General features: G+C 55.5%; 52 protein-coding genes and 1 other annotated feature (1 of these 53 running past the window's edge). Of the genes, 38 read left to right on the top strand and 14 right to left on the bottom strand.

Annotation, left to right across the window (positions count from 1 at the left end; genetic code table 11):
- The first annotated feature begins 25 nt into the window (after positions 1-25).
- From NYE92_RS02270 to cobA, 6 genes are read left to right on the top strand one after another with little or no spacing between them, the layout of a single operon-like run.
- Positions 26-1,276, top strand: a complete 1,251-nt coding sequence (locus tag NYE92_RS02270) for a CmpA/NrtA family ABC transporter substrate-binding protein (protein WP_015700444.1) — start codon at positions 26-28, stop codon at positions 1,274-1,276.
- Between the two features lie 11 nt (positions 1,277-1,287).
- Positions 1,288-2,160: a nitrate ABC transporter permease gene (gene ntrB, locus NYE92_RS02275; RefSeq protein ID WP_014605988.1), complete on the top strand. Its 873-nt coding sequence runs from the start codon at positions 1,288-1,290 to the stop codon at positions 2,158-2,160.
- A 10-nt stretch (positions 2,161-2,170) separates the two neighbouring features.
- Entirely contained in the window at positions 2,171-2,959 is a 789-nt protein-coding gene (locus NYE92_RS02280) for an ABC transporter ATP-binding protein (protein ID WP_029568709.1), read from the top strand.
- A gap of 10 nt (positions 2,960-2,969) precedes the next feature.
- Complete coding sequence (gene nirB, locus NYE92_RS02285) at positions 2,970-7,043, top strand: nitrite reductase large subunit NirB (RefSeq protein WP_259018461.1); 4,074 nt, start codon at positions 2,970-2,972, stop codon at positions 7,041-7,043.
- The gene (locus NYE92_RS02290) at positions 7,040-9,661 is read left to right on the top strand and encodes a nitrate reductase (protein ID WP_259018462.1); all 2,622 of its coding nucleotides are present in this window, start codon (positions 7,040-7,042) and stop codon (positions 9,659-9,661) included. The genes nirB and NYE92_RS02290 overlap by 4 nt, the downstream gene beginning before the upstream one ends.
- Positions 9,658-10,479 (top strand): uroporphyrinogen-III C-methyltransferase, encoded by an 822-nt coding sequence (gene cobA / locus NYE92_RS02295; RefSeq protein WP_259018463.1) that lies wholly within the window; start codon positions 9,658-9,660, stop codon positions 10,477-10,479. The genes NYE92_RS02290 and cobA overlap by 4 nt, the downstream gene beginning before the upstream one ends.
- Before the next feature lie 30 nt (positions 10,480-10,509).
- Here cobA and NYE92_RS02300 read toward each other — a convergent pair whose 3' ends face one another.
- Complete coding sequence (locus NYE92_RS02300) at positions 10,510-11,322, bottom strand: DeoR/GlpR family DNA-binding transcription regulator (protein WP_013025547.1); 813 nt, start codon at positions 11,320-11,322, stop codon at positions 10,510-10,512.
- Positions 11,323-11,664: 342 nt separating this feature from the next.
- Here NYE92_RS02300 and NYE92_RS02305 point away from each other — a divergent pair, with 342 nt between their 5' ends.
- The 7 genes from NYE92_RS02305 to NYE92_RS02335 all read left to right on the top strand — a co-directional run bounded on the left by NYE92_RS02305 (position 11,665) and on the right by NYE92_RS02335 (position 19,146).
- Entirely contained in the window at positions 11,665-12,459 is a 795-nt protein-coding gene (locus tag NYE92_RS02305) for a GolD/DthD family dehydrogenase (protein ID WP_259018464.1), read from the top strand.
- Between the two features lie 54 nt (positions 12,460-12,513).
- Positions 12,514-13,449 (top strand): D-ribose ABC transporter substrate-binding protein, encoded by a 936-nt coding sequence (locus tag NYE92_RS02310; protein ID WP_014593574.1) that lies wholly within the window; start codon positions 12,514-12,516, stop codon positions 13,447-13,449.
- Positions 13,450-13,494: 45 nt separating this feature from the next.
- A complete protein-coding gene (locus NYE92_RS02315; RefSeq protein ID WP_126843002.1) occupies positions 13,495-14,106 on the top strand; it encodes a DUF2291 family protein in 612 nt (203 codons plus the stop codon).
- 10 nt (positions 14,107-14,116) lie between these two features.
- Positions 14,117-15,643 carry a sugar ABC transporter ATP-binding protein gene (locus NYE92_RS02320; protein WP_014593576.1) on the top strand — a complete coding sequence of 509 codons (1,527 nt, stop codon included), beginning with the start codon at positions 14,117-14,119 and terminating at the stop codon, positions 15,641-15,643.
- Positions 15,644-15,660: 17 nt separating this feature from the next.
- The gene (locus tag NYE92_RS02325; RefSeq protein WP_014593577.1) at positions 15,661-16,728 is read left to right on the top strand and encodes an ABC transporter permease; all 1,068 of its coding nucleotides are present in this window, start codon (positions 15,661-15,663) and stop codon (positions 16,726-16,728) included.
- A 12-nt stretch (positions 16,729-16,740) separates the two neighbouring features.
- The gene (locus NYE92_RS02330) at positions 16,741-17,535 is read left to right on the top strand and encodes a glucose 1-dehydrogenase (protein WP_013025553.1); all 795 of its coding nucleotides are present in this window, start codon (positions 16,741-16,743) and stop codon (positions 17,533-17,535) included.
- A gap of 138 nt (positions 17,536-17,673) precedes the next feature.
- Positions 17,674-19,146: a YchO/YchP family invasin gene (locus NYE92_RS02335; protein ID WP_014605981.1), complete on the top strand. Its 1,473-nt coding sequence runs from the start codon at positions 17,674-17,676 to the stop codon at positions 19,144-19,146.
- Positions 19,147-19,572: 426 nt separating this feature from the next.
- Here the strand turns inward: NYE92_RS02335 and NYE92_RS02340 are convergent, their stop codons facing one another.
- Positions 19,573-20,652 carry a porin gene (locus NYE92_RS02340; protein ID WP_110286820.1) on the bottom strand — a complete coding sequence of 360 codons (1,080 nt, stop codon included), beginning with the start codon at positions 20,650-20,652 and terminating at the stop codon, positions 19,573-19,575.
- An 887-nt stretch (positions 20,653-21,539) separates the two neighbouring features.
- On the opposite strand from NYE92_RS02340, the gene NYE92_RS02345 reads away from it, so the two are divergent.
- The 6 genes from NYE92_RS02345 (at position 21,540) to spy (ending at position 28,395) form a co-directional block, all read left to right on the top strand.
- A complete protein-coding gene (locus tag NYE92_RS02345) occupies positions 21,540-22,760 on the top strand; it encodes an aspartate aminotransferase family protein (RefSeq protein ID WP_259018465.1) in 1,221 nt (406 codons plus the stop codon).
- The gene (astA, locus tag NYE92_RS02350) at positions 22,757-23,788 is read left to right on the top strand and encodes an arginine N-succinyltransferase (RefSeq protein ID WP_259018466.1); all 1,032 of its coding nucleotides are present in this window, start codon (positions 22,757-22,759) and stop codon (positions 23,786-23,788) included. The genes NYE92_RS02345 and astA overlap by 4 nt, the downstream gene beginning before the upstream one ends.
- Positions 23,785-25,251: a succinylglutamate-semialdehyde dehydrogenase gene (gene astD, locus NYE92_RS02355; protein ID WP_015700435.1), complete on the top strand. Its 1,467-nt coding sequence runs from the start codon at positions 23,785-23,787 to the stop codon at positions 25,249-25,251. The genes astA and astD overlap by 4 nt, the downstream gene beginning before the upstream one ends.
- A complete protein-coding gene (gene astB, locus NYE92_RS02360) occupies positions 25,251-26,576 on the top strand; it encodes an N-succinylarginine dihydrolase (RefSeq protein WP_029568717.1) in 1,326 nt (441 codons plus the stop codon). Before astD ends, astB begins: the two co-directional genes overlap by 1 nt.
- Positions 26,577-26,625: 49 nt before the next feature.
- Positions 26,626-27,621 (top strand): succinylglutamate desuccinylase, encoded by a 996-nt coding sequence (astE, locus tag NYE92_RS02365; protein WP_014605977.1) that lies wholly within the window; start codon positions 26,626-26,628, stop codon positions 27,619-27,621.
- 282 nt (positions 27,622-27,903) lie between these two features.
- A complete protein-coding gene (spy, locus tag NYE92_RS02370) occupies positions 27,904-28,395 on the top strand; it encodes an ATP-independent periplasmic protein-refolding chaperone Spy (protein WP_014605976.1) in 492 nt (163 codons plus the stop codon).
- Positions 28,396-28,477: 82 nt separating this feature from the next.
- Here spy and cho read toward each other — a convergent pair whose 3' ends face one another.
- Positions 28,478-29,341 carry an excinuclease Cho gene (gene cho / locus NYE92_RS02375; RefSeq protein WP_013025562.1) on the bottom strand — a complete coding sequence of 288 codons (864 nt, stop codon included), beginning with the start codon at positions 29,339-29,341 and terminating at the stop codon, positions 28,478-28,480.
- A 66-nt stretch (positions 29,342-29,407) separates the two neighbouring features.
- Positions 29,408-30,298, bottom strand: coding sequence for an aromatic amino acid DMT transporter YddG (yddG, locus tag NYE92_RS02380; protein ID WP_259018467.1), 891 nt, complete (start codon positions 30,296-30,298; stop codon positions 29,408-29,410).
- Positions 30,299-30,834: 536 nt separating this feature from the next.
- Here yddG and NYE92_RS02385 point away from each other — a divergent pair.
- Positions 30,835-32,490: a methyl-accepting chemotaxis protein gene (locus NYE92_RS02385; RefSeq protein WP_259018468.1), complete on the top strand. Its 1,656-nt coding sequence runs from the start codon at positions 30,835-30,837 to the stop codon at positions 32,488-32,490.
- Between the two features lie 77 nt (positions 32,491-32,567).
- Here the strand turns inward: NYE92_RS02385 and nadE are convergent, their stop codons facing one another.
- The gene (nadE, locus tag NYE92_RS02390) at positions 32,568-33,392 is read right to left on the bottom strand and encodes an ammonia-dependent NAD(+) synthetase (RefSeq protein ID WP_259018469.1); all 825 of its coding nucleotides are present in this window, start codon (positions 33,390-33,392) and stop codon (positions 32,568-32,570) included.
- 117 nt (positions 33,393-33,509) lie between these two features.
- The gene (locus tag NYE92_RS02395) at positions 33,510-34,712 is read right to left on the bottom strand and encodes a multidrug effflux MFS transporter (RefSeq protein WP_015700430.1); all 1,203 of its coding nucleotides are present in this window, start codon (positions 34,710-34,712) and stop codon (positions 33,510-33,512) included.
- Between the two features lie 227 nt (positions 34,713-34,939).
- On the opposite strand from NYE92_RS02395, the gene osmE reads away from it, so the two are divergent.
- Complete coding sequence (gene osmE, locus NYE92_RS02400; RefSeq protein WP_013025567.1) at positions 34,940-35,275, top strand: osmotically-inducible lipoprotein OsmE; 336 nt, start codon at positions 34,940-34,942, stop codon at positions 35,273-35,275.
- Between the two features lie 55 nt (positions 35,276-35,330).
- Here osmE and NYE92_RS02405 read toward each other — a convergent pair whose 3' ends face one another.
- The 4 genes from NYE92_RS02405 to hxpB form a co-directional block, all read right to left on the bottom strand.
- A complete protein-coding gene (locus NYE92_RS02405; RefSeq protein ID WP_014605970.1) occupies positions 35,331-35,729 on the bottom strand; it encodes a DUF6515 family protein in 399 nt (132 codons plus the stop codon).
- A 195-nt stretch (positions 35,730-35,924) separates the two neighbouring features.
- Entirely contained in the window at positions 35,925-37,316 is a 1,392-nt protein-coding gene (locus NYE92_RS02410) for an L-cystine transporter (protein ID WP_014605969.1), read from the bottom strand.
- Between the two features lie 151 nt (positions 37,317-37,467).
- The gene (locus NYE92_RS02415; RefSeq protein WP_259018471.1) at positions 37,468-38,058 is read right to left on the bottom strand and encodes a metal-dependent hydrolase; all 591 of its coding nucleotides are present in this window, start codon (positions 38,056-38,058) and stop codon (positions 37,468-37,470) included.
- Between the two features lie 129 nt (positions 38,059-38,187).
- Positions 38,188-38,856: a hexitol phosphatase HxpB gene (hxpB, locus tag NYE92_RS02420; RefSeq protein WP_013025571.1), complete on the bottom strand. Its 669-nt coding sequence runs from the start codon at positions 38,854-38,856 to the stop codon at positions 38,188-38,190.
- Between the two features lie 157 nt (positions 38,857-39,013).
- Between hxpB and NYE92_RS02425 the strand changes: the two genes are divergently transcribed.
- Positions 39,014-39,550 carry a YniB family protein gene (locus NYE92_RS02425; RefSeq protein ID WP_014593590.1) on the top strand — a complete coding sequence of 179 codons (537 nt, stop codon included), beginning with the start codon at positions 39,014-39,016 and terminating at the stop codon, positions 39,548-39,550.
- Between the two features lie 4 nt (positions 39,551-39,554).
- On the opposite strand, the gene NYE92_RS02430 is transcribed toward NYE92_RS02425, so the two are convergent.
- Positions 39,555-40,448, bottom strand: coding sequence for a fructosamine kinase family protein (locus NYE92_RS02430; protein WP_015700426.1), 894 nt, complete (start codon positions 40,446-40,448; stop codon positions 39,555-39,557).
- A gap of 78 nt (positions 40,449-40,526) precedes the next feature.
- Positions 40,527-40,829, bottom strand: a complete 303-nt coding sequence (ghoS, locus tag NYE92_RS02435) for a type V toxin-antitoxin system endoribonuclease antitoxin GhoS (RefSeq protein ID WP_014605967.1) — start codon at positions 40,827-40,829, stop codon at positions 40,527-40,529.
- A gap of 351 nt (positions 40,830-41,180) precedes the next feature.
- Here ghoS and NYE92_RS02440 point away from each other — a divergent pair, with 351 nt between their 5' ends.
- From NYE92_RS02440 to NYE92_RS02510, 15 genes are all read left to right on the top strand, one after another.
- Entirely contained in the window at positions 41,181-41,942 is a 762-nt protein-coding gene (locus NYE92_RS02440) for a YdiY family protein (protein WP_014605966.1), read from the top strand.
- Positions 41,943-42,188: 246 nt separating this feature from the next.
- Positions 42,189-44,117, top strand: coding sequence for a threonine--tRNA ligase (thrS, locus tag NYE92_RS02445; RefSeq protein ID WP_014593593.1), 1,929 nt, complete (start codon positions 42,189-42,191; stop codon positions 44,115-44,117).
- 3 nt (positions 44,118-44,120) lie between these two features.
- Positions 44,121-44,672 (top strand): translation initiation factor IF-3, encoded by a 552-nt coding sequence (infC, locus tag NYE92_RS02450; protein ID WP_026020952.1) that lies wholly within the window; start codon positions 44,121-44,123, stop codon positions 44,670-44,672.
- A 100-nt stretch (positions 44,673-44,772) separates the two neighbouring features.
- Positions 44,773-44,970, top strand: a complete 198-nt coding sequence (gene rpmI, locus NYE92_RS02455; protein ID WP_004157374.1) for a 50S ribosomal protein L35 — start codon at positions 44,773-44,775, stop codon at positions 44,968-44,970.
- Between the two features lie 44 nt (positions 44,971-45,014).
- Complete coding sequence (rplT, locus tag NYE92_RS02460; protein ID WP_006118956.1) at positions 45,015-45,371, top strand: 50S ribosomal protein L20; 357 nt, start codon at positions 45,015-45,017, stop codon at positions 45,369-45,371.
- 116 nt (positions 45,372-45,487) lie between these two features.
- Positions 45,488-45,613, top strand: a sequence feature (Phe leader region).
- Positions 45,493-45,537, top strand: a complete 45-nt coding sequence (gene pheM / locus NYE92_RS02465) for a pheST operon leader peptide PheM (protein WP_106120997.1) — start codon at positions 45,493-45,495, stop codon at positions 45,535-45,537. It overlaps the preceding feature by 45 nt.
- Positions 45,614-45,685: 72 nt before the next feature.
- The gene (gene pheS / locus NYE92_RS02470) at positions 45,686-46,669 is read left to right on the top strand and encodes a phenylalanine--tRNA ligase subunit alpha (protein ID WP_013025578.1); all 984 of its coding nucleotides are present in this window, start codon (positions 45,686-45,688) and stop codon (positions 46,667-46,669) included.
- A 14-nt stretch (positions 46,670-46,683) separates the two neighbouring features.
- Positions 46,684-49,071: a phenylalanine--tRNA ligase subunit beta gene (gene pheT, locus NYE92_RS02475; protein WP_029568723.1), complete on the top strand. Its 2,388-nt coding sequence runs from the start codon at positions 46,684-46,686 to the stop codon at positions 49,069-49,071.
- A 4-nt stretch (positions 49,072-49,075) separates the two neighbouring features.
- The gene (gene ihfA / locus NYE92_RS02480) at positions 49,076-49,378 is read left to right on the top strand and encodes an integration host factor subunit alpha (protein ID WP_006118960.1); all 303 of its coding nucleotides are present in this window, start codon (positions 49,076-49,078) and stop codon (positions 49,376-49,378) included.
- Between the two features lie 99 nt (positions 49,379-49,477).
- A complete protein-coding gene (btuC, locus tag NYE92_RS02485; protein WP_259018474.1) occupies positions 49,478-50,467 on the top strand; it encodes a vitamin B12 ABC transporter permease BtuC in 990 nt (329 codons plus the stop codon).
- Between the two features lie 33 nt (positions 50,468-50,500).
- Entirely contained in the window at positions 50,501-51,046 is a 546-nt protein-coding gene (locus tag NYE92_RS02490) for a glutathione peroxidase (protein WP_013025582.1), read from the top strand.
- Complete coding sequence (gene btuD / locus NYE92_RS02495; RefSeq protein ID WP_014605965.1) at positions 51,047-51,796, top strand: vitamin B12 ABC transporter ATP-binding protein BtuD; 750 nt, start codon at positions 51,047-51,049, stop codon at positions 51,794-51,796. It begins immediately after the preceding gene.
- A gap of 66 nt (positions 51,797-51,862) precedes the next feature.
- Positions 51,863-52,321 (top strand): NlpC/P60 family protein, encoded by a 459-nt coding sequence (locus tag NYE92_RS02500; protein ID WP_013025584.1) that lies wholly within the window; start codon positions 51,863-51,865, stop codon positions 52,319-52,321.
- A 292-nt stretch (positions 52,322-52,613) separates the two neighbouring features.
- Positions 52,614-53,348, top strand: a complete 735-nt coding sequence (locus NYE92_RS02505) for an EAL domain-containing protein (protein ID WP_014605963.1) — start codon at positions 52,614-52,616, stop codon at positions 53,346-53,348.
- A gap of 90 nt (positions 53,349-53,438) precedes the next feature.
- Positions 53,439-54,875 carry a protein adenylyltransferase SelO gene (locus NYE92_RS02510; protein ID WP_259018475.1) on the top strand — a complete coding sequence of 479 codons (1,437 nt, stop codon included), beginning with the start codon at positions 53,439-53,441 and terminating at the stop codon, positions 54,873-54,875.
- Between the two features lies 1 nt (position 54,876).
- Here NYE92_RS02510 and NYE92_RS02515 read toward each other — a convergent pair whose 3' ends face one another.
- Together NYE92_RS02515 and NYE92_RS02520 are read right to left on the bottom strand one after the other, a co-directional pair.
- Positions 54,877-55,923: a 3-deoxy-7-phosphoheptulonate synthase gene (locus tag NYE92_RS02515; protein ID WP_013025587.1), complete on the bottom strand. Its 1,047-nt coding sequence runs from the start codon at positions 55,921-55,923 to the stop codon at positions 54,877-54,879.
- A 152-nt stretch (positions 55,924-56,075) separates the two neighbouring features.
- The gene (locus NYE92_RS02520) at positions 56,076-56,903 is read right to left on the bottom strand and encodes a pyruvate, water dikinase regulatory protein (protein ID WP_013025588.1); all 828 of its coding nucleotides are present in this window, start codon (positions 56,901-56,903) and stop codon (positions 56,076-56,078) included.
- A gap of 417 nt (positions 56,904-57,320) precedes the next feature.
- On the opposite strand from NYE92_RS02520, the gene ppsA reads away from it, so the two are divergent.
- Positions 57,321-57,342, top strand: the start of a protein-coding gene (gene ppsA, locus NYE92_RS02525) for a phosphoenolpyruvate synthase (RefSeq protein ID WP_013025589.1). The gene runs 2,363 nt beyond the window's last position; 22 of the gene's 2,385 nt are visible here — the first part of the coding sequence; it begins with the start codon at positions 57,321-57,323; its stop codon lies off the right edge, out of view.

Genomic DNA, 57,342 nt, shown 5'->3' on the forward strand with positions numbered 1-57,342 from the left:
TTTTTATTTCTTCAGGGTGGTAAAGATGAGCAAATCGCCAGTTTCACTCTCTCGTCGTCAACTGCTGTTATCCGGCGCCGCCGTCGGTGGACTCTGGCTGCTGCCGGGATTGCGCAACGCGGTATGGGCGGCAGGTTCCGACGCGCCAGAAAAACCGACCGTGCGCGTCGGCTTTATTCCACTGACCGACTGCGCGCCGGTGGTTATGGCCTCGGTAAAGGGGTTTGACAAGAAATACGGCCTGACGCTGCAGGCCAGCAAAGAAGCAAGTTGGGCGGCGGTACGCGATAAACTCACCTCGGGTGAACTGGATGCAGCACACGTACTTTACAGCCTGATCTATGGCCTGCAGCTGGGCGTCGCCGGTCCTCAGCACGATATGGCGAACCTGATGACGTTAAACAACAACGGTCAGGCCATCTCACTGTCAAACCAGCTCAAGGCGCAGAAGGTGACCGATGGCGCCAGCCTGAAAAAGTCTATCGACAGCCAGGCGAAGGGCAGCATGACCTTCGCGCATACCTTTCCGACCAGCACCCATGCCATGTGGCTCTATTACTGGCTGGCTAACGCTGGTATCAATCCGTTTGAGGACGTGCGCACCGTCGTGGTTCCGCCACCGCAAATGGTGATGAATATGAAGATTGGTAACATGAGCGGCTTCTGCGTGGGAGAGCCGTGGAACCAGCGGGCGATCAGCGACAATATTGGTTTCACCGCCGCCACCAGCCAGCAGATTTGGCCGGATCATCCGGAAAAAATTCTGGGCACCCGCGCAGAGTGGGTCAAAGAGAACCCGAATACGGCCCGCGCGCTCACGTCTGCGGTGCTGGAAGCCGCGCGCTGGATCGATGCGTCAGACGATAACCGACGTGAAACGGCGCAGGTACTGTCCGGACGCGCCTGGATCAACACCAAACCCGAGACGCTGGAAGGGCGCATGCTGGGCCAGTACGAAAACGGACTGGGTCAAAAATGGCAGGATCCCCATGCGATGCGTTTCTTTCACGACGGCAGCGTCAGCTTCCCTTATCTCTCCGATGGCATGTGGTTCCTGACCCAGCTTAAGCGTTGGGGCATGCTCACCAGCGATCCCGATTATCTGGCAGTCGCCAGGCAGATTAACCGTATTGATATCTACAAACAGGCTGCCAGCGCGGTCGGCAACGTCACGCTGCCCGGCAGCGACATGCGCAGCAGCACTTTACTGGACGGCAAAGTATGGGATGGCACCGATCCCGCCGCCTACGCCGCCAGCTTCGCGATCAAACGTTAAGAGAGGCCCTGATGAAAACCCAGACTCGTCCACTGGCGCAGCCGGTCAATACGCCCACTCAGGCAACGGTGGTTTCCCTCCAGGTCACGCCTAAAAAAGTGCGCCCGCCTGCGCGCCTGCGTCCGCTGCTACAGCGCTGTATTCCGGCGCTGTGCGGTGTCCTGCTCCTGCTTCTGGTATGGCAGATCGCGGCGCTGTACAGCCAGGGCTTTCCGGGGCCTTACGCGACCTGGGCGGCGGCGAAAGTCCTGTTTGCCGATCCGTTTTATAACAACGGCCCTAACGATCAGGGCATTGGCTGGAACGTTCTGGCCTCGCTGCAGCGCGTGGCCATCGGGTTCGGTCTGGCGGCGCTGGTGGGTATTCCCGCCGGCTTTCTGTTGGGGCGTTTCACCTTTGTGGCGCGCATGTTCAATCCCATTATCGCCTTGCTGCGTCCGGTCAGTCCGCTGGCCTGGTTACCTATCGGTCTGCTGCTGTTCCAGCGGGCGGAACCGGCCTCAAGCTGGACCATTTTTATCTGTTCGATCTGGCCGATGATCATCAACACCGCAGAAGGCGTGCAGCGCATCCCGCAGGATTACCTCAACGTGGCGCGCGTGCTGCAGCTCTCTGAATGGACCATTATGCGCCGCATCCTGTTTCCCGCCGTGCTGCCTGCCGTCCTCACCGGGGTGCGCCTCTCGATTGGCATCGCCTGGCTGGTGATTGTCGCGGCTGAAATGCTGACGGGCGGTCTGGGCATTGGCTTCTGGATCTGGAACGAATGGAACAACCTGAACGTTGAAAACATCCTGATTGCCATTCTGCTGATTGGTGTGGTCGGCCTGCTGCTTGAGCAGGGACTGATGCTGCTGGCGCGTCGTTTTAGCTGGGATAAATAAGGGGAACATCATGCAACCTATCATTCGCGTACAACAGGTCAGCCAGCGCTTTACCACCTCGGGCGGCGATTTTCTGGCGCTGGACAACGTCAGTTTCGATATTCATCAGGGCGAAACCCTGAGTCTGATCGGTCACTCCGGCTGCGGTAAATCCACGCTGCTTAACCTGATTGCCGGCCTGACCCGACCCACCAGCGGCGTGCTGCTGTGCGATAACCGCGAGGTCACCGGTCCCGGCCCTGAGCGGGCGGTGGTGTTTCAAAACCACTCTCTGCTGCCGTGGCTGACGGCGTTTCAGAATGTCGAACTGGCGGTGCAGCAGGTTTTTAAAGGCAAGATGAACAAGGCGGCGATGCACGACTGGATCGAGCACAACCTCAACCGGGTGCAAATGAGCCATGCCCTGCACAAGCGTCCCGGCGAGATCTCTGGTGGGATGAAGCAGCGCGTCGGCATCGCCCGCGCCCTGGCAATGAAGCCGCGCGTTTTACTGCTCGACGAGCCGTTCGGCGCGCTGGATGCGTTAACCCGCGCGCACCTGCAGGACAGCGTGATGCGTATTCAGCAGGAGTTAAATACCACCATTGTGCTGATCACCCACGACGTGGATGAGGCCGTGCTGCTTTCTGATCGGGTCCTGATGATGACCAACGGCCCGGCCGCCCAGGTGGGGGACATACTTACCGTCGATTTACCCCGACCGCGTTCGCGCGTGGCGCTGGCTGAGGATGCGCGCTATCACCAGCTGCGCCAAAAAGTGCTGCATTTTCTCTACGAAAAACAGACCTCGGCGGCGTAAGGAAAACACCATGAGACAACGGCTGCTGGTGGTCGGTAACGGGATGGCGGGCATGCACACCGTGGAAACGCTGTTGCAGCTGGCGCCGGAGCGTTATGACATTACGGTCATTGGCCGTGAACCACACGGTAACTACAACCGCGTGCTGTTGTCGCCGCTGCTGGCTGGCGAAAAAACCGTGGAGCAAATCCAGATTCACGATCGTGACTGGTACGCGCGCCAGGGCATCACCTTGCTGGCCGGGGAAACGGCTGAGCAGATCGACGTGGCGGCGCGCACGTTGCGCACCTGCCAGCGCCTGCTGCACTGGGATCGTCTGATTCTGGCGACCGGATCGCAACCGCGCATGCCGCAGGTGGCAGGCATCGATCTGCCGCACGTAACGGCTTTCCGCACGCTGGAGGATGTGGATTTACTGCTGGCCGGTAGCGGGCCGGTCGTGGTCGCCGGCGGCGGTTTTCTGGGCATTGAGGCCGCGGCAGCCCTTCAGGCGCAAGGGCGCGATGTCACGCTGGTACATCGTCAGTCGCGCTTACTGGACCGGCAACTGGACGCCATGGCAGGGGAATTACTGCTTGCCCAGCTCAGCGCACGCGGTATCCGCTGTGAACTGAATTGCAGTGTCGCAGAAATCGGCCCGCAGTCACTGACTCTCAACGATGGCCGAAAGCTGGCGGCGGCGCAGGTCGTTATCGCAACGGGCGTGCAGCCAGACATCGCCCTGGCCCAGGCCTCAGGCATTCCCTGTCAGCGCGGCGTTCTGGTGGATCGGCAGTTACGCACCGCCCAAGCCGGGATTTATGCGGTCGGCGAATGCTGTGAAATCAGCGGAGAAACCTTTGGCCTGGTTGCGCCTTGCCTGGCGCAGGCGGCGGTGCTGGCCGCCCAGTTGGCGGGATGTCCTCAGGCTGATTTCTACAGTGAAGCCACCGGCACGCGTCTTAAGGTGAGCGGGATCGCGCTGTTCAGCGCGGGTGATATCCGTGAAGCCCCTTCCGTCACCAGTTTCGATCCGCTTTCCGGTCACTATCGACGTCTTTTTCTCAAACAGGGGCGGCTCAACGGTGTGCTGCTGTATGGCGACTGCCAGCAGGGTGCCGCGTTGCTGAACCAACTGCATAACGCCAGGCAGGTTTCTGTCAATACGCTGTTTGGCCTTGATGAACCTGAAACGCAGCCGCAGGCTGCAGGAAACCCCGTGATGAATCACTCTAAACCTGTATTAGCCGTCGTGGGTCACGGCATGGTCAGCCACCATTTTCTGGAACAGCTGGTAGCGCGTGATCTGCATCAGCAGTATCACGTCGTGGTGTACGGCGAAGAGCGCCATCCGGCCTACGATCGCGTGCACCTGTCTGAGTACTTCACCGGCAAAGAGGCCGCGCAGCTCTCGCTGGTTGGCGAGGACTTTTTTGCCCAACACGGCATTGAACTGCGCAGCGGCTGTCGGGTGGAGGCGATCGATCGTCAGCAGCGTAGCCTGCACGACAGCGACGGCAGAGCACTGTGCTGGGATAAACTGGTGCTGGCGACCGGTTCGCGCGCGTTTGTGCCTCCGGTGCCGGGACATGAGGGCGAACGCTGCTTTGTGTACCGCACGCTGGACGATCTGGATGCGATCGCCGCCTGTGCCGGTAAAAGCCAGCGCGGTGTGGTCATCGGCGGTGGCCTGTTGGGGCTGGAAGCCGCCAATGCGCTGAAGCAGTTGGGGTTGGAAACTCACGTCGTTGAGTTTGCGCCGCGCCTGATGGCCGTGCAACTGGACGAAGGCGGCGCGCTGATGCTGCGGCAGAAAATTGATTCACTGGGCGTGACGGTTCACACCTCCAGGCAGACTGAACAGATTGCGACCCAGCCAGACGGAAGCCTGGTGCTGCACTTTGCCGATGGTGGCGAACTGGCCACCGATCTGGTGCTGTTCTCTGCGGGCATCCGGCCGCGTGACGAGCTGGCCCGCACCGCCGATATCAGCGTTGGCCCACGCGGCGGCATTACGATCAATGACGTCTGCCAGACCAGCGATGACGATATCTACGCTATCGGCGAATGTGCCCTGTGGAACGGACAAATTTTTGGCCTGGTGGCGCCGGGCTATCAGATGGCGCGCGTGCTGGCCGGGCATCTGGCCGCCGAGCCAGCCCGGTTCAGCGGGGCCGATATGAGCACCAAACTGAAGCTGCTGGGCGTGGAAGTGGCCTCTTTTGGTGATGCGCACGCGAAAACGGCAGGCAGCCTGAGCTACTTCTGGGCCGACGGTCCGAAAGGCATTTATAAGAAAATTGTGGTCAGCGCTGACGGTAAGCGGTTGCTGGGCGGCGTGCTGGTCGGTGACAGCAGCGACTATGCCACGCTGCTGCAGATGATGTTAAACGCGATGCCGCTGCCCGAGGCGCCGGAAGGGCTGATTCTGCCTGCGCTGCAGGGTGCGCCAGCCAAAGGTCTGGGCGTTGCCATGCTGCCCGACAGCGCCCAGATCTGCTCCTGCCACAACGTCAGCAAAGGCGATATCTGCCAGGCGGTGCAGAGTGGCTGCGGCGATATGGCCAGCATTAAAAGCTGCACCAAAGCCGCGACGGGCTGTGGCGGCTGCTCGGCACTGGTGAAGCAGGTGATGGAGTTCCAGTTGGAAGACCTGGGCGTTGAGGTGAAAAAAGATATCTGCGAACATTTTGCCTATTCACGTCAGGCGCTTTATCACCTGATCCGCATCAACGAAATCAAAACCTTCGATGACCTGCTGGCGCGCCACGGGCGCGGCTGCGGCTGCGAGATTTGTAAACCGCTGGTCGGTTCTCTGCTGGCCTCGTGCTGGAATGACTATTTGCTGAAACCGGCCCATCTGCCGCTTCAGGATACCAACGATCGCTACTTTGCCAATATCCAGAAAGACGGCACCTATTCCGTCGTGCCGCGCGTGCCGGGCGGGGAGATCACGCCGCAGGGGCTGATCGCCATTGGCGAAGTGGCGGCACGTTACGATCTCTACACCAAGATTACCGGCGGTCAGCGCATCGACCTGTTTGGCGCACGGCTGGATCAACTGCCTGAGATCTGGGAAACCCTGCTGGCAGCAGGCTTTGAAACCGGCCATGCCTACGGGAAGTCGCTGCGTACGGTGAAATCCTGTGTGGGCTCGACCTGGTGTCGCTACGGCGTGCAGGATTCCACCGCCTTCGCCATCGATCTGGAGAATCGCTACAAAGGCCTGCGCGCGCCGCACAAAATCAAAATGGCCGTCTCGGGTTGTACCCGCGAATGTGCGGAAGCGCAGAGCAAAGATATTGGGGTGATCGCCACAGAAAAGGGCTGGAACCTGTACGTGTGCGGCAATGGCGGCATGAAACCGCGCCATGCCGAGCTGTTTGCCAGCGATCTGGATGATGAAACCCTGATCCGCTATGTCGATCGCATTCTGATGTTCTACGTGCGCACGGCGGAGCGCTTACAGCGCACCAGCGTCTGGATGGATAACATGGAAGGCGGCCTGGATTACCTGCGCGACGTCGTGATCAATGACAGCCTCGGTATTGCCGCAGTGCTGGAGCAGGAAATGCAGCAGGTTGTGGAAACGTATCAGTGTGAATGGCAGACCACGCTGGCAGAGCCATCGCGCCGTGCGCTGTTTACCGCCACGGTGAACAGCGATCAGCCGGATGAAACGCTGCACTATGCGCGCGTACGCGGTCAGCGTCAGCCGCACACCGCCAGCAGTATTCCGCTGATGCACCTGCCCGCCGAAACCTGGAGCGAAGTCTGTTCGCTGGATGTCATTCCGGCCGAAGCGGGGATCGGTGCGCGCCTCGGCAGCGTGCGCATTGCGCTGTTCCGTTTCGGCGACGACTGTTATGCACTGGAAGATCGCGAGCCGGGCAGCGACGCCAGCGTGCTGTCGCGAGGCATCCTCGGCGATGTGGCCGGTGAACCCGTCGTTATTTCACCGCTCTACAAACAGCGCGTGCGCCTGCGCGACGGCCAAAGTCTGGATGATCCGCAGTATCAGCTGCGCTGCTGGCCGGTGAAGCTGGAGGATGGCCAGGTCTGGGTCGCTAACCGTCCGATTAACCTGATGGCGCAGGCATCATGAAAACGACCTGTGCCTATTGCGGCGTGGGCTGTGGCGTCGAGGTGACCCTGCAACACAGCGAATCTGCACAGGTGAATGGCGATCCGCTGCATCCGGCCAACGGCGGGCGACTGTGCGTTAAAGGGGCCGCGCTGGGGGAAACACTGACCCGGACGGGACGCCTGCTGCATCCCTGTATTCATCAACAGCAGGTCAGCATGGCGGCGGCGCTGGATGCCGCCGCTGACGGGCTTCGAAAGATTATCGCAGAGCACGGCCCTGAGGCCGTGGCCTTTTATGGCTCAGGCCAGTTGCTCACGGAGGATTACTACGTAGCCAACAAGCTGATGAAAGGCTTTCTTGGCGTCGCCAATATCGATACCAACTCGCGCCTCTGCATGGCTTCAGCGGTGGTGGGCTATAAGCGGGCGCTCGGGGCGGATGCGGTACCCTGCTGCTATGAGGATCTGGAGCAGGCGGATCTGATTGTGATGGTCGGCTCTAACGCGGCCTGGGCCCATCCGGTCATCTTTCAGCGACTCAGACAGGCGAAACAGCAGCGGCCGGAGATGCAGGTGGTGGTGATCGATCCGCGCCGAACCGCCAGCTGTGATATCGCCGATCTCCACCTGGCGGTGCGGCCGGGCAGCGATCCGGCTCTGTTTTCAGGCCTGCTGCGCTGGCTGGCCCAGAATCAGGGCATTGAGGCGACAATGCTGCCGCACCTGGACGGCGTTGAAGCCACCCTGCAGGCAGCCAGCCAGTGGGGAATAGCTGAAGTTGCGGAACACTGCGATCTCAGCGATGCGCAGGTGGTGGCCTTTTATCAGCTGTTTGCCCAGCGTGATCGGGTCCTGACCTTGTGGTGCATGGGCATCAACCAGTCACAGAGCGGCAGTGATAACAATAATGCGATAATTAATGCGCATCTTCTCAGCGGAAAAATAGGCCGTCCCGGCTGTGGGCCGTTTTCACTCACCGGCCAGCCCAATGCCATGGGCGGACGTGAAGTGGGCGGCTTAGCCAACCAGCTGGCGGCACACATGAGCTTTAACGAAGCGGACTGCGATCGTTTACAGCGTTTCTGGCACAGCCCGACCATTGCCCGCCAGCCCGGACTAACCGCCGTGGCGCTGTTTGACGCGATCGATCGGGGAGAGGTTAAAGCCGTCTGGATCATGGGCACCAATCCGGCTGTGTCAATGCCGGAAGGCAATCGCGTGGCCCGGGCACTGGCCAACTGTCCGCTGGTGATCGTCTCCGACGTGCTGGCGCACACGGATACCACAGCCTTTGCCCATATTCTGCTCCCCGCCCAGGGCTGGGGCGAAAAAAACGGCACCGTGACCAATTCTGAACGCCGTATTTCCCGTCAGCGTGCGTTTGTTGCGCCCGCCGGGGAAGCCAAACCCGACTGGTGGCTGCTGGCGCAGGTGGCGCAGCGGCTGGGGTTCGGTCAGGCATTTAACTGGACCCATCCGGCGGCGATCTTCCGCGAGCATGCGGCGCTGTCCGGCTTTGAGAACGCGGGCGAACGCGCTTTTGATATCAGCGGCCTGGCACAGCTCAGCGATGCCGAGTGGGATGCGCTGACGCCTGTTCAGTGGCCCGTCAATGCCCGTCACCCACAAGGCTGTGCCCGGCTGTTCAGCGACCGGCGTTTTTATCATCCCGATGGCAAGGCACGGCTGCTGCCACCGGCCACGCCGCCGCCTTTAGAGCGCAGTGCTCGTTATCCCTTACTGATGAACAGCGGGCGCGTACGCGATCAGTGGCACACCATGACGCGCACCGGCCTGGTGCCTCGCCTGATGCAGCACTGTGACGAACCTTTTGCCGCCTTGCATCCGGAAGAGGCGCGCCGTTATGGCCTGTTTGCCGGCGCGCTGGCGCGCGTGCAGTCTGAATGGGGATGGATGGTGGTGCGCGTGACGCTGGACAGCGGTCTGCGGCGCGGGGAGCTGTTTGTGCCGATGCACTGGAACCGCCAGTTCAGCCTGCAGGGTAACGTCGGGGGTTTAGTGGCCGCGACCCGCTGCCCGGTTTCGGCTCAGCCCGCCTTTAAACAGACAGCGGTGCGAATTCAGTTATTACAACCCCGCTGGCAGGGCTGGCTCTGGCAGAGAAACAGTGCGCTACCGGCCGGGCTGCGTTACTGGGCGCGCACCCCGCATGAGGGCGCGCATCGCTTTGCGCTGGCCGGAGAGGACCAGCCGCAGCGCTGGCTGGCGTCTCAGTTCAGCGTTGAAGGGTTGCAACTGCAGACCGCCAGCGATGGCGGCCACAGCTATCGACTTCTGGCATGGCGCGACGGTGAACTGCAGCTGGCCTTTTATGCTGACCAGCGTTTACCTGAAATCCAGCACGACAGGGTCGCTCAGGCCTTTCGTCAGGCACCGGCGGACGCCGCTGAACGCCACGCGCTGCTGGCAGGCCAGGCGGCGCAGGCCCCGGCGACCGGACGCATTATCTGTAGCTGCTATGGCGTGGGCGAACAAACGATTCTTGATGCTATTCGTCAGGGCTGCCACAGCACCCAGGCACTGGGCAAAGCGCTCAAATGTGGCACCAACTGTGGCTCCTGCCTGCCGGAGCTAAAACACCTTCTGCTTTCCGTCTCTGTCCCGGAGGAATTATGACGCTGGCTATTCACACCTTAGATAAACTGCTGGCGCCCGAAAACGTGTCCCGCCCCGGCCGCGTCTGGTTAGTGGGCGCCGGGCCGGGCGATGTCGACCTGCTGACGGTAAAAGCGCTGCGTTTACTGCACGGCGCTGAAGTGGTGGTTTACGATCGCCTGGTGAGTGAGGCGGTCATGGCGGAAGTGCCGGACAGCGCGCTCTGCATCGACGTGGGTAAACGGCCCGGTCACCACGGCCTGAAACAGGCGCAGATCAATCAACTGCTGGTGGATCTGGCGCTCAGCGGGCGCAACGTCGTGCGCCTGAAAGGCGGCGATCCCTTTATCTTTGGTCGCGGTGGCGAAGAGATGGTGAGCCTGCAGCAGGCTGACATTGTCTGTGAGGTCGTGCCCGGCATTACGGCTGCCGTCGGCTGTGCCGCCGCAAGCGGGATTCCGCTGACGCACCGGGATTGCGCCCAGTCCCTGCGCTTTATTACCGGACACGGGCGCAGCGGTGAGCCTCAGTTGGATGCCGCCGCGCTGGCAGCCAGTAATCAGACGCTGGTGTTTTACATGGGGCTGAGCTGGAGCAGCGTCATTAGCAGCCGTCTGCGTGAGTATGGCCGCAGGGAGGATACGCCGGTCGCCATTATCGAAAACGGCACGCGCCAGGATCAGCGGGTGTTAGTGACCACGCTGGCAGGGCTGCCAGAGACGATCGCGCAGCATAAACCGGTGTCGCCGTCGTTGTTGATCGTCGGAGACGTGGTTCGCTACTATCGAGCCGACCTGCTTGTCAGGCTGGGCGCAGAGGCGGCCATTTGCCAGGCGTGATAATCAGGTCGCCAAGGCTACGCGTTAACATCAGGGGGCGCGGCGAGCGGGTAAGGGCGCAACCAGCACCTTAACGCCCAATGCCTCAAACGCGGAGATGTGCGCCTGGCTGATCCCGCTGTCGGTAATCAGGTAGTGGATGTGGCTCCAGTCGCAGGGCAGCGCAAACATCGAGACCTTATCAATCTTGCTGGAGTCGGCCACGACGTAGACGGTGCTGGCGGATTTGATCATCGCCATTTTTACTTTGATGTCGGTTTCGCTGGGAAAGCTCAGGCCGAGCCGTGGCGAGATACAGGCGGTGGCGAGAAACAGTTTTTCTGACAGCACGTTTTCAAAGAAGCTGGCGGCCTTGTCTCCGGACGTTGAAAGCGTCGGAAATTTAAAGGTCCCGCCCGTCAGCAGCACATTGATCCCGGGCTCGCCGCCCAACTTCAGGGCGATATTCACGGCGGTGGTCACTACCGATAAACGCCGGATGTGGCTGATGGCATCCGCGATAGCCGTGGTGGTGGTGCCAGAATCGAAAATCACCGTATCACCGTTTTCGATATGCTGGGCTGCCAGGCGCCCAATCGCGTCTTTTTCTTCCATGTGGGTCTGACGTTCCAGCTGCAGCAGGCCGGTATTCTGTTTGCCGGTCATCAGGGTCGCGCCGCCGTGGTAGCGCTGCACGAAACCCTGCTTTTGCAACATCCGCAGGTCGGTTCGCAGCGTGGCCTCGGTCAGCCCGAACGTTTTCGTCAGCGCTTTCACCGTCACCGTCCCGTCCTCCCGAATCATCTCCAGGATCTTGTCACGACGCTGCTGCATTTCAGCTAGCTGCTCAGTCTTGCTTTTCAATCGAAACGCTCCCTCTTTTAATCGCATCGGGCTTATAGCGATAACGCGTTGTCGCAGAGTTTAACCCGCAGATTTCGCCTTTGCGAGTCAGCATGAAAAGATGTTTATTTTCGTTCGAAAGTCAATATGCGCCATGCTTTATCCCTTTCACCTTCGCGACAGCAACACAATCCATATTACTCAGTCAGTTTGCAACCGGGATCACGCGCTTTGAAGCGAATCACGCCGCCAGGCACGCAGTGTTGTGAAATTTGATCTTAGCCACATTAACCATCAATTCGATAGCTTATATTTTTGTTCGAAAATGAATGCGGCAAATAAAATACCAGAGAGGACAGTCGGATGAGCGGTGAATATGACGTTAACCTGCGCTATGGCGTAGACACCACAATGAATCTGAGCGGCAAAGTGGCCGTGGTGACGGGCGGGCTGGGCGGCATCGCCATGGCCAGTAATAAGATGCTGCTGGAGAAAGGGGCGAGCCTGGCGCTGCTTTATCCGCCCTTTGAAGCGGATAAGGTCGACAGTGCGCGCGCAGCCCTGGCCGGACAGGTGCAGTTTATTTGCTGCGATGTAACCGATCCTGCCGACGTTGAGCAGGCGTTCGACGCCATTGTTGATCACTACGGTCATATCGACATTCTGGTGAACTGTGCCGGCTACGTGATGCTTCAGCCCGTGCTGGAAACCGATTTTGCCGAGTGGCAAAAGCAGATCGCCGTGAACCTGACCGGGCCTTTTCTGTGCTCACAGGCTGCGGGCAAGCAGATGGTCAAGGCGGGCAACGGCGGCAAGATCATCAATATCGCCTCTCAGGCGGCGTCCATCGCTATCGACAACCACGTTGCTTATACCTCCGCCAAAGCCGGGTTACTGGGCATGACCAAAGTGATGGCGAAAGAGTTTGCTCCGCACCGCATTAACGTGAACACCCTGTCGCCCACTGTGGTGCTGACCCCGATGGGGGAAAAAGCCTGGCGCGGTGAGAAGGGCAACGAAATGAAAAAACTGATCCCGTTAGGCCGCTTTGCCTACACCGACGAGATCGCCGCCGCCGTGCTGTTTTTTGCCAGCAACGGCAGCGACATGATTACCGGGGCCGACCTGATGATCGACGGTGGCTTTACCATCTGGTAAGGCCACCGCCAGGCTTCGTTTTCCTCTGCCAACACCCTAATAGCGAGACACACCATGAAAAAAACGACGTTGCTATGCACCACGCTTGCGGCCTGTTTGTTTTCTCACACCGCGCTGGCGGTTGAGAAAGGCACCATTATGATTTTGGTTAACTCACTGGATAACCCTTATTACGCCTCGGAGGCCAAGGGCGCCAACGTGAAAGCTCAGGCGCTGGGCTACAAAACCTCGGTGCTCTCTCACGGTGAAGACGTTAAGAAGCAGAACGAGCTGATTGATGCGGCTATCGGCAAAAAAGTGCAGGGCATTATCCTGGACAACGCGGATTCCACGGCCAGCGTGGCGGCCATCCAAAAAGCCAAACAGGCCGGTATTCCGGTGGTGCTGATCAACCGTGAAATTCCGGTAGATGACGTGGCGCTGGAACAGATTACCCACAATAACTTCCAGGCGGGCTCTGATGTGGCCAACGTGTTTGTTGAGAAAATGGGAGAAAAAGGGAAATACGCCGAGCTGACCTGCAACCTCGCCGACAATAACTGCGTCACCCGTTCGAAATCCTTCCATCAGGTGCTGGAACAGTATCCGGATATGCAAAGCGTCGCGCGTCAGGATGCCAAAGGCACGTTGATCGACGGCAAGCGCATCATGGACAGTATTCTGCAGGCTCACCCGGATGTAAAAGGCGTTATCTGTGGTAACGGCCCGGTGGCGTTAGGCGCCATTGCCGCCCTGAAAGCAGCCGGACGCAATGATGTCGTGGTCGTCGGCATTGATGGCAGTAACGATGAACGCGATGCGGTGCAGGCCGGAACGTTAAAAGCCACCGTGATGCTCCAGGCGCAGGCCATTGCCGCTCAGGGCGTAACCGATCTTGATAATTACATTCAGAAAGGCGTGAAGCCTGAGAAGCAGCGCGTGATGTTTCGCGGCATTTTGATCACGCCGGACAATGCAAAAAACGTACAGGACTTTAACTACAAGTCGTAATCCATTGTTGTCGCGCCCGTACTGACGGGCGCCAGGGAGAATGTCATGTACAACCGACTCTGGCTGATACCGATCGTGATGGCACTGGGTAGCTGTCGTATTGTGTCGCAGCAGGAACTGGCCGACCTCAAGAATCCCCCGAATCCTCACATGGCCAATATCGGGCAACTCTGGCAGCAGAAGCTGGTGCCACAGATCGTGGCGCAGGCAAAGCCGTTGGGCGAGCTCACTCAGCGCCTGCAGTCAGAGAAGGATCTGGACAGCGCCTGTCGCGCCCTGGGCTACCGGGCGCAGAGTGAGAATCCCTGCATATTCAGCGTCAGCGTGAGTGGGGAAGTCACGGCGCTGGATACCACCTCACGCAACGGCAAAATGAAAGTTAAAGTGGCATCAGGTGACACTGTCACTATTCAGATCGGGCCCATCATTCGTGGGACGGCGCTGCGGGATGCTTACAAAGGGGCCAGCTATCAGGATTTTAACGATCAGGTGATGTTTAGCGACTTTGGTAAAGCCATCAATCAGCAGGCGGTCACCATGATACATAACGCCGCCGTAAAACCGGGCGACCGGGTTGACGTGGTCGGCGTTTTTAGCAGCTGGGACATTCCCCACGCGCTACCCGATATTACGCCCGCCCAGATCACGCGTCAGTGAGGAGGTGATCATGCATGTTACTGAACAGCAAGACGACGTCATTATTGAGACGCGCGGCCTGTCGCGGGTTTATCCCGGCGTGACCGCCCTGGATCAGGTTAACTACCGGGTTTATCGCAACAAGGTCAATGTGCTCATCGGGGAAAACGGTGCCGGCAAATCCACCATGATGAAGATGCTGGCCGGGGTGGAATCCCCATCGTCAGGCGAGATTCTGCTGGATGGCAAACCTGTGATGCTTCACTCCACCCAACAGGCCGAAAAATTGGGCATAAGCATTATCTTTCAGGAGCTGAACCTGTTCCCGAATATGAACGTGATGGACAACATCTTTATCGCCAATGAGTTCTTCCAGCGCGGCGTCATCAACGAAAAGTATCAGTATCAGCTGGCCAAAGCACTGCTGGAACGGCTGGAGCTGGACGTCGATCCCTATGCTGCGCTGGATGCGCTGGGCATTGGTCATCAACAGCTGGTCGAGATCGCCCGCGCGCTGTCGAAGGATACGCGCGTGCTGATTATGGATGAACCGACCAGCGCCCTGAGTCAGTCGGAAGTTAAAGTGCTGTTCAACGTCATTGAACAGCTCAAGCGACGCGGCGTCACCATTATCTATATCTCCCATCGGCTGGAAGAGCTAATGGAGATTGGCGACCACATTACGGTTTTCCGGGACGGGCGTTTCATCGCCGCGCGTGAGGTGCGCGACGTCAGTGTGCCCTGGATCATTGAACAAATGGTTGGCGACAAGAAAAAGCACTTCGACTATCAACCCGCGCCGCAGGGCGAGACGGTGCTGCAGGTGGCGGGGCTCACCGCACTGCATCAGAATGGTGGCTACCGGCTCAATGCGGTGAGTTTCAGCCTGCGCAAAGGCGAAGTGATTGGTATTTATGGCCTGCTGGGTGCCGGGCGAACAGAGCTGTTTAAGGGATTAACCGGGTTACTGCCTTGTCAGCGTGGGGAGATTCAGTTAGGTGGACAGCGGCTGGACAACTGCAGTTTCCAGCAGCGACTGAAGCGCGGCATCACGCTGGTGCCGGAGGATCGTAAAGGTGAAGGCGTGATCGAGCTGATGTCGATTAGCGCCAATATGACCTTGTCGAATCTCAGCCTGCGCGGCTTTCGCCGGGCGCTGGGCATCGTGCACCCTGACAAAGAACGGCAGCGTGTCAATGAAATGATTCAGCACCTGGCGATTAAAGTCAGCGACAGCGAGTTGCCTATCAGCGCGTTAAGCGGCGGAAATCAGCAGAAGGTGGTGCTGGGAAAAGCGCTGATGACCGGACCTGCGGTGGTGTTGCTGGATGAGCCCACCCGCGGCATTGATGTCGGGGCCAAAACCGATGTGTATCACCTGATTGGCAAACTGGCGCAGCAGGGGCTGGCGGTGATGTTTTCGTCGTCCGAACTGGATGAGGTCATGGCGCTCGCCGATCGGATTCTGGTCATGGCCGATGGCCGTATTACTGCCGATTTGCCCCGTGCCGCTGCCACGCGCGAAAAACTGATTAGTGCATCCACCCCGCAAGCCTGAGGTTGCCGGAGAATAAGATGAATCAAAAATATCTGCTGTACATGTACTTACTCAAGGCGCGTACCTTTATTGCGCTGCTGATCGTGGTCGGCTTTTTTAGCGTGATGGTGCCTAATTTCCTGACGCCGTCGAACATGCTGATTATGACCCAGCACGTGGCGATTACCGGGCTGCTGGCTATCGGCATGACCCTGGTGATCCTGACCGGAGGTATCGATCTGTCTGTCGGTGCCGTCGCCGGGATCTGCGGCATGGTGGCGGGCGCGTTACTGACGTCGGGCGTGCCGCTGTGGAATGGCGCGCGACTGTTTCTTAATGTGCCGGAGGTGATCCTCACGGTCGCGCTGTTTGGCACGCTGGTGGGCATCGTCAACGGCACGATAATTACTCGCCTCGGCGTTGCCCCTTTCATCTGTACGCTGGGCATGATGTATGTGGCCCGTGGCGCAGCGCTGCTGTTTAACGATGGCGCCACCTACGCCAATCTGGTTGGCATGCCCGCGCTGGGCAATACCGGTTTCGCACTGCTGGGTTCCGGCACCGTACTGGGGGTTTTTATTCCGATCTGGCTGATGATCGGCTTTTTACTCCTTGGCCTGTACCTGACACGGAAAACGCCGCTTGGGCGCTATATCTATGCCACCGGCGGCAATGAGTCGGCGGCGCGGCTGGCGGGGGTGCCCATCATCAAAGTCAAAGTGTTTGTTTACGCTTTTTCCGGGCTGTGTGCCGGATTAGTTGGGCTGGTGGTGGCTTCTCAGCTGCAGACCGCGCACCCCATGACAGGCAACATGTTTGAGATGGATGCCATCGGTGCCACGGTGCTGGGTGGCACGGCGCTGGCAGGCGGCCGTGGCCGCGTGTCGGGCTCCATTATCGGTGCCTTCGTGATTGTTTTCCTGGCCGATGGCATGGTGATGATGGGCGTCAGTGATTTCTGGCAGATGGTGATCAAGGGCGTGGTGATTGTCACCGCCGTGGTGATTGACCAGTTCCAGCAGCGTTTACAAAGCAAAGTGATACTACTGCGCCGCCATGATAAGCAGCCGCCGGCGGTGCCCCATGCTGACATTCGTCATGGATAACAGGAGAACACAATGAACCGGGATTTTAGTGGGAAAACGGTCGTCATCACCGGCGCCTGTCGCGGTATTGGCGCAGGCATTGCCGCCAGGTTTGCCCAGGACGGCGCAAACCTGGTGATGGTATCCAATTCTGAACGTGTTTTTGCCACGGCGGACAGCCTGCGGCCCATCGCCAACGCGATTCTGGCCCTGCAGGCGGATGTAACCGATGAGAACGATGTGCAGCAGGTGTATCAGCAGGCATTTGAGCGCTTTGGCCGCATTGACGTTTCGGTTCAGAACGCGGGCATTATCACGATTGATACCTTCGGGAATATGCCCAAAAGCGATTTCGAACGCGTGCTGGCGGTGAATACCACGGGCGTCTGGCTGTGCTGTCGTGAAGCCGCTAAATACATGGTGCAGCAAAACGGCGGCAGCCTGATTAACACGTCTTCAGGGCAGGGGCGTAAAGGATTTATCTACACGCCGCACTATGCTGCCAGCAAAATGGGCGTCATTGGCATTACGCAAAGTCTGGCGCTGGAGCTGGCCCGCTGGAATATCACGGTTAATGCGTTTTGCCCTGGCATCATCGAAAGCGAAATGTGGGATTACAACGATCGCGTCTGGGGCGAAATTCTGAGCACGCAACAAAAAACCTATGGTAAAGGCGAGCTGATGGCGGAGTGGGTAGAGAACATTCCTCTTAAACGGGCCGGGCAGCCACAGGACGTTGCCGGGCTGGTCGCCTTTCTGGCATCGGATGATGCGCGCTACATTACCGGACAAACCGTTAATGTTGATGGCGGGCTAATTTTTTCCTGAAACAAGCGGGTTGTCTGGCCGCGACATGCGGCCAGGCGGCTCGCAGATGCACAAATATCGAGTTAAGTCATGAATCTGGGTCACATTATGCTAAAATAATTAGCGCTGGTTTTATCATTCTCATTGAGAAACCACCTGATGATTTTTATGCCCGGACGTAATGATTTGATGTTTAGACCTGTGACTTTCTCTCTCGCTGCTCTGACTGCGCTTCTGGCGCTGCCCGCCGGTGCGCTGCAAACGGATCATCAGGTGTCGGAAACCCCTTTTAGCGATCCCACGCGTTTTCGCCAGTCACTGGACGATCTTCCTTCTCTTGGCAACGTCGAAGATAACCATGACTGGAGCAAAAAGCTGGCGAAGGCGGCTAAAAGTATTGCGGAAGCCAATGAAAGCAGCAGTGATCTGACCCTGGGCGAGCAGGCCGGGCAGTGGGCTTTTGACCGACTGCGCGACGAAGTGGCGACGCGGGTTGAGAGTGAAGGGCAGTCTTTACTGTCGCCTTATGGCAACGCCGAGTTCAACTTAAACGTGGACATGGCCGGCAACTTTGACGGCACCGGCGGCAATCTGTTTAGCCCGCTGGCTGATGAGAATCGCTACCTTACGTTCAGTCAGCTTGGGCTGCACGACTCTGTTGAAGGCGTGGTAGGTAATGCCGGACTGGGTCAGCGCTGGGACGCAGGCAACTGGCTGTTGGGGTACAACAGTTTTATCGATCGTAGCTTTCGCACTGGACTTCAGCGCGCCTCGGTGGGCACTGAGGCCTGGAGCAACAATCTGCGCTTTTCTGCTAACTACTATCATCCCTTGTCCGGATGGCGTAATCGCGGTGACAGCCAGCAGTCCCGCATGGCCGAAGGTTACGACATCACCACCCAAAGCTATTTGCCGTTCTATCGTCAGCTGGGCGTATCATTCAGCTATCAGCAATATCTGGGGGAAAAGGTTGACCTGTTTAACAGCGGCAACCGTTACCATAACCCGGCGGCGCTCTCGCTGGGGCTGTCTTATACGCCCGTGCCGCTGGTGACCATTTCGGCCAGCCACAAAACCAGCAGTGCCGGAGAGAGCCAGGATCAGCTTGGCCTCAAACTCAATTACCGCTTTGGGGTCGCGCTGAGCAAGCAGCTGGATGCCAATAACGTCGCGGAAGCTCGCTCCTTACGGGGCAGCCGCTACGACACGGTGACGCGCAGCCAAAACCCGGTGATGGCCTACAGACAGCGTAAAACGCTGTCTGTATTCCTGGCGACGCCGCCGTGGCAGCTTAATCCCGGTGAGAGCGTACCGCTCAAGCTGCAACTGCGCGCCAGTCATAGCATTAAGGCGCTGAGCTGGCAGGGCGATACTCAGGCACTGAGCCTGACATCACCGCCGAACAATAATGCCATTGATGGCTGGAGCGTGATCGTTCCCCCATGGGACAGCACGCCGGGCGCCAGCAATGAGTACCGTCTGTCGGTCACGGTGGAAGACAGTAAACAGCAGCGCGTCACTTCAAACTGGATCACCCTGAAAGTGCAAGCGCCATTGTCGATGGATGAGCCCGCGGTTGAGGGTGCTGTCCAGATGCCCTCGTCCAGTAATAGCCTGAGTTTTAGCGAATAAGCAAGGTTACAGAGCGAGAGAGAGAGTATGTTGTCGTGCGGGAAAGTGCCTGCGATCTTTTAAAAATGGCGGTCACCGGGTTGCCTTGCTTCTTCTTGCTGCCAGCCTGGATGCGCAGACGTATTCACCTTCTCGAGTCAGACACGAGGCGACATTTTGTGTATTTTACCGATCCCGTCCGGGATTGCGGCGATATCTTCAGACGGAAGTGCACGCGCTGACATCATCGAAAATCTCATCCGCGAACTGACAGCGCGGGTGATTATTGAACCCGCAGGCTGTTGAACGTCGACGTGATTTCTCACTCCCAGCGTTGGCGCTGCTAAAGGGGGTTGAAGTGTGAGTGGGAACATCGGGCTTAGGCTGGCGGATGAAAAAACGGCCCGTCAGACACAGGCCGGGCCGTTTTGCAATGAGGGTGAGTAATTAGAACTGGTAGGTCAAGCCCACGCCAGTAATATCGTCTGTTGCTTTACCCAGCGGATTGTTTTTCTTCAACAGGTTAAACTTGTATTCCGCATAGACGGACATGTTTTTGTTGAAGTAGTAAGTTGCACCCACAGAAGTGTATTTATAGAGGTCGGCGTCACCAATCCCTTCAATGTCTTTAGCCTTGGAGGTGACATAGCCCACAGAAGGGCGGAAGCCGTTCAGGAACTGGTACTGTGCCACAACTTCCAGATTTTGCGTTTTATTTGCAAAACCACCGCTGATTGGAGTCGCGTTGAGGGTTTCACCGTACATGGCTGCCAGATAGATCTGATTAGCGTCATATTTGGCTGCTGTTGCCCACAGTTGTGCTTTCTCACCCCGACCAAAGGCTGCAGTGTTTTGCGCCGCAATACGATTCAGGCTGGCATAGGAGCCCACAAAGCTCAGGCCAAAATCAAAGTCATAGGACGTAGACAGGGCAAAGCCATCGCCGTTAGAGCGACGCACTTCCAGGCCTGTATCAGTGGTGCTGGTGCGATCGTTTTTGCCTTCGTACTGCGCCGCGACGTTCCAGCCTTTAACCAGACCAAAGAAGTCTTTATTGCGCCAGGTCAGCAGGCCGCCCGAACGCAGACTCAGGAATGCATCTGTGTTAGCCGAGTCGCCACCAAACACAGGCAGCATATCGGTATAGCCCAGTGCGTCATAAACCAGGCCATAATTACGGCCGTAGTCCAGTGAACCCAGTTGGCCGAATTTCAGACCGGCGTAGCCCAGACGGGTTTTGCTGCCGCTATTGGCATCACTGCCCTCAGAATTTGACAGGTTGTACTGGTACTGCCAGAAACCGTAACCGGTGAGCTGATCGGTAATCGCCGTTTCACCTTTAAAACCTATGCGGGTATAACTTGAGTCACCGTTGTTGCTATTATCGTCTGAAAAAAGACGCATAACGTTAACCTTGCCAATGAAATCCAGCTTATTCCCGTCTTTATTATAAATCTGTGCGGCCTGAGCAGTAGACAGACCGATCAGTAACGGCATTAATGCCGCCACTAATGTGCGCTTCATCATTTATTATTTACCCTGTGGTTATATTATTATTTCCCCTCTGTTGGGGTGAAAAGAAAATGACACAAATTGTTAATTCAGCCTAGCGCAATAAGTGTAACTAATTGTGTATTTTAAGGAACTAAATCCCAACCAAGCCAGTCTGGCGGCGATGGTGCTACCTGTCAGTGCTTTTTCTTATGACCCTGCCAGCAATGTAAATGCAAGAAAAGCATATAAAACAGATGATTAGTGATTTTTATAGAAAGGGGAAATGCAATATGGCAAAAAAATGATATTGCTAGCCTTTCTGTCTAAATAATCAACACACCTTGTGCAATAAATGAACAAAACAGGTTTGATGGTTAACCATTAGGTTGCTTAGTGATAATTAAATCGGCGATCGGTAATTTATTAACGCTCTGATGATAACCTGCGAAACAATATTACCAGTTTCATATAAATATATTTAAATTGAGAGGGTGAGTATTTTTAAATCACCTTTTTAAATTACGCCGATAAAAATCATGCCTGTCGCATTAACGTTATCTCTGGTACTTATCCTCCTCTGCACGACAGCCGTGCAACTGCCCTGATTTAAGGCGGTTGCTGCACTATTTTGAGCAGATAGTTTATCAGCGATCACAAAAGCGATATTTCATCCCGCGAATGCATAATTCTGCTTTAAAAAGCTCTGCTATCCCGCCTTTATCAGATAACTATTCACTTTTTATGCAAAATAAGTGAATAGTGACCTTTCGTAACCTATTGATATTCCTTAACCCAGCTTGTTTTATGCATTTTAGTCCTTGGCTGGCACGCTATCTGCAAACTAGAGTAAGCCGAGATTTATTACATTTTTAACAATTAACATACAAATACGTTACCCGCTGGGGAACAGGAGAAGGGCTATGTCACTGCAGGTTTCGCGTCAGGATTTTGATCAATGGATGATGCCCGTTTATGCACCCGCCAGCTTTGTACCCGTCCGTGCTGAAGGTTCAACCCTCTGGGATCAGCAGGGAAAAGACTATATCGATTTTGCCGGGGGCATTGCCGTTAATGCGCTCGGGCATGCGCATCCCGCTCTCCAGCAGGCACTTCAGGATCAAGCCTCACGCCTCTGGCACACGGGCAACGGCTACACCAATGAACCCGTTTTACGCCTGGCGAAGCAGTTGATTGATGTCACCTTTGCCGATCGGGTTTTCTTTTGTAACTCCGGTGCCGAGGCTAACGAGGCGGCGCTTAAGCTGGCCCGTAAAGTGGCCCATGACAGAGTCGGGCAGCATAAAAGTGGCATCGTGGCATTTAAGAATGCCTTTCATGGCCGTACGCTGTTTACGGTCTCAGCGGGTGGCCAGCCCGCCTATTCGCGGGATTTTGCGCCGCTCCCTGCGGATATTCAGCACGCCGCCTTTAATGACCTTGCCTCTGCGGCAGACCTGATTAACGACAGCACCTGCGCCGTGATTGTTGAGCCCATTCAGGGGGAAGGCGGCGTCGTGCCCGCCGAACCCGCCTTCCTGCGTGGGCTGCGTGAACTGTGCGACAAACATGATGCGCTGTTAATTTTCGACGAAGTGCAGAGCGGCGTGGGCCGGACCGGCGCGCTTTACGCTTATATGCACTATGGCGTGACGCCGGATGTGCTAACCAGTGCTAAAGCGCTAGGCGGCGGGTTTCCTATTGGGGCGATGCTGACGCGCGAGGATCTGGCTCAGGTCATGGGCGTAGGTACCCACGGAACGACCTATGGCGGCAATCCGCTGGCGGGCGCAGTGGCCGGAAAAGTCATGGAACTGATTAACCAGCCTGAAGTGATGGCCGGTGTCACGCAACGTCATGACTGGATTGTCGCGGCGCTTAACGACCTTAATCAGCGTTTGCACCTGTTTAAAGAGGTGCGCGGGCTGGGGTTACTGATCGGTGCCGTGCTCAGCGACGACTTTGCGGGCAAGGCGAAACAGATCAACCTTATCGCCGCGGAATATGGCGTCATGGTGCTGATTGCCGGAGCTAACGTGGTGCGCTTCGCGCCTGCGCTCAACATCAGCGAGCAGGAATTGAAGACCGGCATGGCGCGTTTTGCCCAGGCGTGTGAACACCTGCTACAAGGAAAGGCATCATGATGGTGATCCGTCCGGTCGAACGGGACGATCTCAGCCAACTGATGGAACTGGCGGCGAAAACGGGCGGCGGGCTGACCTCGTTGCCGGTTGACAGCGCCACCTTACAGGCCCGAATTGAGCGATCGCTGCAAACCTGGCAGGGCAGTTTGCCGCGGGCCGAGCAGGGCTATGTGTTTGTACTGGCCGACAGCCAGGATAATCGTGCGGTGGGGATCTGCGCCATTGAGGTTGCGGTTGGGCTGCAGGAACCCTGGTATAACTTTCGTGTAGGAACACAGGTGCACGCCTCGAAAGAGCTGAACGTTTACGCCGCCTTACCGACCTTATCGCTGAGTAACGATCATACCGGCAGCAGCGAACTCTGCACGCTGTTCCTGGATGCCGATTACCGCGATGGCAAAAACGGTTATCTCCTGTCGAAATCCCGTTTTCTGTTTATGGCGAACTTCCGCGAATACTTTATGGAGCGGGTGGTTGCCGAAATGCGCGGCGTCAGTGATGAGCAGGGGCATTCACCGTTCTGGGACAGCGTGGGCATTCACTTCTTTTCAATGGAATTTCGCAAAGCCGATTTTCTGAGTGGCACCGGGCAAAAAGCCTTTATCGCCGAACTGATGCCCAAGCACCCGCTTTATCTGCACTATCTGACGCCAGAAGCGCAGGCCGTTATTGGTCAGGTACATCCCAAAACGGCCCCCGCGCGTGCGGTGCTGGAAGCCGAAGGCTTTCGCTATCGCCAGTATATCGACATCTTCGATGGTGGCCCCACGCTGGAGTGCGATATCGACGACATTCGTGCGGTGCGCGAAAGCCGGATACTGACGGCTCAACGGGGGGATGCGCCACAGGATGCGCCGCTCTGTTTAGTCGCGAATAGCGATTATCACCAGTTTCGTGTTGCACTTTTACCTGTCGAACCCATGGCGAAAAGTGTTCAGCTCAATGATGAACAGCTGCAGGCGTTACACTGCCAGCCTGGCGACAGCCTGCGCGTCGTGACGCTGTGGAGCGAGGAGAAAAAAGCATGACGCACCTGATTAACGGACACTGGCTCAACGGCGAGTCAGTGCATTTTTCCAAACAGGATCCGGTCAGCGGTGAAATCCTGTGGCAAGGTTCAGCGGCCTCAACGGCGCAGGTGAGCGCGGCCTGCCAGGCGGCGCGGGCGGCATTTCCGGCATGGGCGAGACAGCCGTTTGCCGCGCGTCAGGCCCTGGTCGAACGCTTTGCGGCAGAGCTTGAGGCACATAAAACGGCCCTGGCCGAGTGTATCGCGCAGGAAACGGGCAAGCCGCGCTGGGAAGCCCTGACCGAAGTCACCGCAATGATCAATAAAATTGGTATTTCAGTGAAGGCCTATCATCAGCGCACCGGGGAACAGCAGCAGGGCGACAGCGCCTTGCGTCATCGTCCTCATGGCGTGCTGGCGGTATTTGGCCCCTATAACTTTCCGGGACATTTGCCCAACGGGCACATTGTGCCGGCCTTGCTGGCGGGAAACTGTGTTGTGTTTAAACCCAGCGAACTTACGCCTGCGACCGCAGAAAAAACAGTGCAGCTGTGGCAGGCGGCGGGCGTGCCTGCCGGCGTCATCGGGTTGGTCCAGGGCGGCCGTGAAACCGGTCAGGCGCTGGCGGCGGAACAGGAGATTGACGGGCTGCTGTTTACCGGCAGCGCGCATACCGGTTATCAGTTACATCGCCAGTTTGCCGGGCAGCCGGAAAAAATGCTGGCGTTGGAAATGGGCGGTAACAATGCACTGATCGTTGAAGATCCGGCGGATATTGAGGGCGCGGTGCATGTTGCGATTCAGTCGGCGTTTATTACCGCAGGTCAGCGCTGTACCTGCGCCCGACGTTTGCTGGTCAGGCGCGGTGCCGCAGGCGATGCCTTCCTGCAGCGGCTGATTGAGGTGGCAGGAAGGCTGCAGCCGGGCGCCTGGAACGCCAGTCCCCAACCTTTTATGGGCAGCGTCATCTCCTGCGCCGCTGCCGAAAAAATTTATGCCGAATGGCAGCAGCGCGTCGCGGCGGGCGGCAAGGTGCTGCTGGCGATGCGCTGGCCCGATCGCCAACAGGCATTATTAACCCCGGGGATTATTGATCTGACGGCGGTGGACGGTTTGCCTGATGAGGAAGTGTTCGGGCCGCTGCTGGGCGTGATCCGTTATGACGATTATCCTCAGGCAATTCGTCTGGCCAACCAGACGCGCTATGGTCTGTCATGCGGCTTGATTTCGCCCTCGCGTGCACAGTTTGAACAACTGCTGCTGGAAGCGCGGGCCGGGATCGTGAACTGGAATAAACCCCTGACGGGCGCCGCCAGCACGGCACCTTTTGGCGGTATTGGTGCATCGGGCAACCACCGTGCCAGCGCGTGGTATGCGGCGGATTACTGTGCCTGGCCGATGGCCTCGCTGGAATCACCTGAGCTTAGCCTTCCTGAAGCCTTGTCGCCGGGCCTCGACTTCTCGCCGCAAGGAGCCCGTTAATGAAAGCGATTGAAGCGAATTTCGACGGTCTGGTCGGACTGACTCACCATTATGCGGGCTTGTCATTTGGCAACGAAGCCTCCACGCGTCACCAGCGACAGCCGTCGAACCCGCGCCTGGCGGCAAAGCAGGGCTTGTTGAAAATGAAAGCCCTGGCCGATATGGGATTCGTTCAGGGCGTGATACCGCCCCATGAGCGGCCTAATATCGCCGTGCTGCGTCAGTTGGGCTTTAGCGGCAGCGACGCACAGGTGCTGGAAAAAGCAGGGAAAACCGCACCGGCGCTGCTGTCCGCAGCGAGTTCAGCCTCGGCGATGTGGGTGGCAAATGCCGCCACGGTTTCGCCTTCTGCCGACAGCGCCGATCGTCGTGTGCATTTTACCGTTGCCAACCTCAATAATAAATTTCATCGCGCGATTGAAGCCCCGGAAACGGCGGCGCTGTTGCGGGCCATATTTCGCGATCCGGCCCATTTTTCCGTGCATGATGCGCTGCCTCAGGTCGCGCTGTTTGGCGATGAAGGCGCCGCCAACCATAATCGTCTGGGGGGCGATTATGGTGATGCTGGCGTACAACTGTTTATTTACGGTCGTGATAACCAGTCTGGCTCGGCCCCGCAGCGTTATCCTGCCCGGCAAACCCGCGAGGCCAGCGAAGCCGTCGCCCGTCTTCATCAGCTTGCCTCCGACAAGGTAATCTTTGCTCAGCAAAATCCTGAGGTCATCGATCAGGGCGTTTTCCACAACGATGTTATTGCGGTCAGCAATCAGCAAATGCTGTTCTGCCATCAGCAGGCATTTGTCGATCAGCCCGCTTTGCTGCGTCGTTTGCACGAATGTGTTCCGGGGTTTGTCGCGCTTGAAGTGCCAACCTCCCGGGTTTCCGTGCAGGATGCGGTGAGCACCTACCTGTTTAACAGCCAGCTTCTGACCCGTGCCGACGGCAGCATGATGCTGGTGCTGCCCGAAGAGTCCCGCCAGCATCCTGGCGTATGGCGCTACCTGAGCGAGCAGGTAGAACGCGATGGACCGTTGCAGTCATTACAGGTATTTGATTTGCGGGAAAGCATGCATAATGGCGGTGGACCGGCCTGCCTGCGTCTGCGCGTGGTGTTAACGCCAGATGAGCAACGGGCGGTGAATCCTTCGGTACTGATGAACGATCGCCTGTTCACCATGCTCAACCAGTGGGTCGACCGTCACTACCGCGACAGGCTAACGCAAGACGATTTAACCGATCCGCAATTGCTGCAAGAAGGGCGGGTTGCCCTTGATGAATTGACCAGACTGCTAGACTTAGGAAATGTGTATGCATTTCAGCAGTGAAGCAGGCGCTGCCATGAGGGCTGCCCGCTTCCGGTTTTAAGGAGGAACGATGCAGGACTTTTTACAGCAGACGCTGTCTGGTGAAGCACCGCGTAAGCGTAAAGGTGAGACGGCGCATCTTCGCTGGCAGTGGTTGTATCACGGTATTCTTCTCATGGAGCCCAAAACGCCGGTTAAACAGGCGCTGGTGCTTTCCGCAGGGGTTCACGGCAATGAGACTGCCCCTGTAGAAATGCTTAACCAGCTCATCACGCCCTTACTTCAGGGCGAGAAGCCGCTTCAGCAGCGCATGCTGGTGGTATTGGGTAATCCCTCGGCGCTGCGCGCAGGAAAACGCTATGTGGCCTACGACATTAACCGACTGTTCGGCGGACGCTGGCAACAGATTGATGACGGGGATGAGGCACGGCGAGTGCTGCGGCTGGAACAAACGCTGGAGAATTTCTGGCAACTGGGCGAGTGTGATGAAACCCGCTGGCACCTTGACATGCATACGGCCCTGCGCGGTTCTTATCATACGCGTTTTGGCGTAATGCCCAGGAACGATCGGCCATGGCCGGCGGCGTTTTTGCACTGGCTGGCGGTAGCCGGACTGGAGGCGCTGGTTTTCCACCGTTCGCCAGCGGGCACCTTCACCCATTTCAGCTGTGAGCATTTCGGCGCAGCCAGCTGTACGCTGGAGTTGGGGCAGGCCCGGCCCTTTGGCGAAAACGATTTAACCCAGTTTAGCGCGGCTGCCCAGGCGCTGGCAGCATTGTTGTATGGCGAGACCTTACCGGAAGCGCAATCCGTTCCGCGCCGCTATCGGGTAAGCCAGCAGATCACCCGCCACAGCGAGAACTTTCAGCTTCATATGAGTGATGACACCAAAAACTTCACCGCCTTCCCGCAGGGGGCCTTACTGGCTGAAGACGGGGAAAAACGCTACTTCGTGCAGCAGGCGCGGGAGTATGTGTTGTTTCCTAACCCGCGTGTTGCGCTGGGGCTGCGGGCGGGCCTGATGTTGATTGAAGAAAGCGAACAAACCCAGGCATTGCCTCTCTGACCTTATCCAAATAAAAAGGCGGAAGACACCTTCCGCTTTACTGCTAAAGGCATTACAATTCTCCACGATTTATCCGAAATCTCCTGATTATTCATACTCTTTTTCAATTTCTCACCGCTTTCTTCTTAATCCCTCCATGATTGCCTGAATTGTGGCTTTTGCGCTTTCACGCTTTTACTCTCGCTCGCAGTAATTGACGTTCAGCGTCGTATGCTTGTTTCCGAAGACGCGACAGAGTGCTGTCGTTACGAAACTGAACAAGTGAATAAAAAGGACACTGTGATGCGTAAATTAACTTCTCTGTTACTGGCTTCTACTCTGGCATTTGGCGCGGCATCGGTTGTTCATGCTGAGGCAGATAATCTGACACCGCCACCGGCAGGCACGGAAAAGCCGATGCATAAACCAATGCGGCACGGTATGGATATGATGTTCGGCGGTCTGAATCTGACCGCCGATCAAAAAACCAAAATGCATGAAATTATGAAAGAGCGCCGTGGTGAAATGCAGCGTCCGTCACTGGATGAGCGTCGTGCAACCCATGCCATCATCGCCTCTGACAGCTTTGATAAAGCCCAGGCTGAAGCCCAGGCAGACAAAATGACGGCCAACGCGAAAGCAAACGCGGTTGCCATGATGGAAACGCAGAATAAGCTGTATAACGTGCTGACGCCGGAGCAGAAAAAACAGTACAACGCCAATTTTGAAAAGCACCTGACTGAAAAACGTCCGATGCACGGCAAACTGGCGCCTGCACCTGCACCCGCGCAATAAGCTGTACGTTAATCAGTAAACACGGTTGAAGACCGCCGGCCTTGTCCACGTGATGTGGGCAGTGTCGGCGGTTTTTTTTATGTTAGAGGGGAATAACAGGGTAGTTGCCAGACAGCACCGGGCTGCAGAGAATTTTGTAGCCGTCATGATCGAATCCACCTTTGCCACGTTTAAGGGCTTTTGCCTCTTCGATCGTGTTTACCGAGCCCAGATAAAACCAGTGATCGATAACGTGGATCTGCGTCATGTGTTTGCCTTCCTCCACCAGCGCCACGGCACCCTGCCACGGCCAGCAGAATACCCGCACGCTCTCCAGCGCAGACAGCAGCCTGTCCTGATGATCGCTGACGGGCTCCTTGCCACAGCAGGCCCCGGCACAACGGCGCAGGGCAGAGCGGAAACAGCCCCGGCTGGCACTCACCGCTTCCAGACCGAGTAAACCGTGGCAGAGTTGATATTCATCGGCGAGCTGTTTCAGGCGTTCCAGCGCGGCAAAACGACTGCGGTAAAGCCCAAACAGATTCGGTGACTGACTAAAATCGACGTCACGGGCATAGACGACGTCCGGTTTACCCTCTGGAGTAATGCGCAGCGAACAGAGCTGGCGGTTTTTGCGCAGACGTTTATTAAACAGGGGCTGCTGCGTTTTGATCATCTGCGCTTCCAGCAACAGCGCACCGAGATCGCCCGCCGTAGGGATCCAACTGACGCGCCGCGACTGTCGCAACATCTTTGCTTCGTCAGGCGTACGAAAATGGGACATCACACGCGAACGCAGATTCACACTTTTGCCGATGTACAACGGCAAGGTCTCGCTGTCGCCATGAAAGGTATAAACGCCGGGCTGATTGGGCAGGCCTTCCAGCCATTCACGCAAATGCTCCGGGTATTCATAAATGGTTGCCGCGTCAAATTCGAGGCGATGGGTCGCTGCACGTCTTACCAAAACGGACTCCTGTACTGGTTGTCCATACAGTGTAACAGGCAGGTTAAACGTTCGCCAGTCTGAGATTTATAAACGTCGGGTCGCCAGCCAGCAAAGTAGCGACCCGGCGGTGATCAGGGCGACGCCCTGCCAGAAACTCACCGCCGGCGCCAGGTCCAGCCACAGCGAGGCCAGCAGCGCCGAGAGCACCGGCGTGAAGTAGGATGCGGTCGCCAGCAGCGTCAGGTTGCCATGCTGGATACCATAGTTCCAGGCCGAATAGGCAACCGCCGTCGATGCGCCCATAAACAGCACTTCTGCAGCAGCCGTCAGGCTAAACTGCATGGTTTCCTGAGGGGTGAACAACGCGAATTTGAGCCACAGCGCCAGAGCCGTCACCACAAAAAACAGGGTGACGCCGTTGCTGCCACGTGCAAAGCGGCGCGTGATGTTGTTGTAGAGTGCCCACGTTAATGCCGCAATAAACGCCAGCAGGTAGGCTGTGGGATTGCGGGTCATATTCTGCGTCATCTGGCCCAGTACATCTTCGTTGGCGCCCTTCATCACCCAGATGATTCCGCACAGGGAAAGCAGCAGTCCGGGCCACAGCCACAGGCGAAAACGCTGTTGATTAAGCGGAATGGCCAGCAGGATGGTCAGACATGGCCAGAGATAGTTGATCATCCCCAGTTCCAGCGACTGTTGACGGTTGCTGGCGAGACCAATCGCCAGCGCCAGGCAAATTTCATAGCCGACAAACAGGGTGCCGCCCACAAGCAGATAGCGCCCTGGCAGGGAGCGCGGATGGGGGATGCCGCGCGTGAGGCACAGTAAAATCGCTGTCGTGGAATAAATCAGCGCGGCGCCGCCGGTCGGGCCAAACGCCTCACTGACGCTGCGCAACAGGCCAAGGGTGGTGCTCCAGAGCAGAATCGCACTCAAACCGATTAAGGTTGCGCGTGATAAGTTAGCAGGCATAAAACTCAACGTTTAAAGGAGCCGCCAGCGGGCAGCGAGCGCAAAGTATGCTAACGGTAAGCATGTAGCCTGTCCATCAGGTATTCCGCCAGGGGAACCTGTAACAGGCCCTGTGCGGAGCAACGTTTTTCCCTCAACGCCCTTCATGAATGGCCTGATTAACAGGTTGCATAACGCGATCGCAATCCAACCCTTGTGGCTTTCCCTCTATTGACGAGCCTCGCAAGCGCATCAACCCTGCGCAGGCAAAGGGGAATGACCACAGGATTAGGTTTCATGGATTTCCGTCCGCGAGCGCCAGAATAGGGTGGAGTGTTAAGAATTGGTTAAGGATTTATTACAGTGAGTAACGATGTGTTTTTTTATGAGTCATGATAATAATAACTTATTGTTTTTCAAATGATTCATCCACGTTAAATGCTTAATAAACAATGCCTGTTTTGGGCGCTGTTATCACCTTTTTATGTCGATAGTTAAGGTCTGCGTCTGAAATTTTTAGACGAATTAACTGTTTTAATTACAACCAGGTGAAAAATATGACTATAACACAGCGGCTTTTACTGACCTTTTCTCTTCTCTGCATGGCGCTGATAACCATGGTTATCGTGGCGATTTCTGTCGCGGACGGTTTTCAGTACCGTTTCCAGTATGTGCAGGAAAATACCCTTCCTTCTATTACTGATATCGCCAAAATGGTTGACGGCAGCAACGCCATTATCATCGCGCTCTACCATCATCAGAGCATGACCGATCCCGCTAAGCAGATGCAGATTGAGAAAGAAATCAACGGTGTCTTAAACCATATTTCGCTGCTCAACCAGAATTACCTTAAGAACGATATTTCCAGTGAGGAAGATCGACAGATGACCGAAAAGGCATTTGTCACCATTAAAAGAATTGAGGCTGATCTGCCTGCTTTTCTCACCGCCTCACGCGCACAGAACGATGCGGTTTCTTTGTCGATGCTGCAGGGTAATAGCGGTATCGGTGCGGTAACCCGACAGCTGATTGACGATTATCAGAAACAGCTGCAACTGAATGTGGATATTGGTAATCAACTCCGTAAAGAAAATGACAGCACCTATCGTCATACTTTACTCATTCTGATTGCCGGCTCAGCTTCAGCCATACTGCTTTTGGGCTTTTTTACGCTTAAAACCATTTTTGCTATTCGTCGTCAGCTCAACGCGATGCGCCACACAATGGAAGCCGCGAGCGAAAATCTGGATCTGACATTACGTGCAGATGACGCTCGCAGAGATGAAATCGGCCTGACGGCAAAGGCATTTAACCATTTGGTGGAAAACGTTGCCCTGTCCCTCAGCGCAGTAGAAAGCGCGGCGCAGTCGGTCAGCACGGCTTCCGCACAAATTTCTGCGGGCAACGAAGATCTCTCCTCCCGTACGGAAGAGCAGGCTGCCTCCCTGGAACAGACGGCTGCCAGCATGTCTGAGTTGAGTGAAACAGTGCGTCAGACGGCAGAAAATACACGACTTGCCAGCCAGCTTGCCCAAAACGCGCGTGATATCTCTGAAGACAGTGCGTCACGCGTGAAGGCGATGCTGATGACCATGGGTGATATCCGGACGAGCTCGACAAAAATTACCGATATTATTGCGCTGATTGAAGGTATTGCATTCCAGACCAATATCCTGGCGCTTAACGCGGCGGTTGAAGCGGCGCGGGCAGGCGAACAGGGGCGTGGTTTTGCCGTGGTGGCAGGGGAGGTGCGCAATCTGGCTCAGCGATCGTCTTCTTCTGCCAGGGAGATCAAAGCGCTTATTGAAGCTTCTATGCTCCATGTGGAAGCCGGCTCGAATCAGGCAGAAGGCGTGGGTAACAATATTACGCGCATGACAGACGCGGTCCGTCAGGTGACCGATTTAGTCGATGAGATTTCGGTTGCTGCAAACGAACAGTCTCAGGGGATTAATCAGGTGCACCTGGCCGTAAACCAGATGGATGATGTGACGCAGCAAAATGCCTCTCTGGTTGAAGAAGCGTCTTCTGCATCCCGTTCATTAATGGATCAGGCCTCAACCCTCAACCAGCTGGTTGCTACCTTCACGCTCGCCAAAACGCAGCGCCAGGCACCGATCCAAAGCAGCATGGTCGGACGTGCAGACCGCGTGCCACTTCCTGCCCGCAACGCGATGGCAGCGGCGAGTGACGCTGACTGGCAGCGTTTTTAATCGGGAACCTATTACATGGCAGCGCCCGGCTACTGAGCTGACCGGGCGCGATGACAACGGATAAAGACGAGGGGGGATTATTTCCAGAAATCGTCGAAAACGGTCACAGGCGGACGACGCTTGTGCTCGGTTTTCAGGTACCAGCCTTCAATGATCGTCGCGCTTTCCGGCGCAATGGTTTTGCCTTCCAGATAGTCATCGATCATGTCGTATGTCACACCCAGCGCGACTTCATCCTGCAGGCCAGGACGATCGTCTTCAAGGTCGGCGGTGGGTTTTTTCAGATAGAGATGCTCGGGACAGCCCAGGGTTTTCAGCAACTGTTTTCCCTGACGTTTATTCAGGCGGAAGATTGGATTGATGTCACTCCCGCCGTCGCCATATTTGGTGAAGAAACCGGTAACGGCTTCTGCGCCGTGGTCGGTACCGACCACCACACCTTTGGTCATGCCGGCAATGCTGTACTGCGCTTTCATACGTTCGCGGGCTTTTTCATTACCGCGGATAAAATCGGACAGGGCGATGCCCGCGTCTTTCAGCGCCCGCTCGCTGGCCAGCACCGCTTCTTTAATGTTGACCACCAGCGAGCGATCCGGCTGGATAAAGGCCAGTGCATCCTGACAGTCCTGCTCATCGGCCTGCACGCCATAAGGCAGGCGCACCGCGATAAAGGTATAGTCTTTATCGCCCGTTTCTTGCCGAAGTTCCGTTATTGCCATTTGGGCCAGTTTGCCGGTCAGGGTTGAATCCTGTCCCCCGCTGATACCGAGTACCAACGTCTTAACACCGCTGTGACGCGTTAAGTACGCTTTTAGGAAATCAACGCTAGTGCGGATTTCCTGTTGTGGATCGATAGTCGGCTTAACGCCGAGTGCGGTAATGATTTCCTGCTGCAGTGACATCAACATCTCCTCAAGTCTGTCGCTCGTTGGCACAATACAACGCCTGTTTTAACGCTAACGCGCCTCCCTGTAAACAACAAGCCAAAGCGACAGCTGTTTTTATCAGGGCAGGCGGAATCACAGGGTTTTTGCACCGGATGCCGGTTTTTTCGCCAAAGCCATAAACGTCAGTATAGCCAGCATGTAGCAGCCAAAAACGGTCAGCGTCATACTGATTACTGATGTTCCTCCGATGCCCGTCACCGGTACGGCAATGGCCCCCAAGGTAAACATCGTCACGCCAATCACGGCTGAAGCGCTACCGGCGCGCTGCCCCTGGCTTTGCATCGCCAGTGAGGCCGCCGTCGTGGAAATCACGCCGTTACTGGCAACGGTAAAGAACAGGGCCAGCAGTAACAGCGGCAGGGGAGCATGACTTATTCCCGCGATCAGCAACAGGCTGGATGCCACGCCTGCCAACGTCAGCCCGCCTTTTAGCACCCGAAACTCCCCCCACAGCGGACAGAGCCGGGCGCTGGTCTGAGAGGCGATGATTAGCCCGAAACCGTTTGCGGCAAAGCAAAGGCTGAACGCCTGCGGTGACAGGCCATAACGTTCCTGCAGAACAAACGGCGAGGCGCCAATATAGGCAAACATGCCCGACATCATCAGCCCCTGCGTCAGACAAAATCCCATAAAAGGGCGATGGGTAATAACCTGGCCCAGCGCCGCATAGGCAGAAAAGACCGATCCCTGACTGCGTCGCCCGGCGGGCAGACTTTCATGCAGCTTCCCGCGCGCCAGCAGGATAAGTAAAACCGCGATACAGCCCAGCACCACAAAGATACCGCGCCAGTTCAGAAAGGTCATGAGTGCGCCGCCCAGTACAGGCGCAGCGACAGGTGCCAGGCCGTTTACCAGCATTAACAGGGCAAAAAAGCGGGTAAGTTCATGACCACTGTACATGTCACGAGCAACTGCCCGTGAGAGCACCGCACCGCCTGCGCCTGCCAGTCCCTGAAACAGGCGAGCCAGTAGCAACTGGTTAATGTCCTGCGCCAGCGCGCAGCCCACCGAGGCAATAAACAGCAGCACCAGGGACAACGTCAGTGGGCGCAGGCGGCCAAATTTATCGCTCATCGGCCCGAAAAACAGCTGCCCGGCTCCCAGACCGAGCAGCCCGGCCGTCAGACTGAGCTGTGCCGTTGAGGTCGATGTCTGAAGATCCGTTGCCAACTGGGGCAGCGCGGGCAGGTACAGGTCAATGCACAACGGCCCCAGCGCGGCGAGCAATCCCAGTGTAATGGCATAAACCAGGCGGTTTGGTGATGAAAGCTTCATGTATCCTCTATAGGTAAAAAATGTGACATTGTCACTTTTAAGGGTTGTTGCCAAGGCAGGCCCGGCAAGCGTGCTGTCTCACTTATTGGCGGCTGCGCAAAGGTCATCTCGGGGCATGTTATCAAAGCATCCTGAGCGAGTTGAGTTTAAGTCTGTCATTAACTTGAAAAAAACCGTTTTATGTTCCAGGCTTTTCAGCACATGGACAAAAAACGAGGAACAACAAGATGAATAAAGTGATGGGATGTATCGCTGCGGCGCTGACGCTGGCTGCGCTCTCTGGTTGTACGACTTACGATCGTGCCGAAAGCTACGTGACTAAGCCGGTGGTTAAGGACGTCAAAAAAGGCATGACCCGCGAGCAGGTACGCCAGATTGCTGGCCCAGCTTCCACTGAAATCACCATGGTGCATGCACGTGGTACCTGCCAGACCTACGTTATCGGCGAGCGTGACGGTAAAGCCCAAACCTATTTCGTCAGCTACAACGATGTAGGCCGCGTGATGAACTACGGCTTCCAGAGCTGTGCTGAATACGACACAGACCCGCAGGTTAAGCAGTAATTAGCCGCTTTAAATAAGAAACGGCTCGCCATTGGGTGAGCCGTTTTTTTTATAGCTACAATCCTGCCGGTCGGGGCACTTCAATGTAGCTGCCGTTAATTTCCCGCTGATAGTAGTGCCCGTCCTGCACATAAAAGCGCCTGCCGTTAAAATCCAGCACTCTCATGCCCGTTTCGTAGGTTTGCACAGGCGGCTCAACCACCACGTACTCTTCTCCGTGACGCTGATAATAACTGCCGTTAAGCAGGTAATACGTTAATCCGCCAATCAATACCGCCGTTGCGGCCAGCGGCAGAACATGGAAGTGATCGGGGCCGTGCCAGCGCGGTGCCGGACCATGCCAGCCTGGGCCGGGTCGCCAGTGTGGACCCGGGCCCCAGTCGCCGGGACGAGCAAACGCGTGAGTGGGCGCGACAATTGCTAGCGCCAGTAATGAGGCGATAACCGTTTTCATGAGCATTCTCCTGCAGTTATTACCTGCAGAATTCTCTTTTTGCTGCGTAAAGACAAGGGGAAATGCTGTGCATTATTGCCCGTTTACCACGCTTAACGTTTTCTTAACGGGAACAGGATGATGATGAAGAAATAAGGAGAAGATAAGACAAAAACAGAGAGAAAGACCTGGCGGTGGACGCCAGGTCCGGCGTGATTAGCTGTGCTCTAATTCACTGTGCTCGCTGCGCTCTAAAACGCGTTTATCGGTCAGGCCCAGCCAGCGACTGGTAAGCGATCCTGCGGTCATTGAGCCATTAACGTTTAACGCGGTTCGTCCCATGTCAATCAGAGGCTCAATGGAAATCAGCAGCGCGACCAGTGTGACCGGCAGCCCCATCGCAGGCAGGACGATCAGCGCGGCAAAGGTCGCTCCGCCGCCGACACCGGCTACGCCTGCTGAACTCAATGTCACAATGCCGACCAGCGTGGCAATCCACAGCGGATCAAAAGGATTGATGCCGACCGTCGGGGCGACCATCACTGCCAGCATCGTCGGATAAAGACCGGCACAGCCGTTCTGTCCAATGGTGGCACCAAATGAGGCCGAGAAGCTGGCAATCGATTCAGGTACGCCAAGGCGGCGGGTTTGCGCCTCCACGTTCAGTGGAATGCTGGCGGCGCTGGAGCGGCTGGTAAAGGCAAAGGTCAATACCGGCCACACTTTGCGGAAGAAGCGCATAGGATTGATGCCGTTGACCGACAGGAGCAGCGCATGAACCACAAACATAAGGGTCAGGCCCAAATAGGATGCCACAACAAAGCTGCCCAGCTTGATGATGTCCTGCACGTTGGAGCCGGCAACGACTTTGGTCATCAGCGCCAGCACACCATAAGGTGTCAGCTTCATAATCAGGCGAACCAGCTTCATCACCCACGACTGCAGCGTATCAATGGCGGTCAGTACCCGCTGGCCTTTTACCTCATCATCCTTGTGCAACTGCAGGGCAGCCACACCCAGGAACGCGGCGAAGATGACCACGCTGATGATGGACGTCGGGCTGGCACCAGTTAAGTCGGCAAACGGGTTTTTAGGAATGAATGACAGGATTAACTGAGGCACTGTCAAATCAGCGACTTTACCAACGTAGTTGCTCTGAATTGCGCTCAGGCGAGCCGTTTCCTGGGCGCCCTGTACCAGACCGGTCGCGTTAAGGTGAAACAGGCCGGTGACAAAAACGCCGATCAGGGCAGAAATTGCCGTTGTAAACAGCAGTACGCCGATGGTCAGAAAACTGATTTTTCCCAGTGAGGAGGCATTGTGCAGGCGAGCCACGGCGCTGAGAATCGACACGAACACCAGCGGCATCACAATCATCTGTAACAGCTGAACATAACCGTTACCCACGATGTTAAACCAGCCGATAGAGGCTTTAACGATATCGCTGTTGCCGCCATAAATCAGCTGGAGCGCGAGGCCAAACACCACACCCAGCACCAGGCCAGTCAGAACCTTTTTCGACAGGCTCCAGTTTGCCCGGCCAAGGCGCGACAGCAAAAGCAGTAGCAGCACAAATGCCACGACGTTAAGCGTAAGAGGAATATCCATAGCAACTCCGATGTAATGCAGCATTCCCTGGTCAGGAGAGCAGCAGAGGTTTGATCGTAAAGATACGTATCCAGAAATGGTAACAGTTAGAAATCGCGCAATCTTATATCCAAATGGAATAGCTTATAACCTTACCCTTTTTGCCGGGCAATTAACGCTCAGATTGCGCAGAAATGAGACGGCTAACGCCATTTTGTAAGGTGTCGAATACCTGGGCGGGCCAGCCATTTTCGCCAAATGAAGGCATCCCTACCGGGAACCACAGAGCGTAACCGATCAGGCATAAACAGAGCGCTCGCTCCAGTTGATTGCCTTTCTGGCTGTGCAGTACCGGCAGGCGAAAACGCCAGCGGCAGGGCCAGAGTAGTGGAACGCCAGCGGGAGTGAGCATATCCGCCACAATATGGCTCAGATAACCGAGTGTCATGCCCTGCAATACATCGGCCGGGAGGGGCCAGCTTTTCGGGACGTTAATCTGAAACAGCCACAGGCTGGCCGCCACCGCAAGCAGGCTGTGGGTAAATCCCCGATGACCAAAGGCCCGCGCAATAGGGTGGGACAGCCAGCGAAGCCGCTGTCCTAACAGAGATTTGGGATGATCGATATCGGGAAGCAGGCAGGTCAGTAACGTGGCCGGGATCAAATGCCACCAGTCTGCGTGCGCCATCACCGGCGTGAGTTCGGCCCGTTTGGCAAAAATAGCGCTGGCAACCGCAAAAAAGATATGGCCCTCGGCCGTCATGATAAAACCTGGCTGCAAAAACTGTCGATGCATCCAGTATAGGGATTTATCCAGTAAATGAGAACCTGTGACGCTGTAACGAAGCGTTAATTTTTTAAGCCTGTGCAACAGGTTACAACACAGGCACGATTACCCCAGTAAGTGGGCGGGCATCAGCTGTGTCAGATTGCCGAGTTTAACATCGGCCAATGCCCAACGAGCATCTTCCTGATGGACGGCAGCCGGCACGACGATGGCGCGCATCCGTGCCGCTTTGCTCGCCACCATTCCGTTAACGGAGTCTTCCAGCGCGACGCAGTTTAACGGATCGATGCCCAGCGCCTCCGCCGCATTAAGGTACACCTGAGGGTGCGGCTTGCTGTAAGGCAGGTTCTCCGCCGAAGACAGCACGTCAAACCAGGGCCGCAGGTTGAACATCTCCAGCACGGCTTCCAGCATAAACAGCGGCGAGGCCGAGACCAGGCCGGTTTTTAGCCCCTGCTGCTTACATAACCTCAGGGCCGATTCAACACCGGGCAGCAGAGGACGTTCTGTCGCAATCAGTTCCATCACGCGGGTAATAATGCGCTGGGTAATCTCCTGCTGCGACGGACCGGTCCAGGGCAGCGTTTCATACCACATGCGCACGGTTTGATCGATGCGTAGCCCGAGCGTATCGGGCAGCGTATGACGGCGCGTTAAATCAACGTCCAGGGTGGAAAAGATATCCATTTCGGCCCGATCCCAGAGCGGTTCCGAATCAATCAGTAATCCATCCATATCAAATAAAGCAGCGTAAACCGGGCGGTGGTAAGACATAAGGCGCTCCCCTGTAAATAATCCCGCTACCTTACCACGAACGCAGGCGGGGGGTTAACGAGAGCCTTGCCGGGCGCAGCCTGCTCTTTTTTTTGGGAAAATTCCCTAAGGGCAGGTTAGACTGAAGGCTAACAGGATTTTGGGTTCAGGAGATATCATGACCTATCAACAGGCTGGCCGTATTGCCATCCTTAAACGCGTTGTCGGCTGGATAGTTTTTTTACTGGCGTTGCTCTCCACGATCATCTCACTGCTGAGTTTTCTCTTTAAACACAGTGAAAAGAAACCCGGCATTGATGCCGTGATGCTCGATTTTATTCATGTCATGGTCGATATGATTCGTTTTAACACGCCGTTTCTGAACGTTTTCTGGCACAACTCGCCCGTGCCGGAGTTTAACGGCCAGATGAACCTGGGGTTCTGGCTAATCTATATTCTGATCTTCATCGGGCTGGCCCTGGAAGCGTCAGGTGCGCGTATGGGAAGGCAGGTTCGCCATGTACGCGAAGGCATTGAAGACCAGATGATCCTCGAACAGGCGAAAGGCAGCGAAGGGCGCACGCGTCAGCAGGTGGAAGAGAAGGTGCGCATTCCTCGTCACACCATTTTTCTGCAGATTTTCCCGCTCTATATTTTGCCCATCGTGATTGTTATCGCCGGATATTTTCTGCTTTCGTTACTCGGTTTTCTCTAACCGGTCAGGCCGGTTTAGCCTGGCCGGCCGCCAGCGCGTCGTCGTCCAGTAACTGACCTACGGCAAACTGCGCGGCCCCCAGCCAGTTGCCGCCGAACACGTTGGCCCGGTTTAGCAGATAATAAAGCTGATAAACCGGCTGGCGCTGTGAGAAGCCATCCGGCAGCGGCCAGACCTGATTATAGCCGTCGAAGATTTCTCTGGGCAGATCGTTAAACCAGCTCAGCATCGCCAGATCACATTCTCTGTCGCCCCAGTAACAGGCCGGATCAAAAATCCATGGCCCGTTCTGGCTGGCTGCGCAGTTGGCGGGCCACAGATCGCCATGCAGCAGGGAAGGTTGCGGGTGATGGGAGGCCAGGGTGCGCTGCACACAGTCGACAATCAGCTCGGCATTGCCGTAGAGAATGCCTTTCTCGGCGGCAATTTGCAGCTGCCAGCCGATACGCTGCTCTGCAAAAAAGACTGACCAGCGCCGTAGCCAACTGTTTGGCTGAGGTGTGGTGGTCAGGTTGTTATCGAAATCAAGACCAAACTGCGGTTGTTCGCTCCACTGATGCAGATGTGCCAGCTGCTGGCCCAGCTGCAGTGCGCTGTGCGCATCGAGAGGCTGAGGCTTGATGTATTCCAGCAGCAGAAAGCTGTAGTCGCGATCGCTGCCCACCCCGTAAACCTCGGGGACCCGGACGGTCTGCGTACGGCGCAGCAGGGCGAGTTGATCGGCTTCCCAACTGAACAGCGAAACCTTATCGCGGCTGTTGCATTTGACAAAGACATCCTGCTCACCATAGCGAATCAGCCAGGCGGGATGCACATCGCCACCGGGGAGCTCGTGGCGTTGGGTAATATCGGCGTCACCAAATTGCTCGCTTAACAGACGACTAATGGCTGACCACATCGGGTTATCCTCTTTATTCGCTGCCTGAATTCGATTGTAACGCGTTAGCACAGCGCAAAGTCTGCGCCTGCGCACAGACTACTCTGTTGAACGTGCTGCGTCGCGCAGAAAATCGTCAAGCGTGGTGAGCGTCACGTCGGGCGTTTGTCCCAGCGCGCTTTCGCCCGCGGCAATGACCTGCTGTTTCAAATCCTCCTGCGTAAGCGTAGTCACAATGCCAAAACTGTTGGTGCCAAGCTCATGCGGGTTTCCCTTGTCATCCATCAGCGTGGTAGAAAAGCCGCCGGAGGTCATCGCTCCGGTTAACGTCAGCACGTCACTGAGACCGGTTTCCCGGTAATGAAACGTGACGACATAGCGGTGTAAATTCCCGTTGCTCATTCTGCACCTCGGTATGCTCAAATAATACACAGCGTAGTACAGGGTGAAAAAACAGGCGAATAATGAAGGAGATGAGGCGTAAAATCAGATCAATCTGTGTGCAAATTTCGCTGATATTCCAGGCAAAATCCTGTGTAAATCTTGTAAATGAAAAGATGCCATTTGCCAAAAATGGCTCTATAATGCGCGCCGAAATCAGGTTAACGCCTAGTGAATACGTGGCGTTACGCTAAAGCATGCCGTTCTGAGCGAATTCATGTTTTTTTACAAAAGTTACCGTAAATTGCATTGATCGCATTGGGAAACCCTTCAGAATCTTCGTTTTTAAAACTGCTGCACGGATCACATTTAATGAAAGCCTTTAACAAGCTGTCTGCTGTTCTTTTGCTCTCTGCCGGAGCGTTTTGTCACCAGGCGCTGGCCGATAATGCTGTCTTTACCGCAATGGATGACCCTTCAACGGCGAAAAAGCCTTTTGAAGGTTCTGCTTCTGCGGGTTACCTGGCACAAACCGGTAACACCACCAGTTCATCATTGACCGCGCAAACCAATATGACCTGGTACACAGAATCAATGGCCTACAGCTTGTGGGGTAACGCCGCAAACACCTCTGCCAACGATGAGCGTTCTTCGGAAACCTACAACCTGGGTGCCCGTTCGCGTTACAACATGAGCGCCTACGACTACCTGTTTGGTCAGGCAAGTTGGTTGAGCGATCGTTATAACGGCTATGATTCTCGTGATGTGCTGACCGCCGGTTATGGTCGCCAGATTCTGAACGGCCCGGTGCATTCACTGCGTGCTGAATTCGGTCCGGGTGTGCGTTACGACGATTACCGCGACGGCGATCACAAAACGCAGGGGCTGGCTTACGGCGCTGTGAGCTATCAGTGGCAACTTACCGACACCACTAAGTTCATTCAGGGTGTTTCCGTGCTGAGCTCGCTGGGAGAAGACACCACGGTGAACTCAGAAACGGGTTTACAGGTGGCTATTAACGATCACTTTGCCCTGAAGCTGGCCTACAACGTGACCTGGAACAACAACCCACCGGCTTCTGCACCAGACCGTACCGATACCCGAACTTCCGTCATGCTGACCTACGCGATGTAACAGGCGTCAGGATGTCTGAAAAAGCGCGGTCTGGCACAGTGCCTGGCCGCTTTTTTTTGATCTCTCTGAGGCTTAGCGACAAACGCATGGGTTTTGCTCGCGCCTGAAAACTGCTATTATCCGTCCCGCATTACACTCCTGGCGACATTCCGACAATGTGGGTCTGACATAACGCCAGGTCAATAACACTACTCAATTTTGTATGTAAGCTTTCGTGTGGCTTACCACTGCAACTAAGGACATTCTATGCCTGTAATTACGCTTCCTGATGGCAGTCAGCGCTCATACGACCGCCCTGTCAGCGTCATGGATATCGCGCTTGATATTGGTCCCGGTCTGGCAAAAGCCTGCATCGCCGGACGAGTTAACGGTGAACTGGTTGATGCGGTCGATCCCATCACCGACGACGCGTCTGTTGCCATTATCACTGCCAAAGACGAAGCGGGTCTGGAGATCATTCGCCACTCCTGCGCGCATCTGTTAGGCCATGCGATTAAGCAGCTGTGGCCAGATACCAAAATGGCGATCGGTCCGGTGATCGACAACGGCTTCTATTATGATGTCGATATCGATCGTACCCTGACCCAGGAAGACATTGAGCTGCTGGAAAAACGCATGCATCAGTTGGCCGAGACCAACTACGATGTTGTGAAGAAAAAAGTCAGCTGGCAGGAAGCGCGCGATGTCTTCGCGGCGCGAGGTGAAGTCTACAAGACCACCATCCTGGATGAGAACATCAGTCATGACGATCGCCCCGGGCTGTATCATCATGAAGAATATGTCGATATGTGCCGCGGTCCGCACGTACCGAACATGCGTTTCTGTCACCATTTTAAACTGCAGAAAATCTCCGGCGCATACTGGCGCGGCGACAGCGACAACAAAATGCTGCAGCGCATTTACGGTACAGCATGGGCAGATAAGAAACAGCTGGCGGCTTATTTACAGCGTCTGGAAGAGGCGGCGAAGCGCGACCACCGTAAAATTGGTAAGCAACTCGACCTCTATCATATGCAGGAAGAAGCGCCGGGCATGGTTTTCTGGCATAATGACGGCTGGACAATTTTCCGTGAGCTGGAAGTGTTCGTCCGCAGTAAGCTAAAAGAGTACCAGTATCAGGAAGTTAAAGGCCCGTTCATGATGGATCGGGTGCTGTGGGAAAAGACCGGCCACTGGGAAAACTACAAAGATGCGATGTTCACGACCTCTTCTGAGAACCGCGAGTACTGCATCAAACCGATGAACTGCCCAGGGCACGTCCAAATTTTTAACCAGGGGCTGAAATCGTATCGCGATTTGCCGCTGCGTATGGCTGAGTTCGGTAGCTGCCACCGTAATGAACCTTCAGGCGCTTTGCATGGCCTGATGCGTGTGCGGGGCTTTACCCAGGATGATGCGCATATTTTCTGTACGGAAGATCAGCTGCGTACCGAAGTGAACAGCTGTATCCGCATGGTTTATGACATGTACAGCACCTTTGGCTTTGAAAAGATTGTGGTGAAACTGTCCACCCGTCCTGAAAAGCGTATTGGTTCTGACGAAACCTGGGATCGTGCAGAAGAAGATCTGGCTGCGGCGCTCAATGAAAACAACATTGAGTTTGAGTACCAGCCGGGTGAGGGCGCGTTCTACGGCCCTAAAATTGAATTTACACTATACGATTGCCTTGACCGCGCCTGGCAGTGTGGAACGGTTCAGCTAGACTTTTCCCTGCCTAAGCGTCTGGATGCCACCTACGTGGGTGAAAACAACGATCGTCAGACGCCGGTAATGATTCACCGTGCGATTCTGGGTTCGATGGAGCGCTTCATCGGTATTTTGACCGAGGAGTTCGCCGGTTTCTTCCCAAGCTGGCTGGCGCCGATGCAGGCTGTGGTAATGAATATTACCGACGGTCAGGCAGAATATGTTGAGACTTTGACACGTAAATTGCAGAATGCTGGCATTCGTGTGAAAGCGGACTTGAGAAACGAGAAGATAGGCTTTAAAATCCGCGAGCACACATTACGTCGCGTCCCTTATATGTTGGTCTGTGGTGATAAAGAGGTGGAAGCTGGCAAAGTGGCCGTTCGCACCCGCCGTGGTAAAGACCTTGGGTCGATGGACGTCGATGTGTTTGTTGAGAAGCTGCAGCAAGAGATTCGCAGCCGCAATCTTCACCAATTGGAGGAATAAAGTATTAAAGGCGGAAAACGAGTACAACCTACGCGTCCGAATCGCATCAACAGTGAAATTCGCGCAACAGAAGTGCGCTTAACAGGCGTTGAAGGCGAGCAACTTGGTATTGTAAGTCTACGCGAAGCTCTGGAAAAAGCTGAGGAAGCGGGTGTAGATTTAGTTGAAATCAGCCCGAACGCCGAACCGCCGGTTTGCCGCATCATGGACTACGGCAAGTTCCTCTATGAAAAAAGTAAATCTTCTAAGGAACAGAAGAAGAAACAAAAAGTTATTCAGGTTAAGGAAATCAAATTCCGTCCTGGAACCGATGATGGCGACTATCAGGTCAAACTACGCAACCTGATTCGCTTTCTGGAAGAAGGCGATAAAGCCAAAATCACGCTGCGTTTCCGCGGTCGTGAGATGGCGCACCAGCAGATCGGTATGGAAGTGCTTAACCGCGTCCGTAAAGACCTGTGTGAAGATCTGGATTTGGCCATTGTCGAATCCTTCCCTTCGAAGATCGAAGGCCGCCAGATGATCATGGTGCTCGCTCCTAAGAAGAAACAGTAGGCATTCAAGTAGCAATGACCGCGCAGCGCTTGCGTTGTGCGGTTTGTTGTTCGCCTGTCTGGGTCATGTTATCAACAATGCGAAGTGGATATTTTTTAAAATGCCAAAGATTAAAACTGTACGTGGCGCGGCTAAGCGCTTCAAGAAGACCGCTTCTGGCGGCTTCAAGCGTAAACACGCAAACCTGCGTCATATTCTGACTAAGAAATCTACTAAGCGTAAACGTCACCTGCGTCCGAAAGGCATGGTGTCTAAAGGCGATCTGGGTCTGGTTATTGCCTGCCTGCCGTACGCATAAGTAAATTTTTTTAATTAATTCAGAATATTAAACAGGAGAGCTAAATGGCTCGTGTAAAACGTGGTGTAGTTGCTCGCGCACGTCACAAAAAAATCTTAAAACAAGCTAAAGGTTACTACGGTGCACGTTCACGTGTTTACCGCGTTGCCTTCCAGGCTGTTATCAAAGCTGGTCAGTATGCTTACCGCGACCGTCGTCAACGTAAGCGTCAGTTCCGTCAGCTGTGGATCGCGCGTATCAACGCAGCAGCGCGTCAGAACGGTATGTCTTACAGCCGTTTCATCAATGGTCTGAAAAAAGCAGCCATTGAAATTGACCGTAAAATCCTGGCCGACATCGCCGTATTCGACAAAGTGGCATTCACTGCACTGGTAGAAAAAGCGAAATCAGCGCTGGCGTAAGTCAGTTGAAAAAGGGAGCTTGCTCCCTTTTTTATTACCTGTAACCTGAGCAAAAGATTGACTTTTTCGCCGATGCGCATTTCAATAGTGCCGTTGGAAATCATGACAAGGTAACGCAAGCATGAATGCTGCTATTTTCCGTTTCTTTTTTTACTTTAGCGCCTGACAATCAGGGGCTTTTGCGCATAAGAAAAGAAACGAAAAATCGCGCTGAAAGCCTCCCACGTGGAGGCTTTTTTTGTTTTTGGCGCTGGCATATTGGACCGGCAGGTCCCAACAAGTACTAACCAGCCTGACTGGAAAAAGAGGAAAACATGTCCCAACTAGCAGAACTGGTGGCGAACGCCACGGCGGCCATCGACGGGGCGACCGATATCGCCGCCCTTGACGCGGTGCGCGTCGAATATCTGGGGAAAAAAGGGCATCTGACATTACAGATGACCACATTGCGTGAATTGCCAGCGGAAGCGCGTCCTGCGGCCGGTGCGGTGATTAACGAGGCTAAACAGCAGGTAACGGATCGTCTGAACGCGCGTAAAGAGGAGATGGAGTCTGCGGTCCTTAATGCCCGTCTGGCGGCAGAAACCATCGACGTTTCCCTGCCGGGACGCCGTATCGAAAACGGCGGCCTGCATCCGGTGACCCGCACCATCGATCGTATTGAAACGTTCTTTGGCGAGTTGGGCTTTGCGGTAGTGACCGGTCCGGAAATTGAAGACGATTATCATAACTTCGATGCGCTCAATATTCCGGGCCATCATCCGGCGCGTGCCGATCATGATACTTTCTGGTTTGATGCCACGCGCCTGCTGCGTACGCAAACCTCAGGCGTGCAAATTCGCACCATGAAGAACCAGCAGCCGCCTCTGCGCATTATTGCGCCGGGCCGCGTGTACCGTAACGATTACGATCAGACGCACACGCCGATGTTCCACCAGATGGAAGGGCTGATCGTCGATAAGAATATCAACTTCACCAACCTGAAAGGCACGCTGCACGATTTCCTGAACAACTTCTTTGAGGAAGATTTGCAGATCCGCTTCCGTCCTTCCTATTTCCCGTTTACCGAGCCGTCCGCTGAAGTGGATGTGATGGGTAAAAACGGCAAGTGGCTGGAAGTGCTGGGCTGCGGCATGGTGCACCCCAATGTTCTGCGCAATGTCGGTATCGATCCGGAAGTCTATTCAGGCTTCGCCTTTGGCATGGGCATGGAGCGCCTGACCATGCTGCGCTACGGCGTGACCGATTTACGCGCATTCTTCGAAAATGATTTACGTTTCCTCAAACAATTTAAGTAAGGGCAGGTTATCCAATGAAATTCAGTGAACTCTGGTTACGCGAATGGGTAAATCCAGCCCTTGACAGTGCGGCCTTATCTGAGCAAATCACCATGGCCGGCCTGGAAGTGGACGGCGTTGAGCCCGTTGCGGGCGCGTTTCACGGCGTCGTGGTCGGTGAGGTAGTGGAATGCGGTCAGCACCCTAATGCCGACAAACTGCGTGTGACCAAAATCAATACCGGTGGCGATCGGCTGCTGGACATCGTCTGCGGCGCACCAAACTGCCGTCAGGGCCTGAAAGTCGCAGTCGCCACCGTGGGTGCCGTGCTGCCGGGCGATTTTAAAATTAAAGCGGCTAAGCTGCGCGGCGAACCGTCCGAAGGCATGCTGTGCTCGTTCTCTGAGCTGGGGATTTCCGACGACCACAGCGGCATTATCGAACTGCCCGCCGATGCGCCGATTGGCACGGATATCCGTGACTACCTGCAGCTGGACGACAACACCATTGAAATCAGCGTCACGCCTAACCGCGCAGACTGCCTGGGCATTATCGGGATTGCCCGCGATGTGGCGGTGCTGAACAGCCTGCCGCTTAACGCGCCGGTCATTGAGCCGGTTGCGGCGACGATTGCTGATACGTTACCGATTAGTGTCGAAGCCACCGCTGCCTGCCCACGCTATCTGGGGCGGGTCGTGAAAGGCATCAACGTCAGCGCAGCAACGCCGCTGTGGATGAAAGAGAAACTGCGTCGCTGTGGTATTCGCTCTATCGATCCGGTCGTTGATATCACCAACTACGTGTTGCTCGAACTGGGCCAGCCAATGCACGCGTTCGATCTGGACCGCATCGACGGCGGTATCGTCGTGCGGATGGCGAAAGATGGTGAGGCGCTCACGCTACTGGATGGCACAGAGGTGAAGCTCAGCAGCGATACGCTGGTGATTGCCGATCATCAGAAAGCCCTGGCGATGGGCGGCATTTTTGGTGGTGAACATTCTGGTGTAAACGGCGAAACGCAAAATATTTTGCTGGAGTGTGCCTGGTTCGAACCGCTGGCGATTGCGGGCCGCGCGCGCCGTCATGGTTTGCACACCGATGCATCACATCGCTACGAGCGCGGTGTGGATTCTGCACTGCAACACAAGGCGATGGAACGCGCGACTCAGCTGCTGCTGAGCATCTGCGGCGGTGAAGCGGGCCCGGTTATCGATCAGACGTCGGCGGACGCCTTGCCGCAACCGGCCACGATCACGCTGCGTCGTGAAAAGCTGGATCGGCTGATTGGTCATGTTGTCAGCGATGAGCAGGTCACGGATATTCTGACGCGCCTGGGTTGTCAGGTCAGCGTAACCCCTGGGGAATGGCAGGCGGTCGCCCCCGCCTGGCGCTTCGATATGGCTATCGAAGAGGATCTGGTAGAAGAGATCGCCCGCATTTATGGTTACAACAACATCCCGGACGTGCCGGTTCAGGCCGGTCTGGTCATGACAAAGCACCGTGAAGCTAACCTGTCGCTGAAGCGAGCAAAAATGCTGTTAGTGGATAAAGGCTACCAGGAAGCCATCACCTACAGCTTCGTGGACCCGAAAGTACAGCAGTTGCTGCATCCGGGTGAAGAGGCGCTGCTGCTGCCCAGCCCGATCTCCAGCGACATGTCCACCATGCGTTTGTCACTGTGGACTGGCTTACTCAGCGCGGTGGTCTATAACCAGAACCGTCAGCAGAGCCGCGTGCGTCTGTTTGAGAGCGGTCTGCGATTTGTTCCTGATACTCAGGCGGATCTCGGTATTCGTCAGGATCTGATGCTGGCAGGCGTGCTGAGTGGCAACCGCTATGAAGAACACTGGGATCTGGCGCGTCAGACCGTTGACTTCTATGATTTGAAAGGTGATTTAGAGTCATTGCTGGATTTAACCGGCAAGTTGAATGCGATTAGCTTTCGTGCAGAGGCGAATCCAGCGCTCCATCCTGGACAAAGTGCGGCAATTTATTTACAGGATGAACGAATCGGATTTATCGGAGTGGTTCATCCCGAGCTTGAACGTAAGCTGGATCTCAACGGTCGTACCTTAGTCTTTGAACTGCTTTGGAATAAGGTCGCAGACCGCGTCCTGCCTGATGCGCAAGAGGTTTCGCGCTTCCCGGCAAACCGCCGTGATATCGCCGTTGTTGTGGCCGAAAATGTGCCGGCAGCAGATATCATCGCAGAGTGTAAGAAAGTTGGCGTAAATCAGGTAGTTGGCGTAAACTTGTTTGACGTGTACCGAGGTAAGGGTGTTTCCGAGGGCTATAAGAGCCTCGCAATCAGCCTGATTTTGCAGGATACCAGCCGGACACTCGAAGAAGAGGAGATTGCCGCGACGGTTGCCAAATGCGTTGCGGCATTAAAAGAGCGATTCCAGGCAACCTTGAGGGATTGAACCTATGGCGCTTACAAAAGCTGAGATGTCAGAATACCTGTTTGAGAAACTCGGGCTGAGCAAACGTGACGCAAAAGAGTTGGTGGAGTTGTTTTTCGAAGAGGTTCGCCGCGCGTTGGAAAATGGAGAACAGGTTAAACTGTCGGGGTTTGGTAATTTTGACCTGCGTGACAAAAACCAACGTCCGGGCAGAAACCCAAAAACGGGAGAAGATATTCCCATTACTGCGCGTCGCGTAGTGACCTTCCGTCCAGGGCAGAAGCTTAAAAGTCGCGTTGAAAACGCCACACCAAAAGACAGTGACTGATCCCAGTGTTTCAAAAAGGCCGCGCAAGCGGCCTTTTTCATTTCTTTTTTTCGCAATCCTTTTACAATCAATCCTCTGTCATTCTGGCTAATTCTGCTTATGTCCCAGCTTGAACAACTTGCTCTGCACAGCGATCGCCGCAGTAAAGCCTGGCTTTTGGGTCTCGGCAGCCTGCTGCTGGTGTTATTTATCCTCAGCCTGTGCGCGGGTGAGCGCTGGATAAACCCCACACAATGGTTCAGCGACAGCGGCAGGCTTTTTGTCGGCCAGCTTCGCCTGCCGCGCAGCCTTGCGGTTATCCTGGTGGGGAGCGCGCTGGCTCTGAGCGGCGTTGTCATGCAGGCGTTGTTTACCAACCCACTGGCCGAACCCGGGCTGCTTGGCGTTTCCAACGGGGCCGGCATTGGCCTGGTCGCGGGCGTTCTGTTGAGCAGCGGTTCGCTATGGAGCCTCAGCTTTTCGGCAATGGCCGGTGCGCTGGTCGTTACCCTGATTCTGTTGCATTTTGCCCGGCGTCATTTATCCGTCACGCGTTTGCTGCTCACTGGCGTTGCGCTGGGGATTATTTGCAGCGCGATCATGACGTGGGCCGTCTATTTCAGCAGCAGCCTCGATCTGCGCCAACTCATGTACTGGATGATGGGCGGCTTCAGCGGTATCGACTGGCGCTATGGCTGGATGATGCTGGCGCTGCTGCCGGTTATCCTGGCGCTCACCACAGCGAGCAGGGTGCTTAACTTACTGGCGCTGGGGGAAACGTCAGCCCGCCAGCTTGGGTTGTCACTGTTTTACTGGCGTAATCTGCTGGTGTTGGCCACGGGATGGCTGGTTGGCGTCAGCGTGGCGCTTGCTGGCGCAATTGGCTTTGTGGGCCTGGTGATTCCGCACCTGCTGCGGCTGGTGGGGCTGAATGACCACCGTGCGCTGCTGCCGGCTTCGGCGCTGGCGGGAGCCAGCGTATTGCTCGGCGCGGATATTATTGCCCGCCTGGCGCTGGCCTCCGCTGAGTTACCCATCGGCGTGGTCACGGCAACGCTCGGCGCACCGCTGTTTATCATCTTGTTAGTCAAATCGTCACGTCAGCTTTAGCTGACATACATGCATTAACCACAGGAACTCCGTATGAGCATTTATCAAACTGAACTGGTTACACTGGATGGTGAGAAAACGGCGCTGTCCTCCTGGCAGGGACAGGTGCTGCTGGTGGTCAACGTGGCCTCTAAATGCGGCTTAACCCCACAATATGAAGCGCTGGAAAATATTCATAAAGCCTGGCATGAGCAGGGCTTCAGCGTGCTGGGTTTCCCCTGCAACCAGTTTCTGGAGCAGGAGCCAGGCAGTAGCGAAGAAATCAAAACGTTTTGCAGCACGACCTACGGTGTGACGTTTCCGATGTTCGAAAAGTGTGAGGTCAATGGTGAGCATCGTCATCCGCTTTATGCACAGCTGGTCGCGGCGAAACCCGAGGCCGTGCGTCCGGAAGAGAGTGGTTTTTATGAGCGCATGGTCAGCAAAGGACGGGCTCCCAAAGCGCCGGGCGATATTCTGTGGAACTTCGAAAAATTCCTGATAGGGCGTGATGGCAGCGTTATTCAGCGTTTCTCACCGGACATGTCGCCAGAAGATCCCATTATTCTGGAAACGATCAAACAGGCGCTGGCAAAGTAAGTGTTGCTTAGGCTGGAAAATGCAGCCGTTCCCGGACGGCTGCAACCGGTAAGCGGCACGATGCAGGCCGGGCAACGGGTGCATCTGGTGGGGCCGAATGGCGCAGGGAAGAGCACACTGCTGTCAGCCCTGGCGGGATTGGAACCCTTTACCGGCCGCGCCACGCTACTGAATACCGCCCTCGCCAGTTGGACAGGCCCGGCGCTGGCCAGCGTGCGCAGCTGGCTGCCTCAGCAACAGCTTCCTCCGGGGCAGATGCCGGTTTACCACTATCTGCGGCTGCATCTTTCGTCTTCCACCTCGCCAGATGAAGCCCGGCTCGCCACGATACTGTCGCGGTTGCAGTTGGATGATAAATTAGCCTGGCCATTGACCCAGCTCTCCGGTGGTGAGTGGCAGCGGGTGCGGCTTGGCGCGGTAATGATGCAAATCGATCCGCAGATCAACGCCAGAGGGCAATTACTGATCCTGGATGAGCCCATGACGGCGCTGGATGTTGCTCAACAAAAAGCGGTGGACGATCTGATTAGTGAACTCTGTGCCGCAGGCGTTTGCGTTGTCGCCAGCAGTCACGATCTTAACCATAGCTTATGGTATGCCAATCAGGTCTGGCTGTTACATCAGGGCCAGGTGGTGTTGCAGGGCGAGCCTGCGGATGTCCTTCGGCCAGAACAGCTTTCGCCCCTGTACGGCATTCCGTTTCGTCAGCTCATCTTAGAAGGACGGCCTCTGCTGACCGTTTTGCCCTGAGACTTGCCACCTGGCGCGCTTTGCCGCTACATTAATCCGGTTACTCTTTATTAAGGATGAGCTGTTATGCGCATGGGGTTGCTGTTATTCGCTTTATTGCTGGTGGGCTGTAGCCATCATGCACCGCCCATTAACAGTCGCCTCTCTGACTCCATCACCGTGATAGCGCAACTCAGAGATCAACTGGGAAGCTGGCGGGGCACGCCTTACCGTTATGGTGGCATGAGCCGCGGCGGGGTGGACTGTTCAGGCTTTGTCTACCTGACGTTTCGCGACAGGTTTGATCTGCAACTTCCCCGCACCACTTCCGCACAAAGCGATATCGGCACCCGCATCAGCAAAGACGATCTCTTGCCCGGTGATCTGGTGTTCTTCAAAACGGGGAGTGGTGAAAATGGCCTGCATGTGGGCATTTATGACACGGATAACGCTTTCATCCATGCGTCCACCAGTCAGGGCGTAATCCGCTCTTCGCTGGATAATGTCTACTGGCGGAAGGTCTTTTGGCAGGCGCGCCGCATCTAATTTCTCCGCTGGAAAACCAGTGGATTTGTGCGGATTAAATCAGAAAAAAAACGGACCTGGAAAAATATTCTTAATTCGGATTTAACCGGTTCGTTTTATTTATAACACCGGACCTAAGAATGTTTTTCACGGTTAACAGAATTGTTCCTGGAATTATTTGGCTTAAAGTTTATTTTTTTAGCCTAACGGTAATGAAGCGATAAAAATATCCATCTCATCAGTCCTTTGCTACTATTGCCAGTATGTTTTTAATCATATACGATGCACTATCGCCACATATTCTGGCTGTAAAATGAAAATTCACCTGTCTGCCGACTACCAGTCGGAAATTTGGTTTTATGCCGCCTGTTCTCAGGAAGGGCACTTAACCGCCATTGAGCTGGCTACGCAGTTCGTGCACGAGAGTGCGCCGATCACGTTGCCGCAGGATGTTCTGTTGCCTCAGCTTGATGAGACACAGCGCCTGCGCCTGCTGCAGCGCCAGATCTCGCTGCTGGAAAAACACCAGACGTTTTTTGAAACCCATCACCTGCTGGCTTTTATGCCTGTCGATGAGGGCATGGCGAACACCATTCTCGAGAGTGAGTTTCTGACGCGCAAAATAAAACAGCTTCCTTTTATAATGCTGGATATCAGCGAAACGTTTCTCTCGCTGAATTTGGGAAAAAATAACCCATTAATCGCCGCGTTAAATCGTGAGTTTAAATTGTCTCTGTCCCATTTTGGCGCAGGGAAATCCTCCACGACAGCCGTTTACGATAATCTGTTTAGCTGTATCAGACTGGATAAACACTTTATTCACTCACTGTCTAAACGTGCTTCTTTTTTACCATTTATGCAGAGCATCATCGATAATTTCCGCAGCCATTGCGATCGGATGATTATTTGTGGTGTGGATGATGAAATTTTACTGGATAAAGTTAGCCAGCTCAGTAACGTCCACCTCCAGGGCGCGCTGTTTCCAGTGGTTAAATCAGACGCCTTTGAGACGTTAATCTACTCTGAGCAATTCCTGCACACTCCCTGATACTCGCACGCCTGCCGCCTGTCCAATCCTGGTCATCAACGCTACACTGTGGGTTTTATCACACGATACCCGGTGTCGTTGGGAGAATTGATGATCTTTGATAACAGCTGGTTTCGTGAGCTTCCTGGCAGCTATACCGCGTTAAACCCTACGCCACTTGCGGGCGGCCGACTGCTGTATCACAACGCGCCGCTGGCGAAGGCAATGGCACTGGACAGCGCATTGTTTTCCGGGCAGGGCCATGGCGTGTGGTATGGTGCCGCGTTATTACCCGGCATGGCACCGCTGGCCCAGGTCTACAGTGGGCATCAGTTCGGCGTCTGGGCCGGTCAGTTGGGGGATGGCCGCGGTATTCTGCTGGGCGAGCAGCGGCTGGAAGACGGTTGCAGGCTCGACTGGCACCTGAAAGGTGCCGGGCTAACGCCTTATTCGCGCATGGGCGACGGTCGTGCCGTGGTACGCTCCACGGTGCGTGAATTTCTCGCCTCTGAAGCGCTGCATCATTTAGGCATTCCCACCACGCGCGCACTCACCCTTGCCGTTAGCGACGAGCCCGTTTACCGCGAGACCGCCGAACGTGGCGCGATGCTGATGCGTATTGCACCGAGTCACCTGCGCTTTGGGCATTTCGAACACTTTTTTTACAGCCAGCAGCCGGAACAGGTCAAACAGCTGGCAGACTATGCCATTCGCCACCACTGGCCGCAGCTGGTGGATGAGGCCGATCGTTATCAGCTGTGGTTTGCCGATATCGTGCTGCGCACTGCGCGACTGATCGCCCAGTGGCAAAGCGTGGGCTTCGCTCATGGCGTAATGAATACCGACAACATGTCGATCCTCGGCCTGACCCTCGATTACGGTCCCTATGGTTTTCTGGATGACTATCAGCCGGATTATATCTGCAATCACAGCGATTATCAGGGCCGCTACAGCTTCGAGAATCAGCCCATGATTGGCTTATGGAACCTCAACCGTCTGGCCCATGCGTTATCGGGGTTAATGAGTACCGAACAGCTCAAACAGGCCTTAAGCGGCTATGAGAATGCGCTGATGCGCGTCTGGGGAGAGCGGATGCGGGCGAAGCTGGGCCTGCTGACGGCCGATGCCGGGGATAATGAGATTCTTACCGAATTACTCAGCTTAATGAGTCAGGAACGCAGCGACTATACGCTCACGTTCCGTCTGTTAAGTGATACGCAGCAGGCGGAGAGCCGTTCGCCACTGCGGGATGAATTTATCGATCGTTCTGCTTTTGATCGCTGGTATCAGCGCTACCGTCAACGCCTGCTGCAGGAGCAGGTTGGCGATGCCGAACGGCAGCAGGTGATGAAAGCCGCCAATCCAGCCGTGGTGCTGCGTAACTACCTTGCTCAACAGGTGATAGACGAGGCGGAGAAGGGAGAGAGCGGCGCGTTGGCGCGTTTACATCAGGCGCTTCAGCAGCCTTTTAGTGACGCGGCGGCCGCTGAATATCGTCAACGGCCACCGGACTGGGGCAAGACACTGGAGGTCAGCTGCTCAAGCTGATTTACAGACGGTGAGAAACCGCCTCAGCTAACAGCGCAAGGACCTCTTCGCTGTCCTGCCAGCTGAGGCAGGGATCGGTGATCGACTGACCGTAAGTCAGGGGTTCACCGCTCACCACTTTTTGATTGCCTTCCTCAATAAAACTTTCAATCATTACCCCGGCAACGGCGCGAGAGCCGCTTTTAATCTGCCCGGAGACGTCCAGTGCAACATCGCGCTGACGGCGATGCTGCTTGAGGCAGTTGCCGTGGCTGAAATCAATCACCAACTGCTGCGGCAGACCAAACTCAGCTAAACAGGCAGCGGCTTCGGCAACGTCGCCTGCATGATAATTAGGCTGTTTGCCGCCACGCAGAATCACATGGCCGTGCGGATTCCCGCTGGTCTGGTAAATCGTCATCTGACCTTGTTTGTCGGGCGACAGAAACATATGGCTGGCACGGGATGCACGAATGGCATCCACGGCAATGCGGACGTTTCCATCTGTTCCGTTTTTAAAACCGACCGGGCAGGAGAGCGCCGAGGCCATTTCACGATGGATCTGGCTTTCGGTGGTCCGGGCGCCAATTGCCCCCCAGCTAATCAGATCGGCAATAAACTGGCCGATCACCATATCCAGGAATTCGGTGGCGGTCGGTAAACCCAACGCATTGATATCAATCAGTAGCTTGCGGGCGATGCTGATGCCGCGATTAACGTCAAAGCTGCCGTCCAGATCGGGATCGGAAATCAGGCCTTTCCAGCCCACAACCGTGCGTGGTTTTTCGAAATAGGTGCGCATCACGATTTCCAGCCGATCCTGATAACGCTCACGCAGGGCGACCAAACGCTGAGCGTAGTCCAGCGCGGCGACAGGGTCATGCAGCGAACAGGGGCCAATCACCACCAGCAGACGGGGATCTTCTCCGGTCAGAATGCGGGCAATGCGCTTGCGTGCGGCGGTGATGTTATCGGCCATGGTAGTCGAAAGCGGGTGTTCAGCTGCCAGACTGGCAGGGGAAATCAGGCTGCCAATGCGCGCGGTGCGCAGTTCATCAGTTTTGTTCATGGTGTTCTCTAAGCTTTTTCTTCGCAGCGGTGAAATACCGGGAAGTGATGATGGTCACAATAAACCATTAGCCTGCGAATTCAAGCGACAACATGATAATGAAAGTCAAAATGACGGCAGCGGGACGTTACAGCGCCGCCTTCGGCAATTGACTAATACATGCGGCGCGTCAGGCCCATAATATCGAGGATTTTCGTCGCAATCTCTTCCACAGAGTAGTTGGTACTGTTGAGGTAGCGAATCTGGTGAGTGCGAAACAGCGCTTCAACTTCACCCACTTCCAGTCGACACTGGCGCATAGAGGCATAGCGGGTATTTTCTGCGCGCTCCTGACGAATGGCCGCCAGGCGTTCCGGATCGATCGTCAGGCCAAACAGCTTGTGCTGATGCTGACGCAGGGCGGGAGGCAATTTCAGATTATCCATGTCGTCGGCGATAAACGGATAGTTAGCAGCACGGATACCGAACTGCATGGCAAGATACAGGCTGGTGGGTGTTTTGCCGCAGCGCGAAACGCCTAACAGGATCACCTGCGCATCCTCCAGGCCGCGCAACGAAATGCCGTCATCATGCGCCAGCGTGTAATCGATTGCCGCAATACGGGCGTCGTATTTGCCGAGATTGCTGGCATCAAGCCCGTGGGTGCGGTGCGCAACCGGTGCCGGTGACAACCCCAACTCCTGCTGAAGCGGCGCGACCAGTGCCTGCACAATGTCCTGGCAGAAGCCTTCGCTCTGCACAATGATGTCACGGACTTCAGGCGTAACGATGGAAAAAAACACCAGTGGGCGCACGCCGCTTTGCTGATAAAGCGCATTGATTTGCGCCTTAACGGCCTGCGCACGCTGTACGTTTTCAACAAACGGCAGGGTCACGCTCGTGGTGTTAACCGGAAACTGAGATAACACGGCATGGCCTAATACTTCGGCTGTAATTGCTGTCCCGTCGGAGATGTAGAAAACGCTTCTGTCGGTGGTCATAAGTCGTGCCTCGGGCAGGGAAGTCGTAAAAACAAGTGAGATAATATAAGCATGCCTTCAGGGGCAAGTGTAGTCTGGGGCATCGTTTCCCTCTCGCTTTTGCATCATGACGTCACGTATTCCCCCCTTTTTTGCGCCATTAAAACCGCCTCAGGCGACAGACAACGCCTGTGTTTGTTGCGCAACAAAAACGCCGCATAACAGGCAGTAAAAAAAATAATGAGCGAATTATCAGCGTATTAGCAAAAAATAAGGGCCTTGCGCAACGCTGAAAAAAACCAGGCGCAATTCTGAAACTGTGTCTGAGAATCTGCTTTAACGATTCAACAGATCGTGTTTAATCAGACGTTATGCCAGGCTGGATTTGTTAATAGCAGGATTTTCCATGTGCCCATTCATTAATAAAGGATCAGTTCAATGTCCAATAAAGGCGAACAGC

This window comes from Pantoea sp. B566 (genome assembly GCF_024793925.1).
GTDB classification, from domain to species: domain Bacteria; phylum Pseudomonadota; class Gammaproteobacteria; order Enterobacterales; family Enterobacteriaceae; genus Pantoea; species Pantoea ananatis.

Excerpts from the sequence above, each read along its gene's own strand:
- NYE92_RS02270 (WP_015700444.1), top strand. The coding sequence starts at position 26 with ATGAGCAAATCGCCAGTTTCACTCTCTCGTCGTCAACTGCTGTTATCC.
- ntrB (WP_014605988.1), top strand. The coding sequence starts at position 1,288 with ATGAAAACCCAGACTCGTCCACTGGCGCAGCCGGTCAATACGCCCACT.
- NYE92_RS02280 (WP_029568709.1), top strand. The coding sequence starts at position 2,171 with ATGCAACCTATCATTCGCGTACAACAGGTCAGCCAGCGCTTTACCACC.
- nirB (WP_259018461.1), top strand. The coding sequence starts at position 2,970 with ATGAGACAACGGCTGCTGGTGGTCGGTAACGGGATGGCGGGCATGCAC.
- NYE92_RS02290 (WP_259018462.1), top strand. The coding sequence starts at position 7,040 with ATGAAAACGACCTGTGCCTATTGCGGCGTGGGCTGTGGCGTCGAGGTG.
- cobA (WP_259018463.1), top strand. The coding sequence starts at position 9,658 with ATGACGCTGGCTATTCACACCTTAGATAAACTGCTGGCGCCCGAAAAC.
- NYE92_RS02305 (WP_259018464.1), top strand. The coding sequence starts at position 11,665 with ATGAGCGGTGAATATGACGTTAACCTGCGCTATGGCGTAGACACCACA.
- NYE92_RS02310 (WP_014593574.1), top strand. The coding sequence starts at position 12,514 with ATGAAAAAAACGACGTTGCTATGCACCACGCTTGCGGCCTGTTTGTTT.
- NYE92_RS02315 (WP_126843002.1), top strand. The coding sequence starts at position 13,495 with ATGTACAACCGACTCTGGCTGATACCGATCGTGATGGCACTGGGTAGC.
- NYE92_RS02320 (WP_014593576.1), top strand. The coding sequence starts at position 14,117 with ATGCATGTTACTGAACAGCAAGACGACGTCATTATTGAGACGCGCGGC.
- NYE92_RS02325 (WP_014593577.1), top strand. The coding sequence starts at position 15,661 with ATGAATCAAAAATATCTGCTGTACATGTACTTACTCAAGGCGCGTACC.
- NYE92_RS02330 (WP_013025553.1), top strand. The coding sequence starts at position 16,741 with ATGAACCGGGATTTTAGTGGGAAAACGGTCGTCATCACCGGCGCCTGT.
- NYE92_RS02335 (WP_014605981.1), top strand. The coding sequence starts at position 17,674 with ATGATTTTTATGCCCGGACGTAATGATTTGATGTTTAGACCTGTGACT.
- NYE92_RS02340 (WP_110286820.1), bottom strand. The coding sequence starts at position 20,652 with ATGATGAAGCGCACATTAGTGGCGGCATTAATGCCGTTACTGATCGGT.
- NYE92_RS02345 (WP_259018465.1), top strand. The coding sequence starts at position 21,540 with ATGTCACTGCAGGTTTCGCGTCAGGATTTTGATCAATGGATGATGCCC.
- astA (WP_259018466.1), top strand. The coding sequence starts at position 22,757 with ATGATGGTGATCCGTCCGGTCGAACGGGACGATCTCAGCCAACTGATG.
- astD (WP_015700435.1), top strand. The coding sequence starts at position 23,785 with ATGACGCACCTGATTAACGGACACTGGCTCAACGGCGAGTCAGTGCAT.
- astB (WP_029568717.1), top strand. The coding sequence starts at position 25,251 with ATGAAAGCGATTGAAGCGAATTTCGACGGTCTGGTCGGACTGACTCAC.
- astE (WP_014605977.1), top strand. The coding sequence starts at position 26,626 with ATGCAGGACTTTTTACAGCAGACGCTGTCTGGTGAAGCACCGCGTAAG.
- spy (WP_014605976.1), top strand. The coding sequence starts at position 27,904 with ATGCGTAAATTAACTTCTCTGTTACTGGCTTCTACTCTGGCATTTGGC.
- yddG (WP_259018467.1), bottom strand. The coding sequence starts at position 30,298 with ATGCCTGCTAACTTATCACGCGCAACCTTAATCGGTTTGAGTGCGATT.
- NYE92_RS02385 (WP_259018468.1), top strand. The coding sequence starts at position 30,835 with ATGACTATAACACAGCGGCTTTTACTGACCTTTTCTCTTCTCTGCATG.
- nadE (WP_259018469.1), bottom strand. The coding sequence starts at position 33,392 with ATGTCACTGCAGCAGGAAATCATTACCGCACTCGGCGTTAAGCCGACT.
- NYE92_RS02395 (WP_015700430.1), bottom strand. The coding sequence starts at position 34,712 with ATGAAGCTTTCATCACCAAACCGCCTGGTTTATGCCATTACACTGGGA.
- osmE (WP_013025567.1), top strand. The coding sequence starts at position 34,940 with ATGAATAAAGTGATGGGATGTATCGCTGCGGCGCTGACGCTGGCTGCG.
- NYE92_RS02405 (WP_014605970.1), bottom strand. The coding sequence starts at position 35,729 with ATGAAAACGGTTATCGCCTCATTACTGGCGCTAGCAATTGTCGCGCCC.
- NYE92_RS02410 (WP_014605969.1), bottom strand. The coding sequence starts at position 37,316 with ATGGATATTCCTCTTACGCTTAACGTCGTGGCATTTGTGCTGCTACTG.
- NYE92_RS02415 (WP_259018471.1), bottom strand. The coding sequence starts at position 38,058 with ATGACGGCCGAGGGCCATATCTTTTTTGCGGTTGCCAGCGCTATTTTT.
- hxpB (WP_013025571.1), bottom strand. The coding sequence starts at position 38,856 with ATGTCTTACCACCGCCCGGTTTACGCTGCTTTATTTGATATGGATGGA.
- NYE92_RS02425 (WP_014593590.1), top strand. The coding sequence starts at position 39,014 with ATGACCTATCAACAGGCTGGCCGTATTGCCATCCTTAAACGCGTTGTC.
- NYE92_RS02430 (WP_015700426.1), bottom strand. The coding sequence starts at position 40,448 with ATGTGGTCAGCCATTAGTCGTCTGTTAAGCGAGCAATTTGGTGACGCC.
- ghoS (WP_014605967.1), bottom strand. The coding sequence starts at position 40,829 with ATGAGCAACGGGAATTTACACCGCTATGTCGTCACGTTTCATTACCGG.
- NYE92_RS02440 (WP_014605966.1), top strand. The coding sequence starts at position 41,181 with ATGAAAGCCTTTAACAAGCTGTCTGCTGTTCTTTTGCTCTCTGCCGGA.
- thrS (WP_014593593.1), top strand. The coding sequence starts at position 42,189 with ATGCCTGTAATTACGCTTCCTGATGGCAGTCAGCGCTCATACGACCGC.
- rpmI (WP_004157374.1), top strand. The coding sequence starts at position 44,773 with ATGCCAAAGATTAAAACTGTACGTGGCGCGGCTAAGCGCTTCAAGAAG.
- rplT (WP_006118956.1), top strand. The coding sequence starts at position 45,015 with ATGGCTCGTGTAAAACGTGGTGTAGTTGCTCGCGCACGTCACAAAAAA.
- pheS (WP_013025578.1), top strand. The coding sequence starts at position 45,686 with ATGTCCCAACTAGCAGAACTGGTGGCGAACGCCACGGCGGCCATCGAC.
- pheT (WP_029568723.1), top strand. The coding sequence starts at position 46,684 with ATGAAATTCAGTGAACTCTGGTTACGCGAATGGGTAAATCCAGCCCTT.
- ihfA (WP_006118960.1), top strand. The coding sequence starts at position 49,076 with ATGGCGCTTACAAAAGCTGAGATGTCAGAATACCTGTTTGAGAAACTC.
- btuC (WP_259018474.1), top strand. The coding sequence starts at position 49,478 with ATGTCCCAGCTTGAACAACTTGCTCTGCACAGCGATCGCCGCAGTAAA.
- NYE92_RS02490 (WP_013025582.1), top strand. The coding sequence starts at position 50,501 with ATGAGCATTTATCAAACTGAACTGGTTACACTGGATGGTGAGAAAACG.
- NYE92_RS02500 (WP_013025584.1), top strand. The coding sequence starts at position 51,863 with ATGCGCATGGGGTTGCTGTTATTCGCTTTATTGCTGGTGGGCTGTAGC.
- NYE92_RS02505 (WP_014605963.1), top strand. The coding sequence starts at position 52,614 with ATGAAAATTCACCTGTCTGCCGACTACCAGTCGGAAATTTGGTTTTAT.
- NYE92_RS02510 (WP_259018475.1), top strand. The coding sequence starts at position 53,439 with ATGATCTTTGATAACAGCTGGTTTCGTGAGCTTCCTGGCAGCTATACC.
- NYE92_RS02515 (WP_013025587.1), bottom strand. The coding sequence starts at position 55,923 with ATGAACAAAACTGATGAACTGCGCACCGCGCGCATTGGCAGCCTGATT.
- NYE92_RS02520 (WP_013025588.1), bottom strand. The coding sequence starts at position 56,903 with ATGACCACCGACAGAAGCGTTTTCTACATCTCCGACGGGACAGCAATT.